Genomic DNA, 54,011 nt, shown 5'->3' on the forward strand with positions numbered 1-54,011 from the left:
AATCCCCGCTGAAAAAACGCAGGGTAAGGGTCAAACATGGGTCAATTCTCGATGGAAATATCCTGGGTTGCCGGGTCAGTTCTCAGTGGCAATCAACAATGAGCCGCCTCGACGAGTCGGAGAAGATCGGAGCCAGAAGCTCCGGCTCCGAACAGAACTGCTTCAGGAAACTTGCGATCCCGTCTGTGGATGTCTGCCTCGTGTCGGGCAGTGCAATTGTGTCAGCCTGTTTGACCATTACCGATCTCGTTTTGTTCCTTGATCCATTTCCCGGACACGAAAGGCCCGGGAAATGTCCCTCAGATGAGGGCGCAGCTTAAATCGTCGGAGGACTCGAAAGGATGCCCAGGGGCATCCTTTAACTTCCATCTCACCGGGGGGTGAGCCGACTTCGAGTGTCGAACGAGCCGTTTATCATGACGTTGAGCCAGATACGGTGACGCGTCAGGCAGGGAAAGCGATCTAAGCGGTGAGCAAGTTCCTCGTTCGACCACAGACATCTTTAAGTTTGCACACTCCCATCCAACGTAACCCCAGAGACAGACCTTAAGTCGCGTTGGAGACAGGATGCTTCCCACAGAGACAAAATCAGGTCGCATCCTCACTTTAGCGCCTCAGAATCTTCTCAGCTGCACCCGCTCGTGGCACCGCACGTGTCACACTTCTCGCAGGTCCCGTTGCGCACCATGGTAAAATTCTGGCACTCGGAGCAGGAATTGCCGGTGTAGCCCTGCAGCAGTGACCTGGCGCGGCGGTCGTTGGCGAGTTTCTTGGCTTCGGCCGCCTCAACGGCCGCAGCGTCGGTGAACAATCCCGCCGTGGCGTCGGATGCAACACCCGCCGCTTCCTCGAAGGCGATGTCCTCGGCCAGTTCCTTCGCCCGCTCCTCATAGTCGCGCTTGTAGGCGACCGCTTCGTCGCTGGCCGGTTTCAGGGCCAGCACGTTGGAGCCGGAGAAGGCGGTCGGCACTGACCGGGCAGGGGTGCCCGAGGGGGCCGCGAAGCCCTTCGGATCGTTGCCGCTGACGCGCGACACCAGCTTCACCGGCGAGGCGCCTCGGGTCAGGCCCTTGGAGACCGCATCCGTCTTGCCTTCGCTGATGTTGCGGCCAAGCGCGGTGTTGGAAAAGTCCGACTGGTCGACATGGGCGAGGTCGTTGCGGCCGAGATAGGAGATTGCCAGTTCGCGGAACACGTAGTCGAGGATCGACGTCGCGCTCTTGATGGCGTCGTTGCCTTGCACCATGCCGGCCGGCTCGAACTTGGTGAAGGTGAAGGCGTGCACATATTCTTCGAGCGGCACGCCATATTGCAGGCCGAGCGAGATGGCGATGGCGAAGTTGTTGAGAAGGCCACGCAGCGTCGCGCCTTCCTTGTTCATGTCGATGAAGATCTCGCCGAGACGGCCATCGTCATACTCACCGGTGCGCAGGAAGATGGTGTTGCCACCGATCTTGGCCTTCTGGGTGTAGCCCTTACGGCGGCCGGGCAGCTTTTCCTGCTCGCGCGACACGCGCTCGATGATGCGCTCGACGATCCGCTCGGTGATCTGTGCCGCGCGCGCCGCCGCCGGTGCAGCGATCAGCTGCTCGAGGGCTTCGTCCTCATCGTCCTCGCCATCGGCGAGCAGCGACGAGTTGAGCGGCTGCGACAGCTTCGAGCCGTCGCGGTAGAGCGCATTGGCCTTCAGCGCCAGCTTCCACGACAGCATGTAGGCGCCCTTGGCATCTTCCACCGTCGCGTCGTTGGGCATGTTGATGGTCTTCGAGATGGCGCCGGAGATGAAGGGCTGTGCCGCCGCCATCATCTGGATGTGGCTGTTGATGGACAGCGAGCGCTTGCCGATCTTGCCGCACGGGCTGGCGCAGTCGAACACTGCGAGGTGTTCGGGCTTGAGGAAGGGCGCGCCTTCCAGCGTCATCGCACCGCAGACATGGATGTTGGCGGCCTCGATGTCCTTCCTGGAGAAGCCCAGCGCCGGCAGGATCTCGAACGAGAAGTCGTTGAGCTGTTCGTCGGTGAAGCCGAACGTCTCCTTCACCCAGTCGGCGCCGAGCGTCCACTGGTTGAAGACGAACTTGATGTCGAAGGCCGACTTCAAGGCTGCGTTCAACGCCGCGATCTTGTCGTCGGTGAAACCCTTTGCCTTGAGCGCGCCGGGGTTGATGGCAGGCGCCTGGTTGAGATTGCCGTGGCCGACCGCATAGGCCTCCATCTCGCCGATCTGGGCTTCGGAGTAGCCGAGCGTGCGCAAAGCTTCCGGCACGGCGCGGTTGATGATCTTGAAGTAGCCGCCGCCAGCCAGCTTCTTGAACTTCACCAGCGCGAAGTCGGGCTCGATGCCGGTGGTGTCGCAATCCATGACGAGGCCGATCGTGCCGGTCGGCGCGATCACGGTTGCCTGCGCATTGCGGTAGCCATGCTCCTCGCCGAGCTCTATGGCGCGGTCCCAGGCAGCCTTGGCGTGGGTCGCAAGGTCCTGCTGCTTCAGGTCGGAAGCGACCAGCGGCACCGGGTTGACGGCGAGCTTCTCATAGCCCTGCTTCTCGCCATAGGCGGCACGGCGATGATTGCGCATGACCCGCAGCATGTTCTGCGCGTTGCGGTCGTAGTCGGCGAAGGCGCCGAGCTCGGAAGCCATCTCGGCCGAGGTCGCATAGGCGACGCCGGTCATGATCGCGGTGAGTGCGGCGCAGATCGCGCGGCCCTCGTCGGAGTCATAGGGAATGCCGGACGTCATCAGCAGGCCGCCGATATTGGCGTAGCCGAGGCCGAGCGTGCGGTATTCATAGGACTGCTTGGCGATCTCCTTCGACGGGAACTGCGCCATCATCACCGAGATTTCGAGAACGACGGTCCACAGCCGCACGGTGTGCTCATAGGCAGCGATGTCGATCGTGCCGTCGGCGTTGCGGTAGGGCAGCAGATTGATCGAGGCGAGGTTGCAGGCCGTGTCGTCGAGGAACATGTATTCCGAGCACGGGTTGGACGCCCGGATCGCACCGGCGGAAGCGCAGGTGTGCCAGTCGTTCATCGTCGTGTTGAAGTGCAGGCCCGGATCGGCGGAAGCCCAGGCGGCGTAGCCGATCTTTTCCCAGAGGTCCCTGGCCTTCAGCGTCTTCAGCACCTTGCCGTCCTTGCGGGCGGTCAGGTGCCAGTCGGCATCGTCTTCGACGGCGCGCAGGAAATTGTCCTTCAGCGACACCGAATTGTTGGAGTTCTGGCCCGAAACCGTCAGGTAGGCATCCGAATCCCAGTCGGTGTCGTAGGTCTTGAACGACATCGACGAATAGCCCTGCTTGGCGAACTGGATGACGCGGTAGATGTAGTTCTCCGGTACGGCGGACTTCTTGGCCGCCTTGATCTCGCGCTTCAGCGCGGTGTTGATCGACGGGTCGAAGCAGTCGTCGCCATTGCCTTCGCAATTGACGCAGGCCTTCATGATCGCCTCAAGATGCTTCTTGACGATCTTCGAGCCGGTCACCAGCGAGGCAACTTTCTGCTCTTCATTGACCTTCCAGTCGATGAATTCCTCGATATCGGGGTGGTCGGCGTCGACGATGACCATTTTCGCGGCGCGGCGCGTCGTGCCGCCCGACTTGATGGCGCCCGCCGCGCGGTCACCGATCTTGAGGAAGCTCATCAGGCCGGACGAGCGGCCGCCGCCCGACAGCTTTTCGCCTTCGCCACGCAACAGCGAGAAGTTGGAGCCGGTGCCGGAGCCGTATTTGAACAGGCGCGCTTCACGCACCCACAGGTCCATGATGCCGCCCTCGTTGACCAGGTCGTCCTGCACGCCCTGGATGAAGCAGGCATGAGGCTGCGGATGCTCGTAGGAGGACTTCGACTTGGTCAGCTTGCCGGTGAACGGGTCGACATAGAAGTGGCCCTGGCTCGGGCCGTCGATGCCATAGGCCCAGTGCAGGCCGGTGTTGAACCATTGCGGCGAGTTCGGCGCCACGCGCTGCGTGGCCAGCATGTAGGCAAGCTCGTCGCGGAAAGCGCGCGCGTCTTCCTCCGACGCCTTGAAGTAGCCGCCCTTCCAGCCCCAATAGGTCCAGGTGCCGGCCAGCCGGTCGAAGACCTGGCGCGCGTCGATCTCGGAGCCGTAGCGCTCGGCTTCCGGCAGCTTGGCGAGTTCCGCCTCGTCGGCGACGGAGCGCCACAGGAAGGAGGGGACGTCGTTCTCTTCGATCTTCTTCAGGCGCGCGGGGACGCCGGCCTTGCGGAAATACTTCTGCGCCAGGATGTCGGCGGCAACCTGGGAGAACTGCGCCGGCACATCGATGTTGTCCAAGCGGAACACCACCGAACCATCCGGATTCTTGATCTCCGAAAGCGCCTTGCGGAATTCGATCTCCGCATAGGCAGATTGTCCTGGCTTGGTGAAACGACGCTCGATGCGCATTGGTCCGGTCCCTTTTGTCTATATATAGCGCTTTTCCCCAGGGATTTCCGCCCCTAATGCGAAACGCGCATGTCCGCCGTCTGCCGGCGTTAGAAAACGGCCGGCTCTCCATTTTGCAGTCTCCGCCGGCCCTGCTGGTCAAACTCCTTGCGAAGTGCCTGTCCAACGCGCCGACGAACCCCGCGGGTCCCTCAAAACTGATTTTTTCCGATTCCCTCGCTGGAGGGAAATTCACACTATCTAGCGCCGAACCTACCTGCAAACACTAAATATAGTATTAACAGACAATTTATTCCAGTCCGGCAATTGTCCCTATCGTCCCCAACCACCCCACAATCCCAACGCTTCCGCCGGCCTCGTATACAGGCGGAAATGCGGGCAAAAACGCACATAATCCGGGAAAAAGACCGGGCTCAGAACTTTCCGGTCGCACTCTCAACAGGAGCGCATGGCCTATAAAAGGCGACTCGTTTTGCGCCGTCAAGGATTCGTTTGCGTAGCTTTTGTGACCCCAACATCTTGTGTGTCACATATGTGGATAACGGGGATAGAAAGCCGGCTGAGCCGAATTCGCTTTGGCATGATCGCAAGCCGCCCTTCGCCCTTGGGCAAGCCAAAGTTTGCCCGAGGCAAGCCCGCCGTTTGCCCCAGGGCGAGCCACCGTTTGCCTAGGGATTGCCGCCATCCGCGCATGACCGGAGAGGTTCAATTCCATGAGGCACGTCAATCTGCCGGTGAAATGGACGATCGGTCGGGAAGGACGGCGCAAATCGATTGCCGGATTCGGATGACGACGCAACCCAGGGAGAAAAAACTTGACGTTGCGAAGGGCTGATGCATCTACTAGTCCGTAACTAAGATATAAGTTCCATAAATATGGAATAGATGCGAAGGGAACCAAGATGAAGCGCTTTTTCCAAATCGCAGCTTCGCTCGCCGCACTTATGCTGCCGGCGACGGGCAATGTCTGGGCTGAGCCCGCCAAGGGCGGCGTCATCGATGTGGCCACGATCGGCGAACCGCCGACGCTCGATCCGATGGCGTCGACCGCCGATCTCGTCGGCATCGTTACGCAGCACATCTACGAGACGCTTTACACCTTCGACAAGGATTGGGGCATCACGCCCCTTCTCGCCGCCGACATGCCGCAGATTTCACCTGACGGGCTCGTCTACACCATCAAGCTCAGGACCGGCGTGAAGTTCCATGACGGCAGCGATATGAACTCGGCCGACGTCGTCGCGTCGCTGCAACGCTGGATGAAAATCGCCACGCGCGGCAAGCAGGCCGCCGAGGTCATCGCCTCGGTCGACGCGGTCGACGACAGCACGGTCAAGATCACGCTCAAGAAGCCATTCGCGCCACTGCTGGCGCTGTTGTCGCTCAACAACGCCGCCGCCATCGTCATTCCGTCCGAGAATGCAGGGCAGGACCCGCTGGCCAGTTTTGTCGGCACCGGCCCCTATATGCTGAAGGACCGCAAGCCCGACCAGTTCATCCAGCTTGCCCGCTTCGATGGCTACAAGTCGCGCGATGGCGAGCCCAACGGTTATGGCGGCGCCAGGAAGCAATATCTCGACGAAATCCGTTTCGTGCCGGTCCCCGATGCCAACACCCGCGTCGAGGGGGCGGTTGCCGGCCAGTTCGCCTATGCCGATTCTCTGCCCGTGGAATCCTTCGACAAGATTTCCGGCGGCAAGACCGCGCCGGTCATCCTGAAACCCTTCGGCTGGCCGGTTTTCGTCCTTAACACTAAGCAGGGGCTGAACGCCGACATCCGCATCCGCAAGGCAATCCAGGCAGCACTGGCACCCAATGACATGCTGCTTGCCGCCTTCGGCTCCAAGGACTTCTTCGCCGCCGACGGCGCGCTCTATCCCGAAGGCTATGCCTGGCACACCGATGCCGGCGTCGAAGCTTACAAGCCCGATGGCGACACCGAGGCCGCCGCGGCGCTGCTGAAAGAGGCCGGTTACGACGGCAAGCCGTTGCGGATCCTCACTAGCCGCCAGTACGAGTTCCACTACAAGATGGCGCAGGTTGCCGCGGAGTATCTCAAGGCCGCCGGTTTCCAGGTCCAACTCGACGTGGTCGAATGGGCGACACTGACCAAGAACCGCACCGATCCGGCGCTCTGGGACATCTACATCACCCACAGCCCGTTCCTGCCTGAGCCCTCGCTGACCGGCATCATGTCGGATTCTTCGCCGGGCTGGTGGGTTTCCGACCGCAAGCACCAGGTGCTGGGCGCCTTCAATGCCGAGTCCGATCCGGCCAAGCGCGTCGCGCTGTTCGCCGATGTGCAAAAGGCGGTCTTCGAAGAGGTTCCGGCGGTCAAGATCGGCGACTTCAACGCATTGGCCGCCCAGGCGCCGACGCTCAAGGGCGTGACGCCGGCGCCATGGCCGTATTTCTGGAACGCCTATCTGGAAGCCAAGTAGTTCCTCCCGCAACCGGGCGCCGGCCAGACTTCGCCGGCGCCCAACAAGACCGTTTCGATGGATTGTGGAAGGGACAGGCTGAACCGATGCTGCGCTCGATCTTCAACAGACTTCTCGGCATGATCGTCGTCATGGCGCTGGTGGTCACCATCGTCTTCGTCATCGTGCGCGTGACACCGGGCGATCCGGCGGCAGTGATGCTCGGCCCCGACGCGTCGGCCGCCGACATCGCAGCACTTCGCTCCAGGCTCGGGCTCGACGGCTCGATTCTCGAACAGTTCGGACGCTACGTGCTTGGCGTGGTGCAAGGTGATTTCGGTCAGTCGATCTTCCTCGGCGAGCCGGTCACGACGGCGCTGGCGCAGCGTGCCGAGCCGACCTTCTTCCTCACCGTGTTCTCGCTGCTGATCGCGACGGCGATCGCCTTGCCGGTCGGCATACTGGCTGCCTACAAGCGCGGTTCGGTCTTCGATCAGGCAACGACCACCATCGCCATGTTCGCGGCCAGCGTGCCGAGCTTCTGGCTGGGGCTGCTGTTCATCCAGTTCTTCGCCGTGAGGCTCGGCTGGTTCGATACGTCAGGCTATGGCGGGCCGGGCGCATCCTTTGCCGACAGGCTGAACCATCTCGTGCTGCCGGCGCTGGCGCTCGGCCTCGTCTCATCGGCGCTGATCACCCGCTTCACCCGCGCTTCGATGCTCGACGTGCTCAACGACGACTATGTGCGCACAGCACGCTCCAAGGGCATGAGCGAATGGCGCGTGGTGCTGAAGCATGCCTTCAAGAATGCGCTGATCCCCATCCTCACCGTCATCGGGCTGACCGCCGCTTTGCTCATTTCCGGAGCGGTGGTCACCGAAACGGTGTTCGGCCTGCCGGGCGTCGGCAGCCTCGTCGTCTCGGCGGTGCTGAGACGCGACTATCCTGTCATCCAGGGTGCGCTGCTGGTCATTGCCGGGCTTTACGTGCTGGTCAATTTCGCCATCGACATGCTGTATCTCGCGGTCGATCCCAGGGTCCGCTACTGATGGCCGCGATCTCGGTTCCGCTTCACTCAGAGCCCAACATCCTTTCGCGGCTGATCGGCAGGCCAACATCGGCCGCCGGCATCGCCGTGCTGGTGATCATTGTGCTGGCTGCGATCCTGGCGCCTGTCATCGCGCCCTATGCGCCGTCAAAACTCTCCATCGCCAGCCGGCTGCATCCGTCGAGCCTCGACCATCTGTTCGGCACCGACGATCTCGGCCGCGATGTGTTCACCCGCATGCTCTATGCCGCGCGCACCACGCTCAGCGTCGGCTTCGCCGTGGTCGTCTTTTCATCCATCATCGGCACCCTGATGGGGCTGGTATCTGGCTATTTCAAACGGCTGGATGCGCCGGTATCGCGGCTGATCGATGCCATGATGGCGTTCCCGGATATCCTGCTCGCCATCGCGCTGGTCGCCGCACTTGGCGCGACCGCGGTCAATGTCGTCATCGCGCTCGGCATCGTCTATGCGCCGCGGCTTGCGCGCGTCGTGCGGGCCTCGACGCTGGTCATCCGCGAACTTCCCTATGTCGAGGCGGCGCGCGCGCTGGGTGTGCCGACGCCAATCATCCTGGTCCGCCATGTGCTGCGCAACGTCACCTCGCCGCTCTTGGTGCAGGGCACCTTCATCTTCGCCAACGCCATCCTGGCTGAGGCGGGTCTGTCTTTCCTCGGCGTCGGCATTTCGCCCGACATTCCGACCTGGGGCACCATGATCGCCACCGGCCGCCAGTACATGGATCAGGCACCCTGGGTCATGATGTTTCCAGGTGCGGCCATCGTCGTCACGGTGCTGTCGCTGCAGCTTGTCGGCGATGGCCTGCGCGATCTTCTCGACCCCCGTCTGGCAAAGGATATCTGATGTTCGGCAATCGTTTCCAAAAGGCCGACCGGCCGCTGCTCATCAAGGACGCCAGACCCGTCGGGTTCGGCGGCGGCTTAGATCAGCCGATCGACGTGCTGGTCGACGAGCAGGGCCGTATCGCCGAAACAGCCTCAGGAATTTCCGCAGGCGATGGTGTCAATATTGTCGATGCCAAGGGCGCCTTCCTGTCGCCGGGCTGGACCGATCTCCATGTCCATGTCTGGTATGGCGGCACCGATATCTCGCTGCGCCCTGAACAATGTGGTGCGGCGCGCGGTGTGACTACGATGGTCGATGCCGGCTCGGCCGGCGAAGCCAATTTCCATGGCTTTCGCGAATTCATTATCGAACCTGCCAAGGAGAACGTCTACGCCTTCCTGAATATCGGTTCGATCGGCCTCGTTGCCTGCAACCGCGTCAGCGAACTGATCGACATGCGCTCCATCGATTTCGACCGCACAATCGCCACCGTCGAGGCCAACCGCGATGTCATCGTTGGGCTAAAAGTTCGCGCCAGCCATGTCATCACAGGCGGCTGGGACCTGACGCCGGTCCGGTTGGCGAAGAAGCTCAGCCGCATCCTCAAGCTGCCCATCATGGTGCATGTCGGCGAACCGCCGCCGCTCTACGATGATGTGCTCGGCCTGTTGACGGAAGGCGACATCGTCACCCATTGCTTCAACGGCAAGGCCGGCGGTTCGATCATCGAGGATGACGATCTCTACCAACTTGCCGAACAGTCGGCGGCGCGCGGCATCGTGCTCGATGTCGGGCATGGCGGCGCCTCCTTCTCTTTCGATGTCGCCAAAGCCGCCCTCGAGCGCGGCCTGCCGCCGGCAACGATCTCGACTGATCTTCACAACCGCTCGCTCGACACCTCGGTCTGGGACATGGCCACCACCATGTCCAAGCTGTTGTCGCTCGGCATGAAATTCGAGGATGTGGTGGCCGCGTCGACCACCGCGCCGCGCCGCGCCATCCGCTTGCCGACCGAGCAGTTGCTCGACAAGGGCAAGCCAGCGGAGTTCACTCTGTTCGACGTCGTCGACGCCGACCTGACGGTACGCGATTCACAAGGTGCGTTGAGCACGTTGCACCGGCTGTTCGAACCGCGCCACGCCATTTTGGGCGCGCACGCCGTTGCAGCTCATCGCCATATGCCCACGGCAGGCGAGAGCGGTCCCCACGCCTGTCCGCATTGCGGGTGGAAGTCGTGACAGAACCGCTCGCCAGCGACGTTATCCTGTCGGTTCGCGATCTGCGGACCTGGTTCGTGACTCGCCGGCTGACGGCCAAGGCGGTGGATGGCGTCACCTTCGATCTGAAGCGCGGCAGTACACTCGCCGTGGTCGGCGAATCCGGCTCGGGAAAATCCGTCACCAGCCTCTCCATCATGGGGCTCCTGTCACGGCCGGGCGCCATTGCCGGCGGCAGCATCCTGTTTCGCGACCGGCAGGAGCGCGTCCACGATCTTGCCGGCTTTAGCCAGAAGCAGTTTCGAAAAATGCGCGGCTCCGAGATCGCGATGATCTTCCAGGAACCGATGACCAGCCTCAACCCGCTGTTCACCGTCGGTGACCAGATCGGCGAGATGATCGCGCTGCATGAGCCGGTCGATCGTCGCGAAGCGCGCAAGCGTGCGCTCGCCATGCTGAAGCATGTCGAAATCCCCGACGCCGAATCCAGGCTGGACGACTATCCGCACCAGATGTCCGGCGGCATGCGCCAGCGCGTCATGATCGCCATGGCGCTGTCGTGCAGCCCGTCTCTGCTGATCGCCGACGAGCCGACCACTGCGCTCGACGTCACCATCCAGGCCCAGATCCTCGACCTTCTGCGCCGGCTGCAGGCCGAGATGGGCATGTCGATCCTGTTCATCACCCACAATCTCGGTGTCGTGGCCGAAATCGCCCATGATGTGGTCGTCATGTATGGCGGCCGCGTCGTCGAACAGGCGCCGGTCAACGATCTCTTCGCGCATCAACGCCATCCCTACACCAGGGGCCTGCTGGCCTGCACGCCGAACGCCGCCCGCGACATCGACGCCGCCGGCGAGCGCCGTGCGCTCTATTCGATCCCAGGCAGCGTGCCGCCGATCACCAATCTGCCGCCAGGTTGTGCCTTCGAGCCGCGTTGCGACTTTGCCATTGCGCCTTGCAGGGCAGCGCCGCCCGCACTTGTGCCGGCCGGCCCGCAGGGCGCTTCCCGTTGCATCAGGAGTGCCGAACTGTGAGCGCGCTTGCAAAATCCGTCGAGGCCAAACCGCTGCTCAGCGTGCGGGGGCTGACCAAGCATTTTCCGGCGCGCAACGGTCGCATCGTGCATGCGGTCGAGGATGTCAGTTTCGATGTCCAGCGCGGCTCGACCGTCGGTCTCGTCGGCGAGTCCGGTTCCGGCAAGACCACCGCCGGCCGGGCTTTGCTGCGGCTGGTCGAACCGACAGGCGGCAAGGCGCTGTTCGACGGCGTCGACCTGTTTTCGCTGTCGTCGCGCGACATGCGCGCCTACCGGCAAAAGCTGCAGATCGTCTTCCAGGATCCGTTTTCCAGCCTCAATCCCCGCATGCGGGTCGCTGCCATCATCGGCGAAGCGCTCAATGCGCGCGGCTTTCCCCGCGGCAAGAAACGAGCAGAACGCGTTGGCGAACTGCTGACGCTGGTCGGCCTGTCGCCGGACCACGCCAGCCGCTATCCGCACGAGTTCTCCGGCGGCCAGCGCCAGCGCATCGGCATCGCGCGCGCGCTCGCGGTAGAGCCGCAATTCATCGTCGCCGACGAACCGGTTTCGGCGCTCGATGTCTCGGTGCAGGCACAGGTGCTCAATCTGTTTGGCGACCTGCAGAAAAAGCTTGGCCTCACGCTGCTGTTCATCGCCCATGATCTCTCGGTGGTCGAATATCTTTGCGACGAGGTGGTGGTCATGTATCTCGGCCGCGTGATGGAGCGTGGCCCGAGCCGCCTTGTCTATGCCGCGCCACGCCACCCCTACACGAAAGCCTTGCTGGCGACGGCGCCCGTGCCGGACCCGACGCGCCGCCGCTCGCACATACCCTTGCATGGCGACATCCCGAGCCCGATCGATCCGCCTTCCGGCTGCGTCTTCCGCACCCGCTGTCCGGAAGCAATCGCGGCCTGCGCTGAAATCGTGCCGCCGGTCGAGCCTATCGGCGGCGGACATCACGTGGCATGCATCCGCCACAATGAGAAAATGCCTGACTGGAGTTTGAAATGACCTTTTCCGAGCTGTTCAAGCATCCGGACAGCACGCCCTACAGCCGGCTTTCGGCGCTTGGCATAACGCTGCCCGAGGCGCCGTCGCCAATCGCCAATTTTGTTACCCACGTCCAGGAGGGAAAGCTGCTGTTCCTGTCCGGCCAGGGACCGAGCGAAGCCGACGGCCGGCTCCATACCGGCAAGGTCGGCGCCGACGTCACCGTCGACGAAGCCTATGCCCATGCCCGGCTGACAGGCATCAACCTGATCGCCGTCATGCATACGGCCCTGGGCGACTTGCGCCGTGTTCGGCGTGTGGTCAAGCTGTTCGGCATGGTCAACGCGACACCCGACTTTGCAGACCATCCGGCTGTCATCAACGGCTGTTCGGACCTGCTTATCGATGTTTTCCAGGAGGCCGGTATCCATGCGCGTTCGGCGGTAGGCCATGGCTCCTTGCCCGGCCGCATCACCGTCGAGATCGAAGCCGTCATAGCGATCGACTGAGGACAGGACATGACCAAGCAAGACAGACCCAACGATATCCGCCGCCAGTTGGGCTTGAGGCCCGTCATCAACGTATCCGGCACGATGACCTCGCTTGGTGCCTCCATCGTCGTTCCGCAGGCGGTCGAGGCCGTCTCCGCCATCCTCGGCGAATTCGTCGAAATGGGCGATCTGCATCGGCGTGCCAGTACCGTCATTGCGCAATTGACCGGCGCCGAAGCCGGCTTCATCACGGCCTCCTGTTCGGCGGCGATCAGTCTTGCCGTGGCTGCCTGCATGACCGGACCGAACCTCTGGGCAATCGAGCGGCTGCCCGACACATCAGGCCTGAAAGACGAGGTGCTGATCCAGTCCGGCCACATGATCTCCTATGGTGCGCCGGTGGAACAGGCGATCCGGCTGACCGGCGCCAAGGTCGTCCCGGTTGGCCAGGCGACCAGCGCCTCGGCGTATCATCTGGCTGGCGCCATAACCGATCGCACCGCGGCGGCGGTCTTTGTCGTTTCGCACCATGTGGTCGACTATGCCCAGATCCCGCTGGCGATCTTTGCCGAGGTCGCGCACGCGCGTGGCGTGCCTGTCATCGTCGATGCGGCGTCGGAATATGACCTCACCGGCTTTCTCGCGGCCGGCGCCGATCTCGTCCTTTATTCCGGCCACAAATTCCTTGGCGGCCCGACCTCCGGCATCGTCGCAGGGCCGAAGGAAAGAGTTCGCGACGTCTACCTGCAGAACCGCGGCATCGGCCGCGGCATGAAGGTGGGCAAGGAGGGCATCGTCGGGGCGCTCGCGGCACTTCAGGCCTGGAAGGTGCGCGACCATGACGCCATTCGTGCCCGTGAACGCAGGGCGCTCGATTGCTGGATAGAGACGCTTGAAGGGCGGCCTGGCGTCAATGTCAGCATCGAGCCCGATCCGACCAACAACCCGCTCGACCGCCTGAAGCTTACGATTGATCCGGCGCAGGCCCGCATCACCGCATGGGATCTCGCCGATCGTCTGGCCGCCGGCGACAGCCCGGTGATCGTGCGCGACCACGAAGTCGAGCACGGTTACCTCCTTCTCGACCCCTGCAACCTTCATCCGGACGAAGAGTTCGTCGTGGCTGCCAGGCTTGGCGAGGAACTCGATGTGGCGCGCAAGTCGAATGAGATCATCGCTACGCCTTTCAACGAGCGCGTCCTCGCCAGCGAGGCGGCAATCCTCAACTGGCCGGATTGACTGCCGCCATGCTACTGCCGTTTGACAACCATCCGCGATGACCCCCGAGGCCTCATGGCAACGACGACAACCGACCGAGACCTGAGCAACGTCGCCACGGAGCCGCGCCGGTCGCGTACCAGCGGCATCGACCGTGCGTTGCAGATTCTGGATTGCCTGCAGCGGCAGGGACGGCCTGCGACCGCCTATGAGATCGCGCGCGATATCGGCGCGCCGCTGTCGACCATCTATGTGATTGTCGACGACATGGTCGAGAAGGAGCTTCTGGACCGCAAGGATGGCGGCCTGTTGTGGCTCGGGCCGCGGCTTTATCAATATGGCTTGACCTATGCCCGCACCCTCGACCTGCTCAATGTTGCGGCGCAGGAAATGCATGAACTGGCCCAGAATTCGAAAGAGACCGTCCAGATATGTGGTCGCGATGGAGACCACATGGTCGTCTTCGCCATGGAAGAGGGCAAGGATCATTTCCAGGTGACGTCGCGCGTCGGCACGCGCACGCCGCTTAACTGGACCGCCTCGGGCCGGCTGTTGGTCGGTCATTTGCCGGAAGCCGAGCGTCTGGAGATCTTCGCCCGCTCGGCGACGGCCTCGCCGACGGGGCGTGCCGAAACCGACAAGAATGTGCTTGCCAAGGCATCCGCCGCGGCGCTGGCGCAGGGGCTGTCGATCCAGGCAGGCGAGTCCGATTTTTCCGTCGCCTGTATCGCGGCTCCGATCCGCGACAATCTGGGAGCCTGTCGCGCGACGATCTCGATCGTCGTTCCCGATTTGAAGCTGAAACAAAAGAACCCGGACCTGACCGCGCTGGTCAAACTGAGCGCCAGGCGTATTGAAACACGACTGGGTTGGCGGAACGGCCAGCCGTAGGGGCCAGCTTGATGTTTTCGAGACTGGGCGCGGGTTGGCTTGCCAACTCCAGGTCCCGGCAGGATCAGCCGTAATGTAGCCGGGGTTTCGGCTCGGTGCTGGTGAACTGCACCCCAATACGGTCGTTGCGACGCCAGCGGACCTCGCACCGATAGGCAATGCCGTCCAGTGGCACATAGAGAAGAAAATGATCGGGAACCCGTGCCTCGAGCGGTATCTTCAGTTCGGCGCCGCCCTCGTGCTGATTGCGCAGCGTGCAACCGACCTCCGAGTTCTGAATTCCGGTGATGATCGTTCCGCCCTTGAGCACGCGCGGACGACGCTCACGGTGGGGCTCGTCGGACTCGTTGGGAATTGGCTTTTGCAGGGTTCGCCATCGATTAAAATACCAGAATCGCCGAACCTTACCCTCGATTCCTTAGGAAAACATTCACGTTGATGGGCGGCAATGCGTGTCTTGCCTTTGCAAACCAGTCCCGTCTGCAAGGAGCGTGGTGTGGCCGCCCATCAGGGGAAGCTGTGCGGGTCGGCGCAGAAATAGGCGATGATCTGGCAAAGATCGGGTTCGTTGATCATGCGCACCGCTTCGCTGGAACTGACCCATTTGCGGGTGCGGGAGTGTTTTTCCTTCCAGCGGTCGGCGACCTTGTCGACATGCAGCGGGAACACCAGGACCTCGCACGGCACTTCTTCGCCGGAAGCCAGTACCTTGGCATAGAAGTAGCGGCCGGCTTCGAGATGGGAGACACTCCCGCGCAGCCCGGCTTCCTCGCCGGCCTCGCGCGCCGCGGCCTCGCAGAGCGGCTCCCTGGCCTCGGGCCAACCCTTAGGCAAAACCCAGCGACCGGTATCCCGGCTGGTGATCAGCATGATCTCGACGCCGTTCCCGGTATCGCGCCAAGGAAGGGCGGCAACCTGTAGGCGGCAGGGTGCGGTGCCGAAGAGCCGTCGGACCCTTTCGGCCAGATGATTGTGCGTCGTTGGCCTCGTCAACATCGAAGAAGCTAGCCCCAGCCTCCAGAATCGTTTGCCGTCTCACGAATCTTACGGCTAATTGTCTTCAATAAAAGTAAAAAATTTCACTCGTCTGGCCGATTTGCGCCGATAGACGTCGATTTCGCAAAAGATCTGGCCTGCCGAGCCCGTTTGCGAAAGCAAATCACGCCCGGTGCAAGCTGCTGGTATGTAACAGGCAGGTTATCGAGAATCAGCCGGCGTGGTCGTCGGCGATCGGCTTCTGATAGGTGAAGCCCATATCCCACGGGAAATAGATCCAGGTGTCCTGGCTGACTTCTGTGACGAAAGTATCGATCAGCGGCCGGCCTTTCGGCTTGGCGTAGACGGTGGCGAAATGCGCCTTGGGCATCATCGCGCGCACGATGCCCGCTGTCTTGCCGGTGTCGGTGAGGTCGTCGATGATCAGCACGCCGGCGCCGTCTTCGGCGAGCAGGGCAGGAGTGATCTCCTTTAGGACCTGCAGCTGCCCTTGGCTCGTATAGTCGTGATAGGAGGCGACGCAGACCGTCTCGATGACGCGGATGCCGAGTTCGCGCGAGATGATCGCAGCGGGGACCAGCCCGCCTCGCGTGATGCAGACGATCGCTTTCCACTGCCCCTTGTTGGCACCGGCTAGCCGCCAGGCGAGCGCGCGGGCGTCACGATGGAACTGGTCCCAGGAGACAGGAAAGGCTTTTTCGGGAAGGGACATGTCGCGCACTCCGCAGCACGCGGGGATCGCGCGCAAGAAAACAGGGGAATGCGCGCGGAATTAGCTGGAAAGCCCCCGTCTTGGCAAGAGCAGGGTCTTGGCAAGAGCAGGGTCTTGGCAAGAGCAGGGTCTTGGCAAGAGCAGGGGCCTTGGCAAGGGCAGGGCTCGGCGATCGCTGTGGACTTAAAGCGCGTCGCGTCGAAACGGATTCATGCGACGCCCTCTAAGTCTCTGTTTCATGCATGTCGTTTTCGCAAAACCGGGGCCACTGTTGAGCGACGTGCATCAGCGTGACAGGAAGGCTGCCACGGGCGATGTGCGCAGCACCGTGCGCGTCACGCCGCCGAACAGAAGCTGGCGCAGCCATGAGTGACTGTAGGCGCCGAGCACCAGCAGATCGGCGCCGGTCTCCGCGATCCTGGTCTGGATAATGTCATCGATCGAATTGCCACCCGAACGCTGCACCGAGACGCTGACGGTGGCGCCGTGGCGCGATAGCGCGGACGCGATTTCGGCGCCGGCGGCTTCCGGGTTGTCGTCGAGCGTTTCAGGGGGGTCAATGACCAATATGTCGGTCTTCTCGGCTTCGATGATGAAGGGCAGTGCGTCGAAGGCGGCGCGCGCTGCTTCCTTGCTGCCGTTCCAGGCGAGCAGCACGTGTTTGAAGGTGGTGACCAGCGGGCCCGCATGCGGCACCACCAGCACCGGCCGGCCGGCGTCATAGACCAGCGTGTCGACATCCGCGCTCGGGTCGCCGCCCGTTTCGCGCTGCGCCGCTATGATCAGGTCGGCGGCGCGCACGCTCGAAATCCCGGTCAGCGCACTGTCGCCCGAAAAACTCTCCAGGCTTCGCCACTCGAAGGAAAGACCGGAATTCTCGATATACCTCAGAAACACGGACTGCAGCTTCTCGGCCCGCTCCCGGTTCATGTCGGCCGAAACCTGCAGGAACTCGGTGTCCGGAAAGCCTGTGGCAGAGGTGTAGGGCGCGGGAAGGGTTTCGGCGTGGATGCCGATCAGATGGCTCTGAAACCGGGTGGCGAGAGGAATGGCGCAGTCGAGCACCCGCTCCGCGTCCTGCTCGTTCTGCAGAATGGCGACGATGGTTTTGAACCGCATGATTATCCCTCAGTCTACGAGCTAAGAACCCGTGCCGACGAAACGTTGCAGTGTCGTGCTTGGTTCCGGTCTGGACCAGATCAACCGGGATTGTTGGCGAACCCGGCGACCATCGCCTCGACATCGGCGCGGGCAGCGTCCAGCGCCTCCTGGCTGCGGGCGCGCACGACCAGTTCGGTCCAGAACTTGCCGTCGCCATATTTCGGGTAGGATCCGATGATCGTGTCCGGATGCGCTTTCTGGATGTCGCCCAGTGGCCCGCCGATAAGGCCTTCGCCGAATGGGCAATGTACGGTCGCCGACAGCATTTTCGTGCCGGCCTTCAGCGTCGGCACGACATTGTCGAGCATGGCCTGGAAAATCGACGGCACACCGGCCATGACATGGACGTTGCCGATGCGGAAGCCGGGCGCGACCGACACCGGATTGTCGATGAGATCGGCGCCGCGCGGCATCCGTGCCATGCGCTTGCGGGCCTCCGTGTATTCGATGCCGCGCGCGGCATAGCTTGCCTCCAGCATCGAATAGGCCTTGGCATCGTATTCGCAAGGCACGCCGAAGGCCTTGGAAATGGAATCGGCCGTGATGTCGTCATGCGTCGGGCCAATGCCGCCGGTGGTGAACACATAAGTGTAGCGGACGCGCACGGCATTCACCGCAGCGACGATCTCGTCTTGCTCGTCCGGGACGATGCGCACTTCCTTCAGGTCGATGCCGATCGCCGTCATGATGTCGGCGAGATGGCCGATGTTCTTGTCCTTGGTGCGGCCGGACAGAATCTCATCGCCGATGACGAGCATGGCGGCGGTTACGATTTCAGGCATGGGAAGCTCCGGCAAGAAAGGTCGCCTGAGATAGCGCGCCGCGGCAGCGGCCGCAATGCCGCCCCGAGCGATGAATACGGGCGGTCCTCGGGCCGCTCGTTTCGATGCAAGGATGCAGGTTGCAGCGGCAGCGGATGCGGCTAAGCTCAACCTGGCTCGGGTTCGGGTGAACAATGCTGTTGTCGATTCTGTCGTGGCTGCTGGCCGTTCTTCTGTTGCTGGCAGTCCTGGGGATCGCCAGTCTGGTGCTGGCGACGCTGTGGATCGCAGCCAACGCCGAAAGGCTGGTGCCGCCGGTCGGAAAGTTCCTCGAGATCGGCGGCAACCGCATCCATTATGTCGATCAGGGTGAGGGGCGGCCGATCGTCTTCGTGCATGGGCTTGGCGCTCAGCTCCATCATTTCCGGCACACTCTGTTCGGACGATTCGGCCCGGGCTACCGGCTGATCGCGCTCGACCGACCTGGGGCGGGCTATTCGGCGCGCGCCAGCGGCGCCGCCGGTAGCCTGCCCGAACAGGCCGAGATCGTGCGACGCTTCATCGAAGCGCTTGGGTTGGAAAGGCCGCTGGTGGTCGGTCATTCCCTCGGCGGCGCCATCGCGCTGACCTTTGCCGTGGAGCACCCGGACGTGATTTGCGGAATCGCCTTGTTGTCGCCATTGACCCACATGGAAGCCGGTGCGCGCGAAAAGTTGGGCTCGATCTATATCTCGTCACGCCTATGGCGCCGGATCATGAGCTATACCCTGGCGATACCGACGAGCCTCAGATATGCGCGGCCGACAATGGAATTCGTCTTCGCGCCGCAGGCTTTTCCTGCCGACTACATGGTCGACGGAGGTGGATGCTAGGGCTGAGGCCAGCCCACTTCTACGCCACGTCCTCCGATGTCGTGGCAGTCGAACAAGATCTCGGCCGCATCGAGGGTCGCTATGGCGAGATCGCCATGCCGGCCGGCATTCTTTTCGGAACGGCTGATCGCGTTATCGATATCCGCACGCACGGCGAGCCCATGCAGAACAAGATCGAAAGGCTCGATTTCGAATCTGTCGACGGCCTCGGACACATGCCGCAATTCAACGAGCCGGAACGGGTCATTGCGTTCATCCAGCGCGTTGCGGCCCGTGCTTTCCGATCCGACATCAACCCGGCTTCACAACAATTTCAATGAACCATTCGGCTTACTGGCGGGTTTTATCCGTGTCGCACCCAAGGCGGCCAAGACACGGAGTAATTCAATGTACAGGAAACTTCTCGCAGCATCCGTTCTGACGATCGGTCTCGCCACATCGGCGATGGCGCGGTCGTCCATCACAACTGGCTTTTCGGCAATGCGGCCTCATCGTCCGTGGACACTACCACGACCGGTAGCATCAATGGCGACACCTCCGGGCTGAACACCCTCGGCAATAGTGGCGCGGTCGGACCCTGCGCCTCCAACACCGCCGGTCCCGATGCGAATGCTCAGGGGAACGTCAACGACCAGTACTGCGGCAAATAGTCAGCGCAGGCTTCTGCCGCCGCGAGACGTCCTTCTCTCCGGGCGTCCGCGGTCGGCTCCCTGAAGAAGGGTCAGTCGGAAATCTCTGTCTGCGGCCGATCCCGGCCATCGGCCAGTTCTTCATGCCATTTGCCTTCGGAGTCCTCGTACTGGATGCCGTCCGTGGCTCCGGCGACCTGCTGCTCGGCCGAGGCGATTTCGGCGGCGCGCAAGGCGTCCTGGTGGGTGGGAAACGTCTCCGAGAAGGTCTCTCCGACCTTGTAGGCCCAGCCGCCGTCATGCTCGACGATCTTGTAAGTCAGCTTCGCCATGAAAACCTCCAGTTGAAAGGTCGGTCTGCTCAATGCAGCCGGTCGTCGGGCAGTCTGTCGTCGGGCACCAGCACTTCCGACTCCTTGGCGGCTTCAATCAGTGCCCGGCGCGCATCTGCGGTCGAACGATAACCTTCCAGTACTTTGAGGCAAGTGTCGAGGGCATCACGATGGCGCGGGCCGCGATTGAGCGGCCACACGGTCATCAGGCACTCCGCCGCCTCCTGGGCGCTGCGGATATGGCGATATTTGCCGACGTGGCCAAGTTCGACGACGACCGGCACTTCAAAAGGTTTGTTGTCCATCATGGCCGCAACGCAAAGCAGCCAATTTGGTTGCAACCATGGCCTTCAGCCTGCGCCCAAAAGTCGCGTCGCGTTTGGGACGCGCCTTAGGCCTTTGCTTGATGCATGTCGTTATCCCAAAACCGGATCCACTTTTGGGCGACATGCACGGGCGTCTCAGTCGCCGCAATCGTTACGCAGCCAGCGTGCGTTTGCCAGCCGGTCCGGCCGCCGATTTCGACCTGATACCAGTTGCCGCGTCGGTCGAAGATCTCGGTACGATCGCCGTTGAACAACTGCCCGATCATTCGCGACGACGAGTTCGGCCGTGTCCGCACTGCAAGAAAGCCGCTGCCGGTCGCCGGATTTTAGCGGCCGGACAGGCCGTGCACCGTGCCCTCGCAATATTGCGCGCCGGCCGGCGTCGATGTGCCGACCCAAAGTCCGGCCACAACGGTCAGCGCTGCAACCGGCAAGAATGCCCTGAACGACATGGTTTCCTCCCAAGCCCGGCCGCGCCCGCCGCAGCCTCACCCAACGTAACAGGTTGCGGACAGAGTTGAAGCGAAGCCGTGGCAAACTATCCAGGCGAGAAGGCAGCACTGCGCCGGTATGCGGAGAACGCGCCGATCAGCCCGCCGCCTTCATCCAGTGCTGCATCGTGGTCACCGAACGGGCAAGCTGCGGCGCCGGGTGGATTGTCTCGCTGAACGTCGCCGCCGCTCGCCACCCCCAGCGCGGATCGGCCAGGAAGGCGCGCGCCAGCGCCACCATGTCGGCGCGGCCCTCAGTGAGGATCGCTTCGGCCTGCTTCGGGTCGTCGATCAGGCCGACCGCACGGGTCGGAATATCGGCACCCTTGCGCACGGCTTCCGCCAAATGCACCTGGTAGCCCGGACCGGTGGGCAATTTTTGCAACGGTGAATTGCCGCCGCTCGAGCAGCAGAGATAGGCGACGCCTACGGCCTTGAGTGCTTTCGCGACTTCGATCGCGTCCTCGACGTCGAAGCCGCCATCGACCCAATCCTTCACCGACAGCCGCGCACCGAGCATCAGCCTTGGCGTTGCCTTCCGCACCGCCTTGGCGATCTCGACGACAAGACGCATGCGGTTTTCCAGCGAGCCACCCCAACGGTCCGTGCGCTGGTTGGACAATGGCGACAGGAACTGGAAGATCAGATAGCCGTGTGCGGCATGCAGTTCGAGGAAATCGAAGCCGGCGCGTTCGGCCCGCCTTGCCGCCTCGGCAAAGCGTTCGATGAGCTGCAGGATCTCCTCGTCCTCCAGCGCGTGTGGTACGTTCCAGCCGGTGTCGTAGGCGATGGCCGAGGCCGACACGGTCTGCCAGGGATCCTCGTTTGGCTGCAGCGGTCCGCCGCCCTCCCACGGCTTGCGGTTCGAGGCCTTGCGGCCGGCATGGGCAAGCTGGGAGCCGAATTTCGTGCCGGGTGCGGCGACGCGTCTTGCCGCATCGAGCGTCCGACGGGCAGCGGCCTCATTGTCTTCGGAATAGAGGCCGAGGCAGCCATGCGTGATGCGCCCGCGCCGCTCGACATCAGTCATCTCGACCGTGACCATGCCGGCGCCTGACATGGCAAGGTTCATCCAGTGATAGAGGTGCCAGTCGCTGGCCGAGCCGTCTTCGGCCGAATATTGGCACATCGGCGCGACCGCTATGCGGTTGGGGAAGGTGAGGCCGTCGAGGGTGATCGGCTGGAAAAGCGATGTTGTCATGAAATGGGGCTCCGGGAGAGATAAGCCTTTATCTAGGTAGTGGATCGGAAGCGCGCCACACACGAGACGGTGAAGGGTTTTTTGGACCAATTGCCTGCATTGCGCAAATGCCGGTTCGCGGCTACGCCTCGGCCGGGTGGCATGGAGACCACGATGGAAGATCGCATTCGCATCCGTTCGGAAGAGATACTCTCTGACGACTGGGCCGTCCTGAAGAAGACCGTCCTCGACTACCGCCGGCGTGACGGAGAGTGGGAGACGCAGGTGCGCCAGACCTATGATCGCGGCGACGGCGCGGTGATCCTGCCTTACGATCCCTCGCGTTCGACCGTGCTTCTGGTGCGCCAGTTCCGCTATCCCGCCTACGTCACCGGCCACCGCGAGCCGCTGATCGAGGCCTGTGCGGGGCTGCTCGACGAAAACGATCCGGAAACTTGCATCCGCAAGGAGGCGGAGGAAGAGCTCGGCTACCGGCTGCAGAACGTCGAGCGGCTGTTTTCGCCCTATATGAGCCCGGGCAGCGTCACCGAGCGGCTCTGGTTCTTCATCGCCCGCTATTCGGCCGCCGATCGCATCTCGGCCGGCGGTGGCGCGCCGGAAGAGGGCGAGGACATCGAGGTGCTGGAGATGCCGCTCGACGAAGCGCTGGCCGGCATTGCCGACGGTCGTATCATCGATGCCAAGACCATCATCCTGATCCAGCATCTGAAGCTGAACCCGATCGCTTGCTTGACCCTCGGCGGCTAGCCGGCGCCTTGCCTGCATCGGAGCGCTGGAAAATAAGTGCCATCAAAGCAGGCCACGGAGCGAGGGCGCTTCTCCAGGGCAAAACAAGCCGAGGCGGGCAATCGGCTTTGCGTTTTGGGAACCATTTTAGTGATAGCTAAATTGAATCGTGGTTTTGCGAGTCAGGATGCGTTTGAAGTTCGTCAAACGTTCACTGCTGGATTTTACGGGAAGAATAACACCATGACCCCCATTGATCCGCCAATGGAGCGACGCTCTCACGCTCGTGGGATTGTCCTGAAGGATGCGACCATCATCACGGACGATGCGAAGATCGGTTGCTCTGTTAGAAATCAACACGCTCATGGTGCGGAATTGCGGGTGAACCCCGGCGTCACAATTCCCGACCGTTTCGTCCTGCAAGTACCTGAAGATGACGCCAGCTATCGAGCTGTGGTGAGGTGGCGAAGGCGTGAGCGCCTTGGCATTCAAATATATTGAGTTGGGAGGTCGCGTGCCTATTCGGAGAAAAGCAACGGAAGCCGGGATTTTTGATCCATCCGAACTGGCCTTGTTGGGGCGCGTTTTTGAGCAACTCAGGCTCAACAGCCAATCGACTGAAGCGCGCAATGCGCTCGCGTCTCGGATCATCGCAAACTACATGGCCGGCGTGACTGATGAGTTGGAGCTGGTTTCGCTTTCCAGGTACCCCTTGGGCCGCTAGAGCAGCTCACCGTTTCACGGAAACGACGAACCGCTCTATCTCCTTGTTTTGACACAATTCCGGACGGAAAACCGTTTCACACTTTTCCTGGAATTGCTCTGAGGCCGGCAGGACTTCAGTCGTAATTGAGCTGTATCTAATACACATATACGCTGGTCGGTGCGGGGCAAGATCCCACACCAAGCCTACCCGCAACGGCCCGGCACGACCCCAACGTCCCCCGACTGCGAGCGTGCCGGGCCGTTTGTTACGCGGCGCGCGGCCATATGGCGTGTGTTCCTTCGGTTCGGCCCGTCTGCCGATGATTTTGATTTAGAGCAATGCTGCTTCGGGTTGTCGACCGTAGAAAGTCGGCTACAACCGTAGGGGACTTGGACATGACTTTTCATGCAACGACCAGACGCACCATGCTCGGCGCGGTCGTATCCATTCCGGCAATAGGAACCGCTGCAGTGGAAAGGGCTTCTGCCGCAAACCTGAACGAAAGCCCGATCCTGGCAAGCTTTCGCCGTTGGAAGGCGCTCAGGGAATCGATCTCCTTTGACATTTCCGACAATGAACTGGTTCGCTTGCATGCTGACATGTCCAGCATCGTGGAAACCATGCTCGCAACCCCGGCCACGACCACCCATGAGTTCGCGGCGCAGTTCATGGTCGTTTGTAGCGGCGAGGAGATCGAATATCGGCGGGCCGCCCGCGAGCTCTATGCTCACGCGCAAACCCTTGTCGGTATGGCGTGACTGTGACCAGGATACCGGCGTTGCCCCTTCAGTTCATGGTGTCGCGACGCCTGACATTTGATGGCTGCGCTTGGAATGACGCCGTTTCCGGCTGGTTCAAGCTGAATCTGGCACAAAGCACAGCAGTGGTGCGGACGACGGGAATCGAACCCGTACGATCAGAGATCGAGGGATTTTAAGTCCCTTGCGTCTACCAATTCCGCCACGTCCGCAGCCAGCCCTTTTCAGACGCCAGACACAGGCCGTCAAGTCGTGTTCATGAGCCTTGGCCGAACGTGCAAACAGACCGGGCGGCTTGGTGATACTGGCGCGATCACGGAATTATCGGCGCTCGGCGCGCTGGTACGATGCTTGTGTGGTGGATCCGCCAAGGCGTCGGCCGCGCCAATTCCCCCGAGTCCCGGCCTCCAGCGTGACAACAACGTTCTGGTTCAGAACTTGTAGCTCAAATTGATGCCGACCGTGTTCAGCTTCACGTCCTGATCGCGATCGTTGAAGGGTTCCGCCACGTCGTAGTGCTCGGAGCCGAAATCATAGTAGCGATACTGCGCGCCGACGACGAACTTGTCGGTCAGCGCATAGTCGACGCCGGCACCCACGGTCAAGCCGACATTTGTGCGCGTGGTGGCGAACGCCGATCCGGCGATTTGCGACGTTTCGATGCCGGCAAACGCGACGCCGCCAATGCCGTAAACCAGCAGGCGATCCACGGCGTAGCCGGCCTTGGCGTTGACGGACCCAAACCACTTGATGTCGGTCCCGAATGTGCTTCCCAGGCCAGATACGATCGTGCCGTCGATCGAGGAATAGTTGAGGTCGGCCTCGGCGCCGAGCACCGCCTGGTCGAACTGCCACAGGCCGGCGACATGGCCGCCGACGAAGCCGCCGTCAATGTCGGGCGAGATTGAAAACGGCGCGCCTTCTGTCGCTGATATATCGGATCGGCCCCAGCCATAGCTGGCCTGCAGGCCAGCATAGTAGCCCGTCCAGTCGAAGCCGGGCGCGGTCATCGGCACGTCGACCGTCGGGTCGGCTGCGAAAGCCGGCACGGCCAGAGCGGCGAGGAAACCGGCACTTGCTACCATCAGGCGATGCATCGAACTCCCCGAAATGACAATTCAGAAAGATCCTTGCAGGAAGGATAACCGCAATAGCCTCAAAACGGAATCCCATTGTTCAACAATCGCAAACCTCCTGTTGCCGCACAGACCCCCCTATTTGGCGTCGATGAAGTCCAGCGCCGCCTGGCTATATTCATCCGGCGCTTGCAGCATGGCGAAATGACTGGCGTTGGGCAGGATGATGAGCTTCGCGCCCGGGATGGCTGAGGCGATGTATTCGGTGTGTTCGCGCTTGATCACCTCATCATGGTCGCCGGCAACGATGGCCGTCGGCGTGGTTATCTTGGCTAGCTGTTCCTTGGTCCACGCCGGCTCGGTCTCCCACATATGGCTCATCTGCGCCACGAAGGCGTCATACTGGTCCGGTGTCTTTGACATCTTCTTGTAGTCGCGGCCGGAGCGGTCGATGTAGGCGGCAAAGGTCTTGTTGATCATCACACCCGGATCGAGGCCATCGGTGGTTACGTTGGCGGCTTGCGCAAAGAGCCTTGTCAGCCGCTCCGGATGACGCAGCGCGATGTCGATACCGATAATGCCGCCATCGCTCCAGCCGACAAGCGCGGTCTTGTCGATCTTCAGGTGGTCGAGCAGCGCCAGATAGTCCGACGCCATCAAGTCGTAGCCGTAAGGCTGCTCGGTGCGGGTGGAGCGGCCGTGGCCACGGCTGTCGGCGACTATCACCTTGTGCGTTTTGGAAAGCGTGGCCACCTGGCTGGCCCAGATGTCGGCGTGGCCGAGGCCGCCATGGATGAGCAGCACCGGCTCGCCCGCGCCGAAAACGGCATAGTACATCTGGATGCCGTTCACCGGCGCATATCCGCTCTGATCAGGTTTGGGCATGGCCGCCGGCTCGGGCAAGGTCTGCCAACGTTCCTCGGCGGCGGCAAAAGCGGTTGACGCCGCGAACAAGATGACGACGGCGAACGCTTTCCAAAACCGGGTCATGTTTCCCTCTTGCGGCTCGGTCCGCAACCAGCATCGCGTTTTAGCCGGATAAGTCAACAAGCCCGGCCTGCCGCCGGATGTCGGACCGACGGCTCTGGCGGCACCCGCCTACATTTGCGACACTGGCCGCAACCGAGGAATCGCCAATGACGAAAGCCAAGCCCGCAGGGCCCGCAAAACCCAAACCCTGGACCGAGATGGCGACGCATCTGGTCGATGTCGCCATGGGGCGCAAACCCGCTGACCTGGTCGTGCGAAACGGCCGCTGGGTGAATGTCCATTCGGGCGAGATCATCGCCGGCACCGACATCGCCATTGCCGGCGGGCGCTTCGCCTATTGCGGGCCGAATGCCAGCCATGCCATCGGCCAGGGCACCAAGGTGGTCGATGCCGGCGGGCGCTATCTGGTGCCGGGGCTCTGCGACGCGCATATGCATGTCGAGAGCGGCATGGTGACGGTGACCGAGTTCTGCCGCGCCGTCATTCCGCACGGCACGACCTCGATGTTCATCGACCCGCACGAGATCGCCAATGTGCTGGGCCTGCCCGGCGTGCGGCTGATGCATGACGAAGCCGTCGCCATGCCAATCAACGTGCATGTGCAGATGCCGTCCTGCGTGCCCTCGGCGCCGGGACTGGAACATGCCGGCGCCGAGCTGACGGTCGCCGATGTTGCGGAAGCGATGACCTGGGCGAACATTATCGGCCTGGGCGAAGTGATGAATTTTCCCGGCGTTGCCGCCAACGACCCGGTGATGTCGGGCGAGATCGCCGCGACGGTCAAGGCAGGCAAGACGGTCGGTGGCCACTATGCCTCGCGCGACCTCGGGCTGCCGTTCCATGGCTATGTCGCCGGCGGCCCCGAGGACGATCATGAGGGTACGCGCGCCGAGGACGCCATCGCCCGCGTACGCCAGGGCATGAAGGCGATGCTGCGGCTTGGCTCGGCCTGGTACGACGTCGCCTCGCAGATCAAGGCGGTGACGGAGAGCGGCATCGATCCGCGCAACTTCATCCTGTGCACCGACGACAGCCATTCCGGCACGCTGGTTCAGGAAGGCCATATGGACCGCGTGGTGCGCCACGCCATCCAACAGGGGTTGAAGCCGGTGACGGCGATCCAGATGGCGACGCTCAACACCGCCCAGCATTTCAAACTGGAGCGCGAGATCGGTTCGATTGCGCCCGGGCGGCTGGCCGACCTGCTGATCGTCTCGGATCTCGCCGCAATGACAATCGACGAGGTCTATGCGCGCGGCGTCAGGCTGGCCAAGGGCGGCAAGCTCGAAATCGATATTCCGGCCTATGATTACCCGAGGACGGCGAAGAACACCGTCAAGCTCGGCAAGAAGCTGAAGGGCAGCGACTTCGACATCGCCGCTCCCAAGGGCGCCAATGAAGTGCGGGTGCGCGTCATCGGCGTCATCGAGAACCAGGCGCCGACGCGCGCGCTGGAGGCCGATCTGCCGGTCGAGGACGGGCTGGTCGCCATGGACCGCCGCAACGACATCTGCCAGATCGCGCTGGTCGAGCGCCACCGAGGCACGGGCGGCGTCACCAACGCCTTCGTCTCCGGCTTCGGCTACATGGGCGACTGCGCCCTGGCGTCCAGTGTGGCGCATGATGCCCACCACATCATCTGCGTCGGCACCAACAAGCAGGACATGGCGTTGGCGGTCAACCGGCTGGGCGAGGTCGGCGGCGGCGTCGTGCTGTTCTCCAAGGGCAAGGAGTTGGCGCTGGTCGAAATGCCGATCGCCGGGCTGATGTCGGACGAGCGGGCCGAAATCGTCGCGGCCAAGGCCGAGAACCTCACCGAGGCGATGCGCAAGATGGGCTGTTCGCTAAACAACGCCTACATGCAGCACTCGCTGCTGGCGCTGGTCGTCATTCCCGAACTCAGGATTTCCGATGTCGGCCTGATCGACGTGACGACCTTCCAGAAGGTCGACCTCTTCGTTTGACATCAGCCCTCGGCGTTTCGCTGGTCACCCGCCGGTGGCGATAGTCAGCACCCTGAACGGCGTGGTGATGACGATCTCGGCAACCGAGCCGACAGCCTTGCCGAGGCCCTGGCCGAGATTGTCGAGTTGTGCGGGCGCTGTCTCGTCCGAAGCCAGGCCGGCGGGCGCGCGCAGCCGGTCGCCGAGCAATTGCACCATGAACGGGTTGTCGGCGAATTTGGCGTGGTTGAGACGGTCGCCGCCCTTGGCCTGGGAAAGATCAACAACCGACACGCCATAGCTGGCGAGGTCGGCAGCGTTGCCGTAGTCGCCGACGCGCGGCTTGTCGCCCGAGATCAGAGAGGAGAGCTTGAGAGCCCGGTCGTCCGCCGAGAGCAGGATGGCGAACGGCTTGTCGGGCTTGCCGTAGCGGATCATCTGCTTCTTGAAGACGTCGACATCGATGTCGGGCGAGGCCAGGATGACATAGCCGAGCTTGCCACCGAGATCGCGATCGCCGGTGATGGCCAGTTGGCGCAGCGCCTCCATGGTCACCCACGTTCCCATCGAATGGGCGATGATGTCGATGCTCTTGACCTTCGTTTTGGCCAGCATCCTGAGCGTCGCTTCGAGGTCGTCACGCGCCGCGTTGGCGCTTTCCTTGTCATAGATATAACCGGTGGTCTTGCCGCTCGAAGCCCATGAGAACAGCACCGGCGTGCCGGGATATTTGGTGTCGTGGGCGATCTGGGTCAGCCGGTAGATGCCGTCATCGAAGCCATTGTTGAAGCCGTGCACGAAAACCAGCGCTCGGTCGCCGCGCATGGCGATGTCGGCGCCGACCGCCTTGGCGAATTGGGGCGCGCCTTCGTAGAAGGTGACGTCCTTGGCGGTGAAGTCCTTGGCCGGATTGCTGTTTGCGGATCCCTTGGCCCGCTCGATGGCGCCGACCTGATGGCTTTTGGGAACGGTGACGTCGACACGGGCAAAGCTGGTGGTCGGCGAGCGATCGCCGTCGAACACCTGTCGGGGATCCTTGGTTGCCTTCTGGCGGGTCGTGGCAACAAAAATCTCATGCGTGGCCGCGATGTCGGAAGCGGGCACCGCGATCGTCGTCCTGTTGAGCAGGTCATGCGTGTTCCGGCCGGCGCAGCCGGTGACAGCGAGCGCGAACGCAACGACGATGTAGCTCTTCGAACGCACCGTCACACGCGGGCTCCCGCAAAGGGGGACGTCAAACGCATGACGTCGCTGGCTATTCCGATAAAGCCAGAGGCCGGCGCGGTCCAGTTCAAAGTGAATTCGTACGCCCGCGATGGTGAACAGGCACGGCGAAAACCGCAGGACCGCATCTATTGCCCAAGCAGGCCGATGCGATCCGTCACGTCACGGTCGCTGGCAAAGCCGTCATCTTCGCGCAACCGCTGGCCGATCATCTTCACCAGCGTCGGATTGTCGGCGAATTTCGTATGGTTGAAGCTGTCGCTTCCCTTGACCTTGGAGAGGTCGACGACCGTCACGCCGTAGGAGGCAAGATCGGCGGCATCCTTGTAGTCGCCGACACGCGGCCGCGAACCGGCGATCAGGCCGGAGAGCCTCAGCGCCCGGTCGTCGTCGGACAACAGCAGGATGAATGGCTTGTCGGGCTTGCCGTAGCGCCGCATCTGGCTCTTGAACACGTCGACATCGATGTCGGGCGAGGCCAGCACCACGTCGCCGAGCTTGCCGCCGAGATCGCGGTCGCCGGTGATGGCCATCTGGCGCAGCGTTTCCATGGTGACCCAGGTTCCGAGCGAATGCGCGACGATGTCGATGCGACGAGCGCCCGACTGCTCCAGCATCCTGAGTGTCACCTCCAACTGGTCGCGGGCAGCACTGGCGCTTTCCTTGTCATAGACATAGTCGGTGGTCCTGGCGCCCGATGCCCAGGAAAACAGCACAGGCGTGCCGGGATAACCGGAATCATGGACGATCTGGGTCAGGCGATAGACGGCGGCATCGAAGCCGGTGTTGTAGCCATGCACGAAGACCATGACGCGGCCGCCACGCGCCGCGATGTCGGCGTTGAGCGCGCTGGAGAATTTCGGCTGGGTGTCGTAGCCGACGACTTCCGAAGCCATGAAATATTTCGCCGGGTCGTCCGACTTGCCGCGCGAGCGCCGCTCGATCTGGCCGGTCTCGTGCAATCCCGGAACAGTGACATTGACGCGGGCGTAGTTCAGCGTGGCCGAGCGTTCGCCGTCGAAAACCTTGTTGGGATCGTCGGATTTCTTGCGCGTCGTGGCGATGAAGATGCTGTGATTGCCTGCGATCTCCGTCACCGGAGCGGACATCATGGCGCTACCCAGCAGTTCCTGTGTTTGCGAGCCGGCACAGCCGGCGACGAACAAGGCTAGGACAACGGTAAAGATCTTCTTCAAAGGCACGCCTGAAATTCCAACTCCGGCCCAAAGGCCTGTCTACCCCCGCGACACCTCCCGGACAGGGAGAGTGCGGCAGAACTAAGTCGTGTCCAGTCGAAATGTGATCAGCGCCCGGTTACAGCCATCGCACTGTTGCGGGAAAGCCAAAACGGCGGGAGGAATGCCGGAATGTTGGAGAAGGGCAGCACCTCCGGCTTGAGGCGGATGCCCAGCACATCCGTCATGAAGCCACGCCGCGCCTCGATGCGGCTCCAGGCCTCGGGATGGCGCGCCGCGATCTCCTCACGCAACCTCTCGTCGGCAAGTGCGATCCCGTCCTCGATGTTGGTGGTGAAATAGTCGCCGCCGGTCGCCGGAATGATATCGACCTGCAGCGCCATGCCCGATCTCAGTCTGATGCCGGAGCCGGAAAACACCGGAGAATGCATCCATTCGTCGATGTGGACCAGATGGCCGGGATTGAGTGATACGCCAAAGAACGGGTCGCCGATGCGGTCATGCACCACTTTCCACAGCGTGCCACCAGTGGTGCCTATGCCGATCGCCTCGTACCAATCGACGACGGCGGCAAAATAGGGTGCGACCAGCCTTCCGACATAGTCGCGAATGGCATGCGGGAGCTCGGATGCATCTTCGGCGAGGAAGCCGGCTCGGGCGTTGAGCGCGCCCTGGATGCCATAGGCCATGGTGATCGGGTCGCCACGCTTGATGACATCGAGGCGCGGGCTCGGCAGGCCATAGGCTGCGCGCTTTCCCGCCGACAGCATCGGGTGACAGCCATGCGGCAAGCCGTTCATGCCCATCAGGCGGGCCGCCTGCAGTTCGGTCATGCCTGGCTCGATGCGCTGCAGGACATTGCGCAGCCCCTGCGAGGTGAAGGTCGCGGCGAACTCGAAGGCAGCCAGTTGATCGGCCTCGTTGATGGCGCGCAGGCCGTCGCTGGGGTTCATCAGCAGATTGGCGCCATTCACAACCGCGCCCTTGTCGCCCACAAGCGTGCGCAGCGTATCGGCGATGAAGGACGGCAGGTCGAGCGTCGTTTCGTTGAACCCGGCATCGCTGGGGCCGAAAGGCTTCCAGCCGATGGCGCCGATCCGCTGGCCGGGCTTCAGGCCGCAATCGGCGAGGATGTGGGGCAGCGCATCCGAGCGGTCGCGCGGCTGCGCCGGCAGCGAGAAGGTCTGGTAGAGGACGCGTTCGTACGGGCCGTCGCAGAGCTCGGCATAGCCCCAACCCTCATTGCCGACGAGAAGCCTTGGCTGCCGGCCGGGAACAATGACCAGCAACGTTTCCTCGAAGCGCGGATCATAGCCTGAGAGGTAGGCGACATTGGCTGCATGCTCGCGGTCGCCATAGATGGCGAAGGCATCGAAGTCGGCCTCGGCGCCCGCTGCCATGAGCGCCTCGATGCGCATTTCGTGGGTGCTACGAGCAACGAGCGGCATGACCGTCGGCTCGCCGAATTCCGGCAAGGACATGGATTTCAGGCCAACCGATGCCACGGGCATGAACAAACGCCTCCAAGTGCTTGCAAGGATTCTGTGAATGCCCGTTGCACGGGGGCGTGAACGGCCGGACAATGGCTTCGCGGGGCCGGATATGCAATAGGCGGGATATAGAGGTCCGCGAACAACAGGCGGTGAGGGGTGGTTTTCCGATGAACAGTTTTTCTTCCCGTGTCGCTGCCGCGGCCGCCGCGATCCGCCAGATCTTCCCGGAAACGCCGCTGCAGGAAAACGACTATCTGTCGAAAAAAACCGGCGCGCGGGTTCTTCTCAAGCGCGAGGATCTGTCGCCGGTGCGTTCCTACAAGATCCGCGGCGCCTTCAACTTCTTCCGCAAGACGCTCGCGGCGGGCAACGAGGCCGAACTGTTCGTCTGCGCGTCCGCCGGCAACCATGCGCAGGGTTTTGCTTTCGTCTGCCGTCATTTCGGCAAGAAGGGTGTCGTGTTCATGCCGGTGACGACGCCGCAGCAAAAGATCGACAAGACCAGGCTGTTCGGCGGCGATTTCGTCGAGATCAGGCTGGTCGGCGATTTCTTCGATGACTGCTATCGCGCTGCCTTCGAATTCACCGAAAGCTCTGGCGCCCATATGGTGCCGCCCTTTGACCACAAGGACATCATCGAGGGCCAAGCAACCCTTGCCTACGAGATCGCAGACCAGATGCCGGGCGCCCGCATGCCTGATATCATCATGCTGCCAGTGGGCGGGGGCGGGCTTGCCGCCGGTGTCACCCACTATTTCGCCGATCAGGGCCGGGAAGCGCGCTTCGTCTTCTGCGAGCCGGCCGGCGCGCCGAGCCTGCGCGAGAGCCTCGCTGCGGGAAAACGGCTCAAGCTCGCCAAGGTCGACAATTTCGTCGATGGCGCTGCGGTGGCAGAGATCGGCCGCGAGCCGTTGCGGCATCTCAAGGACTTTCCGGCCGACATGGTGCGGCTTATCCCGGAAAACCGGCTTTGCGCCACCATGATCGAGATGCTCAACGTCGAAGGCGTCGTGCTGGAGCCGGCTGGAGCGCTGGCGATTGATGCGCTCAAGGATTTCTCCAGGAAGGAGATCAGGGGCAAGACCATCGTCGCCGTGGTGTCGGGCGGCAATTTCGATTTCGAGCGGCTGCCGGACGTCAAGGAACGGGCGCTGCGCTTCGAAGGTTTGAAAAAGTACTTCATCATCCGCTTTCCGCAGCGGCCGGGCGCGCTGCGCGACTTCCTTGAATTGCTCGGTCCAGACGATGACATCGCCCGTTTCGAATATCTGAAGAAATCGGCTCGCAATTTCGGTTCGGTGCTGATCGGCATCGAAACCAAGGACCGTCGCAATTTCGACCTGCTCAAGGCGAATTTCGAGGCCGAGGGCGTCCAGTATCAGGACATCACCGACAACGAGACATTGGCCGGGTTCATCATATGAGCGGTGCCGGAAAAATCTTCGTCGCGCTGTTTTCCGGCATCAATGTCGGCGGCAACCGCATCGTCAAGATGGCGGAGTTGCGGTCGTTCTTCGAGAATCTCGGCTTTTCCGATGTCGCCACCTATGTGCAGAGCGGCAATGCCGTGTTCCGGGCGAAGAAGGGAGACGCGGCGACGCTGACGAAACAGCTCGAAGCAGCCTTCGAGAAGAAATGGGGATTTTATTCGCGCATCATGGTGCGCGATCTCTCATGGTTCGAGCGGTTGGTGAGCGAAAATCCCTATCCGGAAGTTGCCGAGGATCACACGAAGCTCCATGCCTATGTGCTGGAGCGCGAGCCGACCGCCGATGAGGTGGCGCCGCTGGCCGAAAAGTGCACCGGCCCCGAACGATTCGAGATCAAGGGCGATGTGCTCTACCTCAGCGCGCCGGACGGGCTGGGCAAATCGGTGTTTGCCGGGCTCATCCCGCGCACCCTGAAAGTGCCGGGCACCGCGCGCAACTGGCGCTCGGTGCTGGCGCTGCTGGCGATGGCCGCTCAGGCCGGCGGGAAGTAAGTTGCCGCCTAAATTAGGCTGCCGGGGCGGGTTTCCAGTCGAAGGTCAGTTCTTCGCGGAAAGCAAAGCGCTTGATGTGATCGGCGACGACGCTTTCCAGGCGCTGGAGCGATCCGCCCTCGTCAGTCCTCACCACGACATGAAGGGCGCTCGCGTATGCGTCCAGAACTATGCGGCCCATTGAGAGATCGATCGTGCCGTGGGTGGGATCGAACTCGACCGCGAATTTGTGCGCCCAGTGCTTGCACAGCTGCTGCAGGTAGCGGCTGGCACGTTCGGTGGTGACGTCGGCTCGGCTGGTCGGCATGAGCGGATTCTCCAGGAGGGCAGGCGCCCAATTGCATGACAGTGCGCCGACACAAGGCCGGCCCGACAGTCCGACAGATAGGCGTGCTGTTGCCGAATGCCAAAGGCTGTCGGCGATTTTTCGCCCGGAGCTGGCTTTACCAGCTTCCGGTGTTCGCCATCGAGGCCCACGGTTCGGCCTTGGCCTTGGCCGGGCCTTTTTGCAAAAGCTCGATCGAGATGCCGTCCGGCGACCGGATGAAGGCCATGTTGCCGTCGCGCGGTGGCCGGTTGATGATGACGCCATTGTCCATCAGATGCTGGCAGGTGGCGTAGATATCGTCGACCTCATAGGCGAGGTGGCCAAAATTGCGCCCGCCCTTGTAGTCTTCCGGATCCCAATTGTAGGTCAGTTCGACCAGCGGGGCCTTGTCGGCGATGCCGCTTTGCTCGTCTTCGGAGGCCGCGAGGAAGATCAGCGTGAAGCGGCCTTGTTCGTTTTCGTAGCGTCGCACTTCCTTGAGGCCGAGCTTGTTGCAGTAGAAATCAAGCGAGGCGTCGATGTCGGCGACGCGGATCATGGTGTGCAGATAGCGCATGTGATTTCCTCGATAAATTGCGTTGCGGTGCAACATAGGGTCGGCCCTGTCAAAGGGCAATCATGCGGCAGTGCGCAATGCCGGCAAAGAACAAATCCGGTATTGCCCCAATGAACCGTGAAAAAAGGCACGGCAGGTCTTGCACACACCGGAAGCCGCAGTGTTAATCTGGTGTCAAGAATCAGTTGCGGTGTTCTTGAAAACAGGGGGCATTCTTATGGGGGAAAAGGCCTCTTTCACGGGGCGGGACGGAACCCTTGGCGACGCCTTGCAGCGTGACGAAGGCGGCGACACCGCTGACCTGCTCGAAGTAGCTGGCGCCATCAAGTGGTTCGATGTGGCCAAGGGTTATGGTTTCATCCTCCCGGATGACGGCATCTCGGGCGACATCCTCCTCCATGTGACATGTCTTCGAAGGGACGGATTTCAGACGGCCTTGGAGGGCGCGCGCGTGGTCTGTCTCGTCAAGCAGGGCGACCGCGGATTGCAGGCCTTTCGGGTGCTCTCCATGGATGTCACCACGGCGGTCCATCCGGCCGAGATGCAGGAGCAGCGCACCCATGTCGCGGTGACGCCGGAGAGCGGTCTCGAACGAGCCTTGGTGAAATGGTTCAACCGCACCAAGGGGTTTGGTTTTCTCACCCGCGGCGAAGGCACCGAGGACATCTTCGTCCACATGGAGACCTTGCGCCGCTACGGCATCACCGAGCTTCGGCCTGGGCAGGTCGTGCTGGTTCGTTTCGGACGCGGCGACAAAGGCCTTATGGCCGCCGAAATTCACCCCGATATGGGGACCTTGCCGGTCTCGCACTAGGACGATTTCCGGCCGAGGATCTCGAATGGCTCATAGGAATTGGCTGACTGCGGGCGTGATATGCGCCGCAATTGCCGTGGTCGTCGCCGCCAGTGCTTACTTCTATTCCGAAAAGCCAACCTCGGCAGACAGCCGAGCGATGATCCTTCCGGCCGATCCGGCGCCACTGGTCGTGGTGACGAAAGGCGGCGATCGCTCCTTTTCCATTGAAGTCGCCGACACCGCCGCCGAGCGCGAGGCCGGCTTGATGTATCGCCAGGACATGGCGGACGACCACGGCATGCTGTTCGTCTTCGAGGTCCAGCAGCAGGTTGGCTTCTGGATGCACAACACGCCGATGCCGCTCGATCTGATCTTTGTCGGCCAGGACGGCAAGATCCGAGCGGTCAAGCACGGCGAGCCGCAATCCGACGCCGTTATTTCGCCCGGTGTGCCGGTGCGTTTCGTGCTCGAACTCAAGGCCGGCACGGCCGCCAGGAACGGCATCGAGTATGGCGACCTGTTGCGCCATCCGGCCGTAGGCACAGTGTCTGGCCCGAGCATGCCGCCCGCCGACAATGGCGACGCGCCCAATGGCGGTGCGGGTTGAGTGGGCAGGCGGGATCGCTGATGCAGTTTTTCGCCCATGACGGCTTCGACCTTGCCTTCCTCGACCGCCAGCCGGCATCGGGCGAGGGCGATCCGGTGCTCATGATCCATGGCTTCGCCTCGAGCCATTATGTCAATTGGGTATCGCCCGGCTGGTTCAAGACGCTGAACGATGCCGGTTACCGCGCCATCGCCTTCGACAATCGCGGCCACGGCTCGTCCTCCAAGAGTTATGAGGAGGCCGACTATACGCCGGTCAAGATGGCCTCAGATGGCGCCGCCTTGCTCGATCATCTCGGCATCGAGCGCGCCCATGTCATGGGCTATTCGATGGGCGCGCGCATCGCGGCGTTCATGGCACTCTCCGATCCGGACAAGGTGGCGACGCTGGTCTTTGGCGGTCTCGGCATCGGCATGATCGACGGTGTCGGCGATTGGGATCCCATTGCAGCAGCCCTGCTTGCCGACGATCCGGCCGCCACCAGCCATCCGCGCGGCCGATCGTTTCGCGCCTTCGCCGACCAGACCCGCAGTGATCGCCGTGCCTTGGCCGCTTGCATCGCCAAATCGCGGGAATTGCTGAGCGAGCAGGATATTGCCCGCATTGCCCAGCCGACGCTGGTCGCTGTTGGCACGACCGACGACATTGGCGGTTCGCCCGATGAGCTTGCAGCGTTGATGCCGAACGCCAGAGCCTTTCACATCGAGGGCCGCGACCATATGCTGGCCGTCGGGGACAAGACCTTCAAGCAGCGCGTGCTGGAGTTCTATGCCGAAAATCCGCTCTAAGCGGACGGCGAGGGGAGTGGGCAACAGTGGCGCAATGGGGACGAAGCACGGCCGCCGTGCCGGCTGCGGCGGCACAAGCCAGACTCGGCAAACGTTCGGTTATACTGGCATTGTCGGCGTTCGCCGCGGGGGCACTTGCCATAACCATCCTGGTGGCGATCCCAAGCGACGCCTCGAAACTTGCGCAGAACATCGCCACCGGTTTCTTCATGACGGTGTTTCTGCTCGCCGCCCCGCTGGCGCATGTCACCGGCGCGGTTTTCGGCGTGATGGCGCTGGTGCGTTCGAACGACAGCCGTGGGCTTGGCCTTCTGGGGATCATCCTCAACGGGCTGTCGGTGATGGCAGGGCTAGCGATCCTGGCGATGTTGGCATCGACGATAGGCGCCTTCACCTGACTGCCCTTAGCTGTTTGTGAGGGCCTGCGATGACCGCGCCATGTTTTCCCGGGCCTGCGGTTCGAAGCGCTGGCGAAACGCTTCGGTGTGGAAGATGTGCGGGCGGGCGAGGAAATTCTTCAGGACCGCACTGCGTCCGGTCCGCCACATCGGCTCCTCCAACCAGGCGTATTCACGCCGCACGGCGCGCTCATAGGCGTCGAAGGCATCCGGCGCGGCACCCAGGATCGACAGATCCATGTCGAGGAAAAGACTTGCGTCTCGTGTGGCCGTCGCGTCGTCGAACGGCGGCAGTTGGTGCGTGGCTGTGGCGACGATCATTGCCTTGATGCGGTCGAGACGTGAAGGATCCGCGCGGCCCGCCAGCTTTTTTTCGGCAAGGGCAGCACTTTGCGCCTCGTTGTCCTTGGCCTTGCTGTCATAGATGGCATCGTGGAACCAGATCGCCGCTTCGACGGCTTCGGGATCGCCGAGCGACCCTCGATAGTCGCCTGCCAGCGCTAGCATCGCCTGGATATGGGCAAGGTTGTGGTAGTGGCGGCCTTGTGCCCGGTAGAGTCCCGAAAGCTCGCTTTTCAGCGCGTCGTCGATCAAGGGTTCGTTTTCCATGGCTTCTTGAATTCCCGCGAACCAAATCCATTTGACAATGCACTAAGGAAAATTGAGTTCAATCGTGCTATGATTTGGCCTATATGTGCGGCCAGAAAACAGGCAAGCACAACAGGCAAGCCCGGCAGGGCGCAGGACGAGACGGCGATGAACAGCATCAGCATTTCCCGACACAGCGCATTGCAGCCGGTCGATCCGATCTGGCGTTCGATCCGCGACGAGGCGATGGAAGCGGTGAACCGCGACCCGCTGCTCGCCGCGTTCCTGTATTCGACCATCCTCAACCAGGACAGCCTGGAAGAAGCGGTCATTCATCGGCTGGCCGAGCGGCTCGACCATCAGGACATCGGCTCCGATCTCATCCGCCAGACGTTCAAGTCCATGCTGGCCGACGACAAGGACTGGCCGACGACCGTGCGTGTCGACATCCAGGCCTATTACGATCGCGATCCGGCCTGCGACCGCTTCATCATGCCGGTGCTCTATTTCAAGGGTTTCCACGCCATCCAGACGCATCGGCTGGCGCATTGGCTGTGGAACCAGGGCCGCAAGGATTTCGCGCTCTATCTGCAGAGCCGCTCGTCCTCGGTCTTTCAGACTGACATCAATCCGGCTGCCCGCATCGGCAAGGGCATCTTTATCGACCATGCCACCGGCCTTGTGGTCGGCGAGACGGCGGTCATCGAGGACGACGTGTCGATCCTGCATGGTGTGACGCTGGGCGGTACCGGCAAGGCCGGCGGCGACCGTCATCCCAAGATTCGCTACGGCGTGCTGATCGGCGCCGGCGCCAAGATCCTCGGCAACATCGAAATCGGCCATTGCTCGAAGATCGCGGCAGGCTCGGTGGTGCTGTCGCCAGTGCCGCACAACAAGACGGTTGCCGGCGTGCCGGCCCGCGTCGTCGGCGAGACCGGCTGCGATCAGCCGTCGCGCCAGATGGACCAGCTTCTGCCGTCGCAGACGATGGATCAGGTCGTCAGCTTCGACATCTGACTTTCACAGGTCCGCCGCCTGCTGTCGGATTCCGGCCGCAGGCACGAGTGGGTGGTTGTCTCGTCTTATCAGGCCGCTTGCCTTTACATCGCCATTGTCGACGTGCCAGAAGCGCGTTCGAACGAGCAAGCCCGATGATCGGAGAAGACTGTTGAAGCCGGACGAAATCAGAAAGCTGGACGCCTATTTCAAGCGCGTCTTCCAGAACCCCAAGATCGAGGTCAAGGCACGGCCGCGTAAGGACGATTCGGCCGAGGTCTATGTCGGCGACGAATTCCTTGGCATCGTCTTCAAGGACGAGGACGACGGCGACTACAATTTTTCGATGGCGATCCTAGACATCGATCTGGCCTGAGCCAGCAATCCAATGCATGTCGCCCAAAAGTGGCCCCGGTTTTGGGACGACGACATGCATGAAATCAAAGACTAAAGCGCGTCGCCTGAATCCGCTCGAACGCGACGCGCTTTAGCGCTCGGTCGGCTCCGCCTCGAATGCGGCCGGCCAGCCGGATCTCCCTTCTTGATGTCCCGTTTTCAGGACGCGTGTGGCTTCAGTGGCGATTGCCGCGTCGAGCGCCTGCCAATCCCCCAGAAACTCCCTTGGGAAGCGATAGGTGAGGCTGAGTTGGTCGCCGACCTGGATGTCGCGCTCGCAGGGTGCCAGCGATTGCTCGGCGCTCGGCCCGCTCAGGCAACGGGCCACGAACGGGTCCTTGCCGGGGCGCTTGCCGACAACCAGCACCTCGTTCAGATAGCCTGATTTCTCATTGAAACCGTACATCATCGTGCCGCCAGGTCCCGCAATGCCGGGCTGGGTGATCAACGCGCTGTAGATCGGCGCGAAGCGGCCGCTCATGTCACGCGACATCATCTGCTGTTCGAAGGACAGGAAGATGATGCTCTTGCCGGTCCCCTTGTGATTGAAATCGTCGCGCGCGGCCTCGCTGTAGCCGTCCATTTGGGGATAGCGCAGATAGAGGTCGAGCCGCGAGGCGATGCCGTCGCGCCGGGCCTGTGCGAAACGGATGGCGTTGGCCGGCACGGCAATGACATTGTTGCCGATCACCACCTGGTGGAGCGTTGCGTCGTCGGTGTATCCGGCCATGGCGATCGAATGGCCGAACCATTTGCCACCAAGGCTGATCGCCACCGACAGCAGGGCCAGCGCCGCGAACCCGTAGAACACCCGCTTCATCAGCCTGGAATCGACCACCGCGAGTTCGGGGCCGTTGGCGAGCGCTGCCTGCTTCATCTCAGTCCTCGGATCTCGGGCCGCCTGTCCGTCTTTGGTGTCCCCGGGTGGCACACATCGCACGGCACGGCTCTTGCAGCCTTGATGGAACGACTGTGCAATTTCATGGTAAATGGAAAGTTAAGATGGGACCGATGGAACTCACACTCTTCTCTTTTGTCGTCGGGCTGACGGCCTGCGGGCTGGCCGGATCGGCCATGGAACTGGTGTCGGGCCGCAAGGTCGCGTTCACCGAACCCTATGTGTCGCCGTCACATGTCTTGCGTTCGCTGCTCGCCACCGCCTGTGCCGGGCCCTTCATGCTGGTCAACCATGCCATCGATGCCCGGCGCGAGCGCCGCATTTCGATGCTCGCGCTGATGTCCTGCGGCTGCACGGCGATAGCCTGGTCCTTGGCGCTGGGCGTCGTCGTGCTCGCCATTGCCTCATGGACGATCCGTCTCCTAGGGTCCGAATTGCCAGCGTGAGACGATTCGGAGACCAGAAATGCCGCTTTATGCGATCGATGGAACGGAGCCCAGCTTCGAGGATGCGGACTCGAACTGGATCGCGCCGGATGCGACGCTGATCGGGGACGTGCGCGTCGGCCGCAACGCCGGCTTCTGGTTCGGCACCGTCATTCGCGGCGACAATGAGCCCATCGTCATCGGCGCCGACACCAATGTGCAGGAACATACGGTGATGCACACCGATCCCGGCTTTCCGCTAACCATCGGCGAGGGCTGCACGATCGGCCACCGCGCCTTGCTGCATGGTTGCACGATTGGCGACAACAGCCTGATCGGCATGGGCGCCATCGTGCTGAACGGCGCGAAAATCGGCAGAAATTCGCTGGTCGGCGCCGGCGCGCTGGTCACTGAAGGCAAGGAATTCCCCGACAATTCGCTGATCGTCGGCTCGCCTGCCAAGGCGATCAGGGTGCTGGACGACGTGGTCGTGGCAAGGTTGCGCGGGTCGGCGGCGCACTATGTCGCCAACGGCAAGCGCTTCAAGATGGGGTTGAAGAAGGTCTGAGGTCAGCCTGGCATTTGCTGGCGGTGGTTTCGTAGCGCCCCAACTTACTGTCCGTCAGAGCTGCGCCCGGCCATCGCATCGCGCAGCAATGAAGCACCGGCTTCAAAGCCGGCAATCTCGGCTTCCTCGATGGCTGTCCTGTAGTCATCGATGCGGGTTTCGAGCGCCGGGTCGGCGCCAGCCGCCAAAAGCAGGCGGATCGCATCGACACTGCGGATTGCCACCGAATAGTGAAGTGGCGTCCAGTCGTTCACGCCCCGCATGTTGGGGTCAGCACCGCCGTCGATCAACGCCCGCACGATGTCCAGCCTGTCCGCCCGGTCGGTGGACAGCGCCGCAATGATGGACGGAAACCCGCCGTGATCCTGGTAATTCGGATCCGAGCCCGCATCGAGCAAGGTCGAGATGAAGCGGGCGGGGCTCCAATAGATGGCATATTCCAGCGGATGGCCGAGGCCGAATTCGAACGGCATGCGCTCGTCGAACCAGCGGGAAGAGCCGCCCAGGGCTACGCCGAGGCCTTCGAAATCGCCGGCCTTGAAGGCATCGTCGATCGCCTTGAACAGGCGATGACGCTCGCGCCGATCTTCCGGGATTTCCAACATCGCGGTGATCCAGAAGGCGAAACCAACGGCCTATAGTGCCTCGATCTTCTGCCTGTGGAAAGGCGGCCGGGATGTTCTGATGCGCTCGGTGGGACCTGTGATCCTCTGGCCACCGCTACGCGGCTTTGTTTTTTACCTTTTTTCCAGCGGTAGGCTTGGTCCGTATTCGCATGCCTCCACCCTTGGGGGTGTCGATCTCAAATGCGTCTGTACTCCTCACCAGGTCGCTCAGTTTGCTGAAACCGTAGGTGCGGGGATCAAAATCTGAAAACAGGTTTGACAGCTGTTTTCCGAAGGTGCCGAGCAACACCCAGCCATCCTCGCTGTCCATCTGGCCAATGACTTTCTTGAGTATGGGCATGGCAGCGCTGGACGATTGGAGCGGCTTGGCCACAGGCGCGGTATCCAGAACGTTCGCAGCGCCACGAAGAAGATTTTCGGTGTAGATGAACCGGCGACATGCTTGCCGGAAACTTTCCGGAGTTTTCTGCTCGCCGAACCCGAATACATCGACGCCCTGTTCACGAATGCGGGCGGCGAGCCTGGTGAAGTCGCTGTCGGAAGAAACCAGACAGAAACCGTCGAAGCGACCGCTATGGAGCAGGTCCATGGCATCGATCACCAATGTGATGTCGGATGCGTTCTTCCCGGCGGTATAAGCGAACTGCTGCTGCGGGATGATCGCATGCTTCGACAACACGTCAGCCCATCCCTTCGATCGGGCATTTGAAAAGTCACCGTAGATGCGGCGGACGCTGGCTTCGCCAATCTTCGCGATCTCCTCGAACAGACCGTCGACAATCTTGGCGGAAGCGTTGTCGGCGTCGATAAGAACCGCGAGGCGCGGTGATCGAGGTTCGGTCGGCATGCGACACTTCCTGCAGTTGGCGCGATCGCGAGTTTCGAACTATAGCCGGTGAAACCATCGCTGAACCGAGGTTCGCGCTACTTTGCTGTTGTAGCAGAGGTACGCAGCAAACAGAAATCAACGCTGTTGGAATCGTGACATCGATCACGATTTCAATGAGTTAATTCCAGAAATGGCGGAGCCGGCCCGGGGACGGGGCCGGCTCCTTTGACCCGGTCGTTGGGGACGGGGAGGGTGGGGACTCGACCGGGTTTCTCCTGAAGCACCTCGCAGTCATGCGACGCGCCTGACCTCTGTTTTATGCCTGTCGTCGTCCCAAGACCGCTGCGCACTCTCGGGCGACATGCATTGGCGGCCCTTAGCGGACGCTGGCGACCGCGTCGGAGCGGCCGTCGTTGATCGTCACCCAAACGCCCGAATTCTGGTCGGACTGGCGCTTGAGATAGGTGTAGTCGGTATCCGTCCAGGACAGCACCTTGGTTTCCAGATTGTCGAGGATGAATTCGCCCAAGCTGGTGCGCACGGTCAGCACCGCGTGACCGTCGCCGTTCGGCTGGCGCGCGACAGTCATCAGCAGATTGCCGGCGGGCACGCCCGCAGCCATCAATTCGCGACGCTTCTCCAGCGCATAATCCTCGCAATCGCCATAGCCATTGTCGGGATAGGCCCAGTATTCCTCGACACCGTAGTTTTCCATGTCGGTGCGCGGCTTGATGTGGGTGTTGACCGAATTGTTGATGTTGACGATCGTCGCCCACAGTTTGCGGGTCAGTTCGACCGGCGCGCCCTTGGGGGTCCTTTCGCTGCATTCGCCGGCTATGCGCTGGCAGAATTCATAGTGGCCAACAGGCTGCGTGGTGCGTCCGCCGGTGTGCATATAGGCCGGTCCCGCGGCATATGCTGACCCCCAAGCGGAAAGCTGCATCGCCATTGCCACCAGCAACAGCTTGCCCCTCGTTTTCTTCATTGTTGTAGTCTCCCCGTTCGAAGGAGACATTGCCACATGTGGATTTATTTGAGGCAAAAGCGCGAAGTAGATATTGAGTAAAACGCCAGTAGAATAAACATAAAATTTGAATCATTTGAGCATTAACTTGTTTGGGGTTTTGAGGCCCTCTGCTCTCGTGCATTGATGTCACTCAGGCCTTTCCGGGAGCAGCCGAAGCGCGCTGGTCACGGGGCGTAAAAACAAAAAACCGGCCGCAAGGGCCGGTTTCATGGAGTGGTGCTGTCGGGCCTGCTCAGGCGCGCGGCGTGTTGAATTCGGAATCGAGTGTCTCGGGGCGCTGGATGACGGCGAACTCTATGGCGACGCCGTCCTCGAAATGGCGCACGACCTGCCCGCGCATGGTGCCGAGCATGACCTGGACGCCGATCGCCGGCTTGACGTCGATCTCGATCGCGGCGCCGGAAAGCGACAGGTCGATGATACGGCACTGGTACTGACGGCCGTCGGTGAGCTGCAGCACGCTGGTCGGATTGCGTGGCGCGACGCGCTCGTGGCGGCGGTCCTCCGGCAGGTCGAGTTCGTGCTTGTTGGCAAGCCAGGTCAATTGCGCCGCAAGCTTGTCCTTCTTGCGATCCGACGCGATGACGGTCATCGCGAAACCGTCCTGCAAGGTGCGCGTGACGACACCTTCGATGCGGCCGATATGATCGATGTAGGCGATGATCTTTTCGCCGGGCATGCCTTTGCGGTCGGTGCGAAACGCGACATTGCCCGGTGACATGTCGACGACCTGGCAGGGATGCTCGGTGCGGTCTTCCAGCATGAAGCGCCCGTATATCTTGACCCGGACGCGCTGAAAGTTACGCCTTTCAGCTTGGGACGGCGCGTAGTCGACCGCCGCTGACCTCATGTCTGCCTACACCCCGTTTGGCATCCCACGCGTCGATGCGAGGAACTTCATCGCAGAAGTACAACAAAGCAGGTTAACAAAGGGGAAAAGTGGGCGCTTCAGGGCTTTCCTTTTTATGCATGTCGTTGTCCCAAAACCGCTGTGCAGTTTCGGGCGACATGCAGCAAGCCGCGAGATTGCGGACTTATTCCTCGCGCCCGCCATCGAAGACGACGAGATGGCGGATGCGGCGCGCCCGGCCGAGCGCGGAGATCGTCTCGGGTGCCCCGAGTTCATCGGGAACGAGCGAGGGAACATCGATCGCCGGGCGGTTGTTCAGCAGCTCCTTCTCCGGATCGATGACGCGGATCGAATCGATCAACGCGTCGGTGATCGGGTCGGCGCCCAGCCAGAAGGGCTTCTCCACGGCGCTGATGACGCCCAGGCAGCGCGGATTTTCGACGCCGCCGTCAAGCGGCAGGGCAAGCAGCTCGAACCTGTTGGAGCGTCCGTTGCGGCTGAAGCCCTCATAGCTGATGAGCACCACCGATTTCTGGTCGAAGACGCCATGGATCAGCCGCGAAACGAGCCGCTGATCCTTCTCGCGCCACAGCGAGGGAAAGGAGAACCCCTTGAGCTCGCGGCCATAGCAGGCGCAAAGCCTTGTGCCGGCGAGCCGGAATACGGCTTGCCCGCGCGTGTCCCGTTCCAGGATGAAGGTGTCGGCCAGCAGCGACTTGATGTCGGCCGGCTCGACCTCCGAACGCTTCGGGGCAGGGCGTCCATCACGCAGGCGGTTCCAATATTGGAACAGCGTGATCGATCCGTTCTGGTTCATGCTATGCTGCTCCGCGCAATCTGTCGTCTGATGTCCCATCGGTGAACAGAAGGGCGCCCTCCGATGACCTACATGCGTTGCGGAGCAGGAAGCGTGCCAGCGTCGTTAACACTTGTTCACGGGTCGGGGCCGTTAAGGTTAACAAGTGGTTTACATTGCATCGAAGCCAGCCCCGTGGCACTTAAAAACCACTCCAGAAGCGGTCGTTTCACGACGATCGGCAGCACTTCAGTCAAGAGTTTTAGGGGAGCAGGGGGCTCGACCAGCCGTTCAAGGGAAACCTTGAACGGCTTCTTTTTTGATTCGCGCCCAGCGATTCGCGGTTTGCTGTTCGGTCCGCGGTGATCTAGATGCTCGAATCTCGAATCCCGCAGTGAGTGCAATTTCAAATGAGTGAACCGGTAACTCCCCCGGAAGCCGACCCGGTCGAGGGCGCACCCGAGCCCCGGCGCGAGCCGGTGTTCAATCTGCCGCCCGTCGTGCTGGCGATAATCGGCATCTGCGTGGTCGTCTACCTGTTGCAGCAATATGTGCTGACCGAATCCCAGCAGATGACACTGCTGTATGACGGGGCCTTCATCCCTGTTCTCTACACCGGCCAATACGGCTTCGACTGGTTCCTGTTTTCCCGCCCCTTCACCTATGCTTTCATGCATGGTGGTTTTGCCCACATTGCCATCAACATGGTGTGGCTAGCTGCTTTCGGTTCACCGCTGGCAAATCGTCTGGGCACGTTCTGGTTCGCGCTCTTCTTTGCCGTGACCGGCTTGGCCTCGGTCGCGCTGTTCTGGGCGGTGCATCCTTACGGAGAGGCGCCGCTGGTCGGCGCTTCCGGCGCGATATCAGGCATGATGGGGGCCGCGGCGCGTTTTGGTTTTCACACCGACCGCTCGGCCGGCAAGGCCGCCTTCGCCGGCCCCGTGCTGCCGATCGCATTCGTATTGCGCTTGCGCGGCGTCGTGATCTTCCTCGCCATATGGATGATAATCAACCTCGCCACCGGCCTTCTCGGCTTTGCCCCGGGGGTAGACGGCCAGATCGCCTGGGAGGCCCACATTGGCGGCTTCGCCGCCGGCTTCTTCGGCCTGCGCTGGTTCGACAGGCGATGGCAGGCGGCCGAGTGGGAGACGACCGACTACCGCACTTGAAATGCAACCGATCACGGCGCACGATGTTCACTCTTATGTGAAGGCCGGTCAGGGCAGGAACCGGCAGGCAAAGCAGAGGAGGACGCCATGACGGTTAAGGCAATTCTCGAGAGAAAAGGCCATGACGTGTTCACGCTCGGGCCAAACGAAAAGCTGAGCGAAGCCATCCGTATCCTGGCCGAACACAAGATCGGCGCGCTGGTGATCACCAATGGCGATCGCAAGATCGTCGGCATCCTTTCGGAGCGCGACATCGTGCGGGTTGTCGCCCGCGAAGGCGGAGCCGCGCTCGATATCGCCGTGCGTTCGGCGATGACGCCGAAGGTGAAGATCTGCAACGAAAACCATACCGTCAACGAGGTGATGGAGATCATGACCCGAGGCCGCTTCCGCCATCTGCCGGTGGAAAAGGACGGCATGCTCGATGGCATCGTGTCCATCGGCGACGTGGTCAAGCGCCGCATCGAGGATGTCGAGCGCGAGGCCGACGAGATCAGGGCCTACATCGCCACCGCCTGAGCCGTGAAGGGAACCGCCGGCCGGAGGACCGACCGGCGGAGCGTATTCTACCTGTTGTCGAGTTCGGAACGGACGAGTTCCAGCCCGCGCCGGGTGATGCGGTAAGGTCCGCTACCCGACGAAGAAACCGCCTTCTTGCGCTTCAGCTTTCGAAACAGGTCGAGATCGACGCCCGGATAGTGCCAGCCGTCACGGGTCAGGCATTTGACGGAGGCGATCCGCTTTTTCTCGTTCTTTTCGACTTCAATGCGTCCGCCCTGCGCGAGCAGGTGCAGGATGCGCTGTTCTATGCGCGAAATATCCATGGGAGAGTTTCCGGGAAAACAAAAATGCCGCCGCCGCGAAGCTTCGCGGCACGGGGTTTCAGGTTTTCTGCCCTGCCTCGCTAGGAGGCCAGGGCCTTACCGGGACTGAGCGTAAGTGGACATCCACTCTCCATTGGAATGGAGAGGCATTTAGCTGAAGGTGGCGGAAAATGCCAGTCGACGGCTTTGCGCTTGTCTCTTTTGGCTGTTTGGACTAGCGAAAGTCGCTGTCCGTTTGCATTCTGCAAACAAGGCACCAGATCGATACGCAACAGGTTTTACATGTCCCTCATCGATACCCGCACGCCCGACGCGAAACGCCTGATCCCCGGCGCCACCGGCGACTGGGAGATTATCATCGGTCTTGAGGTCCATGCGCAGGTCACTTCGGAAGCAAAGCTGTTTTCCGGCGCTTCGACCGCCTTCGGCGCGGCGCCCAACGCCAATGTCAGCCTGGTCGATGCGGCCATGCCCGGCATGCTGCCCGTCATCAACGAGGAATGCGTCAAGCAGGCGATCCGCACCGGCCTTGGACTGAAGGCGCAGATCAACCACAAGTCGGTTTTCGACCGGAAAAACTACTTTTATCCCGACCTGCCGCAGGGCTACCAGATCTCGCAGTTCAAGCAGCCGATCGTCGGCGAGGGCACGGTGGTCGTCTCGGTCGGCCCGGACCGCCAGGGTGAATTCGAGGACATCGAGGTCGGCATCGAGAGGCTGCATCTGGAGCAGGATGCCGGCAAATCGATGCACGACCAGCATCCGACCATGTCCTATGTCGATCTCAACCGCTCCGGCGTGGCGCTGATGGAGATCGTCTCCAAGCCCGATATGCGCTCGGCCGACGAAGCCAAGGCCTATGTCACCAAGCTGCGCACCATCGTGCGTTATCTCGGCACTTGCGACGGCAACATGGACGAAGGTTCGATGCGCGCCGACGTCAACGTCTCGGTGCGCAAGCCGGGCGGCGAGTTCGGCACGCGTTGCGAGATCAAGAACGTCAACTCGATCCGCTTCATCGGCCAGGCCATCGACTACGAGGCGCGCCGGCAGATCGCCATTCTCGAGGATGGCGGCAAGATCGACCAGGAGACGCGGCTGTTCGACGCCGTCAAGGGCGAGACGCGCTCGATGCGCTCCAAGGAAGAGGCGCACGATTACCGCTATTTCCCCGATCCGGACCTTTTGCCGCTGGAATTCGACCAGGCCTATGTCGATGCGCTGGCCAAGGAATTGCCGGAACTGCCCGACGACAAGAAGGCGCGGCTGATCGCGACGCTCGGCCTGTCTACCTATGACGCGTCGATCCTGGTGTCGGAAAAGCCGATCGCCGATTATTTCGAGAAGGTGGCCGCCGGCCGCGACGGCAAGCTCGCCGCCAACTGGGTCATCAACGATCTGCTCGGACAATTGAACAAGGCCGGAAAAGACATTGAAAACGCTCCGGTTTCGCCCGACCAGCTCGGCGCGGTCATCGATCTGATCAGGGATGGCACCATCTCCGGCAAGATCGCCAAGGACCTGTTCGAGATCGTCTGGAACGAGGGCGGCGATCCGCGTCAGCTGGTCGAAAGCCGTGGCATGAAGCAGGTCACCGACACCGGCGCCATCGAGAAGGCCGTCGACGAGGTGATCGCCGCCAACCCGGACAAGGTCGAACAGGCGCGCGCCAAGCCGAGCATGGCCGGATGGTTCGTTGGCCAGGTGATGAAGGCGACCGGCGGCAAGGCCAACCCGCAAGCCGTCAACGACCTCGTCAAGGCCAAGCTGGGCATCGAGTAGGGCCGTGTTCGTCCGCACTGCCGGAGAGCGCGACCTTGCCGCTGTGCGGACGCTGCTGGTCGAAACCTGGCATGCGACCTATGACGCCATTTATGGGGCTGCCAAAGTCACCGAGATCACCGATGAATGGCACTCGATCGCTTCGCTCCGCTCGGGGCTGACAAGGCCGAATTCGGAATTCCTTGTGGCCGATGACGGCAAGCGCATCGGCGGCATGGCTTTCGCCACCGCCACCGCGGATGCGAAAGTCATCCTGTTGAACCAGCTCTATGTCCATCCGGACTGCCAAAGGCGCGGGGTCGGGCAAGCACTGCTCGACGAGGTCGAAGCCAGTTTCCCGGAAGCCCAAACGCTACGCGTCGAGGTCGAGGAGGCCAATGGCGCCGCCATCGCCTTCTACCGATCGATGAGGTTTTTGCCCGTCGGCACCGCCGGAGAATCCCATGAGACTTCAAGGCCGACGACGCTGAGTTTCGAGAAGCCGCTCGGATAGGCCGCCGCCTGGGCTTTTTATCGTCAACCGGTCACCGGGCCGGGCTGGAGCGGCATCCGGTTGACGTAGCTGTACATGTCAACCGAGGAATAGCGCGAGGAAGGCGACTGGCGGGCAACACCGCGTGGCGGCAGCGATTCGGCCATGCGTCATCCCGGCATTTGCTGTGCCGGCTCACGACGGATATGCAAGGGGATGACCAAACTGTCTCGCACCGCAGCGTTGGCGCTGCTCGCCATCATCATTTTCGCGACCTTGTCGCCGATCCAGATGCGGCCGCACATCGCCGAGGCGAATGTTGAGCGTGCCTTGGCTTATGTTCTGTTGGGCTTCGCCCTGGCGCTCGGCTTCCCCAACCGACTGTATCAAGCCGTGATCTTTGTGGCTGTGACCGCCGGCATGCTGGAATTGCTGCAGATCATTGATCCAGGCCGTCACGCACGCCTCGTCGATGCACTTGTGAAAGCCTTTGCCGGAGTGGTTGGGATCGTCGCGGGACACCTGATCGTCAGGGCCGGCGGACAAAAGAGCGAGAGGTAGGCGCGGCAGGAATCCGCCGCAATACCGTCGACCTGGAAGAAGTGCGAGCACATCGACCTGTGGTCGGCCGGAGGAACAAGCCTTCGCTTTAGGTAGAGGCAACCTCGACATTGTCGATCAGCCTGGTCTTGCCGAGCCAGGCGGCCGCGAGCAGGCGCCCTTCGCGGTCTCGACGCCATGGCGCAAGCGTCAGGCTTTCGCGTGCCTCGACATAGTCGACTTTTTGGAAGCCGGCGGCGATGAGGGCGCGGCTGGCCTCTTCGGTTGCGTCGCTCCGGTCTGCGCCCGCCGCCAGGGCCACTGCCGTGTTGCGCAATATCACGTTGAACTGGCGGGCGATCTTGAGTTCGGTTTCGTCGAGATAGGCATTGCGTGACGACATGGCGAGACCATGCGCGTCGCGTATCGTCGGTGCGCCGATGATGTCGACGGGCAGGTCGAGGTCGCGGCAGAGCTGCCTGACGACGCAAAGCTGCTGGTAGTCCTTCTCGCCAAAGACCGCACAGTCGGGCGTTGCCTGCAGGAGGAGCTTTGCCACCACGGTGGCGACGCCGTCGAAAAAGGTCGGCCGAAAGTTCGATTCGAGCCCTCCGGAGGGGCCTCCGACCGAGATTTTTGTGGCGAAGCCGACGGGATACATCTCGCCAACCGTCGGCGTGAAGGCAAGGTCGGCCTTTGCCACGCCCAGCCGGTCGAGGTCGCTGGCGAGCTGGCGCGGGTATTTGTCGAGGTCTTCGCTCGGCGCGAACTGCGTCGGGTTGACGAAGATCGACACGACGCAGCGATCGGCCCTCTCGAGCCCGATCCTGACCAGCGAGATGTGCCCGTCATGCAAAGCGCCCATGGTCGGCACCATGGCGACACGAAGGCCATCGCGCCGCCAGTCACGGATTTGCGCGCGAAGTGCTGCAGCGCTGTCGACGACGACGGGTTGGTTCATGCGTCGTCCCTGCTCTTTGTCGCCGAAAAGACATGGCCGGGGCCGGGGAATGTCCGGCTTCGCACCTCCGCTGCATAGGTTTCTGCGGCATGCGAGATCACGCCGCGCAGATCGGCATATTCCTTGACGAACTTCGGCACGCGGTCGACGGTGAGCCCGACCATGTCGTCGATGACCAGGATCTGGCCGTCGCAGTCGCCGCTGGCGCCGATGCCGATGGTTGGAATGGCGATACTGCGGGTGATATCGGCGGCGACTGTCTCGACCGTGCCTTCGATGACCACCGAGAAAGCCCCGGCGTTCTCGACGGCGAGCGCATCGCGAAGCAATGCCGCAACAGCCTCCTCGGTGCGGCCCTTGATCTTGTAGCCGCCGTCCTTCTCGACCGATTGCGGCTGCAGGCCGATATGTCCCATGACCGGAATGCCGGCATCGACGATGGCCGCGATCTGCCTGTTCATGTCGACGCCGCCTTCGAGTTTCACCGCATGGCAACCGGTCTCGTCGACGACCCGCCGCGCCGAGGCAACGGCAAGTGCTGCCGAATCCTCATAGGTTCCAGCCGGCAGGTCGACGACGACGCAGGCCCTGGCCGAGCCGCGCATCACCGCTTGCCCATGCGCGATCATCATCTCCAGCGAGGCGCCCAGCGTCGTCTTGTGGCCATGCAGCACCATGGCGACGCTGTCGCCGACCAGGAGCAGGTCGACATGGTCGTCGAGCAGACGGGCGACGGGGTAGGTATAGGCGGTCAGGCAGACAATCGGCGTGCCGCCCTTGCGGCGGCGAATCGCCTCAGTGCTGATGCGGATGTCGGTGGTCGGCAATTCCGTGGCCAATCGTCACCTCTTCGGCCTGCAGCCGGGTTGGATACCCCGCATGGCGCGCAGAGCTTTAGAAAGACCGCAAAGGCTTGGCAAGCGCCCATCCAGCCGCCCGGAAGGATCACGGGCTTGTGTCGGGTTTCTGGCAAGCCATTTGCACGCTCCCTGTGGCAAAACCCTTGCCTTCCCGAAGGCCTGACGCCATAAGCAGGAAACCGGCGCCGCCGGCGCGAGGGTTTTGTGATGAAGACTTTTCTTACGCAGTTTTTCACCTGGTGGAACAGCCAGACGTTGGGAACGCGCCTGCACACTTGGCGGCATGGCAAGAGGGTCGGCCAGGACGAAACCGGCAACGTCTACTACGAGGGCGGCATCGATTCGGAAGGCCGCACGCGCCGCTGGGTCATCTACCGCAACTATTCGGAAGCTTCCGCGATCCCGCCCGGCTGGCACGGCTGGATCCATCACCGGGTCGACGTCGCGCCGTCGAGCGAGGACTACAAGCCACGCGACTGGCAGAAGTCGCATCAGCCCAATTTGACCGGCACTCCGGCAGCCTATCGTCCGAAGGGTTCGGTGCTGACCAATCAGCACCGCCCGCAGGTCACCGGCGACTACGACGCCTGGACACCCGGGTCGTAACGACAGGGTGCAAGCCGGTCCTTTATCGCCACAATTGGTGTTTAGCTGCTTGCTGATCAGAAAACGCCGACTAGCCTTGGCGATCAATAGAATCACCCGGGCGCGAACCACCGGTACCCCTATATGAGCTTTTTCAGCCTGACATCGATGGGCGGCCTGACGGTAGCCGCCGGCCTTGCCGTCAGCACCACGGCCTTCGCGGCTTCGCCTGAACCCGCCGCGCCGGCGCCGGCGCCGCCTGCGGGAGCGGAACGGGTCACCAATCCCATTGCCGAGTTTGCCGGCATCGACAAGATCACAGGCCGCATCATCACCTTCGATGTCTATATCGACGAGACGGTCCAATTTGGCGCTTTGCAGGTCACGCCGCGCGTCTGCTATTCGCGGCCGCAGACCGAGGAGCCGAAGACGGATTCCTTCGTCGAGGTCGACGAGATCACGCTCGACCGCAAGATCCGCCGCATCTTCACCGGCTGGATGTTTGCCGAAAGTCCCGGGCTCAACGCTGTCGAGCATGCCGTCTATGACGTCTGGCTGAAGGCCTGCAAGCAGAAGTCGGATGTACCGGCGCCCGATGGCGCCAAGGCTGACGGAACCAAAGCCGAGGCACCCAAGCCGGCCGCCGCCAAGCCGAAGCCCACGACCGCTCCGGACGTCACAGAGCCGGATGTGACCGAGCCGGACGCTTCGGAACCCGATACGACCGACACCAACTGATCCTCCGGAACCGTCCTGGCCACCAAGCGTTGGACCAAGGATGACCGCGCACCGATGCGCAGGAGGGCCTCTCGATGTCAGACAGCAAGCGGATCACAGCCAGCAAAAAGGATCTTCTGGAACTCGAAAAGGGTTTCTGGACGGGTGACTCGGCTTACTACGCGGCCAATGCCGACACCGAATGCCTAGTGGCATTTCCGCAGATGGCCAAGGCGATGGACAATGCCGATCTCGCCAAGACCGCAACCAAGCCCAACCGCTGGCGGGACCTGAAGATCGATCTCAAGGGTATTATCGAGCCGGGCAGCGACATCGTCATGCTGACTTACGAGGCGCATGCAACACGCGAGAACGGCGAACCTTACGCGGCCCTGGTCAGCACCGGCTATGTCCATCGCGTCAACGGCTGGAAGATGATGTTCCATGCGCAGACGCCGATAGAAGCCGCTGCCGGGAAGTAAGGGGCTCAATCGTCAGGGAT

The 54,011-nt window shown here is 62.1% G+C and carries 65 protein-coding genes and 1 tRNA gene (1 of these 66 running past the window's edge); 35 read left to right on the plus strand and 31 right to left on the minus strand.

Annotated features, from left to right (window positions below):
- Nucleotides 1–320, plus strand: a 320-nt coding sequence (locus ASD12_RS35040; protein WP_210173854.1) for a hypothetical protein, incomplete at its 5' end; no start/stop codon positions are given.
- 305 nt (nt 321–625) lie between these two features.
- On the opposite strand, the gene ASD12_RS08865 is transcribed toward ASD12_RS35040, so the two are convergent.
- Nucleotides 626–4,408, minus strand: coding sequence for a vitamin B12-dependent ribonucleotide reductase (locus ASD12_RS08865; protein WP_056584294.1), 3,783 nt, complete (start codon nt 4,406–4,408; stop codon nt 626–628).
- A 944-nt stretch (nt 4,409–5,352) separates the two neighbouring features.
- Between ASD12_RS08865 and ASD12_RS08870 the strand changes: the two genes are divergently transcribed.
- The 9 genes from ASD12_RS08870 to ASD12_RS08910 all read left to right on the plus strand — a co-directional run bounded on the left by ASD12_RS08870 (nt 5,353) and on the right by ASD12_RS08910 (nt 14,553).
- Nucleotides 5,353–6,849 (plus strand): ABC transporter substrate-binding protein, encoded by a 1,497-nt coding sequence (locus ASD12_RS08870; RefSeq protein ID WP_244482811.1) that lies wholly within the window; start codon nt 5,353–5,355, stop codon nt 6,847–6,849.
- A gap of 86 nt (nt 6,850–6,935) precedes the next feature.
- Nucleotides 6,936–7,877 carry an ABC transporter permease gene (locus tag ASD12_RS08875; protein WP_056584300.1) on the plus strand — a complete coding sequence of 314 codons (942 nt, stop codon included), beginning with the start codon at nt 6,936–6,938 and terminating at the stop codon, nt 7,875–7,877.
- Nucleotides 7,877–8,740, plus strand: coding sequence for an ABC transporter permease (locus ASD12_RS08880; RefSeq protein ID WP_056584303.1), 864 nt, complete (start codon nt 7,877–7,879; stop codon nt 8,738–8,740). The genes ASD12_RS08875 and ASD12_RS08880 overlap by 1 nt, the downstream gene beginning before the upstream one ends.
- On the plus strand, nt 8,740–9,960 hold the full coding sequence (locus tag ASD12_RS08885) for an amidohydrolase/deacetylase family metallohydrolase (protein WP_056584306.1): 1,221 nt from the start codon (nt 8,740–8,742) through the stop codon (nt 9,958–9,960). The genes ASD12_RS08880 and ASD12_RS08885 overlap by 1 nt, the downstream gene beginning before the upstream one ends.
- Nucleotides 9,957–10,976, plus strand: a complete 1,020-nt coding sequence (locus ASD12_RS08890; protein WP_056584649.1) for an ABC transporter ATP-binding protein — start codon at nt 9,957–9,959, stop codon at nt 10,974–10,976. The genes ASD12_RS08885 and ASD12_RS08890 overlap by 4 nt, the downstream gene beginning before the upstream one ends.
- The gene (locus ASD12_RS08895) at nt 10,973–11,974 is read left to right on the plus strand and encodes an oligopeptide/dipeptide ABC transporter ATP-binding protein (protein WP_056584309.1); all 1,002 of its coding nucleotides are present in this window, start codon (nt 10,973–10,975) and stop codon (nt 11,972–11,974) included. The genes ASD12_RS08890 and ASD12_RS08895 overlap by 4 nt, the downstream gene beginning before the upstream one ends.
- A complete protein-coding gene (locus ASD12_RS08900) occupies nt 11,971–12,462 on the plus strand; it encodes a RidA family protein (RefSeq protein ID WP_056584313.1) in 492 nt (163 codons plus the stop codon). Before ASD12_RS08895 ends, ASD12_RS08900 begins: the two co-directional genes overlap by 4 nt.
- A 9-nt stretch (nt 12,463–12,471) precedes the next feature.
- Complete coding sequence (locus tag ASD12_RS08905; protein ID WP_056584317.1) at nt 12,472–13,683, plus strand: aminotransferase class V-fold PLP-dependent enzyme; 1,212 nt, start codon at nt 12,472–12,474, stop codon at nt 13,681–13,683.
- 54 nt (nt 13,684–13,737) lie between these two features.
- Nucleotides 13,738–14,553: an IclR family transcriptional regulator gene (locus tag ASD12_RS08910; protein ID WP_056584320.1), complete on the plus strand. Its 816-nt coding sequence runs from the start codon at nt 13,738–13,740 to the stop codon at nt 14,551–14,553.
- Nucleotides 14,554–14,617: 64 nt separating this feature from the next.
- Here ASD12_RS08910 and ASD12_RS08915 read toward each other — a convergent pair whose 3' ends face one another.
- From ASD12_RS08915 to ASD12_RS08935, 5 genes are all read right to left on the minus strand, one after another.
- A complete protein-coding gene (locus ASD12_RS08915) occupies nt 14,618–14,863 on the minus strand; it encodes a PilZ domain-containing protein (RefSeq protein WP_244497943.1) in 246 nt (81 codons plus the stop codon).
- A gap of 197 nt (nt 14,864–15,060) precedes the next feature.
- A complete protein-coding gene (locus ASD12_RS08920; protein WP_056584327.1) occupies nt 15,061–15,549 on the minus strand; it encodes an NUDIX hydrolase in 489 nt (162 codons plus the stop codon).
- Nucleotides 15,550–15,760: 211 nt separating this feature from the next.
- The gene (gene gpt, locus ASD12_RS08925; RefSeq protein WP_056584329.1) at nt 15,761–16,261 is read right to left on the minus strand and encodes a xanthine phosphoribosyltransferase; all 501 of its coding nucleotides are present in this window, start codon (nt 16,259–16,261) and stop codon (nt 15,761–15,763) included.
- A 285-nt stretch (nt 16,262–16,546) separates the two neighbouring features.
- Nucleotides 16,547–17,380 carry a universal stress protein gene (locus ASD12_RS08930; protein WP_056584332.1) on the minus strand — a complete coding sequence of 278 codons (834 nt, stop codon included), beginning with the start codon at nt 17,378–17,380 and terminating at the stop codon, nt 16,547–16,549.
- Between the two features lie 80 nt (nt 17,381–17,460).
- Nucleotides 17,461–18,204 (minus strand): competence/damage-inducible protein A, encoded by a 744-nt coding sequence (locus ASD12_RS08935; RefSeq protein WP_056584335.1) that lies wholly within the window; start codon nt 18,202–18,204, stop codon nt 17,461–17,463.
- 173 nt (nt 18,205–18,377) lie between these two features.
- Here ASD12_RS08935 and ASD12_RS35220 point away from each other — a divergent pair, with 173 nt between their 5' ends.
- The gene (locus ASD12_RS35220) at nt 18,378–19,055 is read left to right on the plus strand and encodes an alpha/beta fold hydrolase (protein ID WP_244482805.1); all 678 of its coding nucleotides are present in this window, start codon (nt 18,378–18,380) and stop codon (nt 19,053–19,055) included.
- A 95-nt stretch (nt 19,056–19,150) separates the two neighbouring features.
- Nucleotides 19,151–19,375, plus strand: a complete 225-nt coding sequence (locus ASD12_RS35225; RefSeq protein ID WP_244482806.1) for a hypothetical protein — start codon at nt 19,151–19,153, stop codon at nt 19,373–19,375.
- Nucleotides 19,376–19,776: 401 nt separating this feature from the next.
- On the opposite strand, the gene ASD12_RS08945 is transcribed toward ASD12_RS35225, so the two are convergent.
- From ASD12_RS08945 to ASD12_RS08960, 5 genes are all read right to left on the minus strand, one after another.
- Complete coding sequence (locus tag ASD12_RS08945; protein WP_056584337.1) at nt 19,777–20,016, minus strand: DUF2188 domain-containing protein; 240 nt, start codon at nt 20,014–20,016, stop codon at nt 19,777–19,779.
- Between the two features lie 29 nt (nt 20,017–20,045).
- Nucleotides 20,046–20,324, minus strand: coding sequence for a DUF982 domain-containing protein (locus tag ASD12_RS08950; RefSeq protein WP_013532012.1), 279 nt, complete (start codon nt 20,322–20,324; stop codon nt 20,046–20,048).
- Nucleotides 20,325–20,407: 83 nt separating this feature from the next.
- Nucleotides 20,408–20,608, minus strand: a complete 201-nt coding sequence (locus ASD12_RS35230; protein WP_244482807.1) for an SH3 domain-containing protein — start codon at nt 20,606–20,608, stop codon at nt 20,408–20,410.
- 60 nt (nt 20,609–20,668) lie between these two features.
- Nucleotides 20,669–20,794, minus strand: coding sequence for a hypothetical protein (locus ASD12_RS35715; protein ID WP_280139542.1), 126 nt, complete (start codon nt 20,792–20,794; stop codon nt 20,669–20,671).
- 136 nt (nt 20,795–20,930) lie between these two features.
- On the minus strand, nt 20,931–22,034 hold the full coding sequence (locus ASD12_RS08960) for an NADH:flavin oxidoreductase/NADH oxidase (RefSeq protein WP_056584342.1): 1,104 nt from the start codon (nt 22,032–22,034) through the stop codon (nt 20,931–20,933).
- A gap of 153 nt (nt 22,035–22,187) precedes the next feature.
- Between ASD12_RS08960 and ASD12_RS08965 the strand changes: the two genes are divergently transcribed.
- The 4 genes from ASD12_RS08965 to ASD12_RS08975 all read left to right on the plus strand — a co-directional run bounded on the left by ASD12_RS08965 (nt 22,188) and on the right by ASD12_RS08975 (nt 24,224).
- Entirely contained in the window at nt 22,188–22,781 is a 594-nt protein-coding gene (locus ASD12_RS08965; protein WP_056584345.1) for an NUDIX domain-containing protein, read from the plus strand.
- Between the two features lie 36 nt (nt 22,782–22,817).
- Complete coding sequence (locus ASD12_RS35865) at nt 22,818–23,261, plus strand: hypothetical protein (protein ID WP_348271715.1); 444 nt, start codon at nt 22,818–22,820, stop codon at nt 23,259–23,261.
- A 13-nt stretch (nt 23,262–23,274) separates the two neighbouring features.
- Nucleotides 23,275–23,484, plus strand: a complete 210-nt coding sequence (locus tag ASD12_RS08970; protein WP_056584652.1) for a hypothetical protein — start codon at nt 23,275–23,277, stop codon at nt 23,482–23,484.
- Between the two features lie 407 nt (nt 23,485–23,891).
- Entirely contained in the window at nt 23,892–24,224 is a 333-nt protein-coding gene (locus tag ASD12_RS08975) for a hypothetical protein (RefSeq protein WP_156398558.1), read from the plus strand.
- A 126-nt stretch (nt 24,225–24,350) separates the two neighbouring features.
- Here ASD12_RS08975 and ASD12_RS08980 read toward each other — a convergent pair.
- From ASD12_RS08980 to ASD12_RS08990, 3 genes are all read right to left on the minus strand, one after another.
- A tRNA-Leu gene (locus ASD12_RS08980) sits at nt 24,351–24,436 on the minus strand.
- A gap of 219 nt (nt 24,437–24,655) precedes the next feature.
- A complete protein-coding gene (locus tag ASD12_RS08985; RefSeq protein WP_056584353.1) occupies nt 24,656–25,321 on the minus strand; it encodes an outer membrane protein in 666 nt (221 codons plus the stop codon).
- 117 nt (nt 25,322–25,438) lie between these two features.
- Entirely contained in the window at nt 25,439–26,290 is an 852-nt protein-coding gene (locus ASD12_RS08990) for an alpha/beta fold hydrolase (protein ID WP_056584356.1), read from the minus strand.
- Between the two features lie 146 nt (nt 26,291–26,436).
- On the opposite strand from ASD12_RS08990, the gene ade reads away from it, so the two are divergent.
- Nucleotides 26,437–28,254, plus strand: a complete 1,818-nt coding sequence (gene ade, locus ASD12_RS08995) for an adenine deaminase (protein WP_056584359.1) — start codon at nt 26,437–26,439, stop codon at nt 28,252–28,254.
- A gap of 24 nt (nt 28,255–28,278) precedes the next feature.
- Here the strand turns inward: ade and ASD12_RS09000 are convergent, their stop codons facing one another.
- The 3 genes from ASD12_RS09000 to ASD12_RS09010 all read right to left on the minus strand — a co-directional run bounded on the left by ASD12_RS09000 (nt 28,279) and on the right by ASD12_RS09010 (nt 32,164).
- Entirely contained in the window at nt 28,279–29,442 is a 1,164-nt protein-coding gene (locus ASD12_RS09000; RefSeq protein ID WP_056584362.1) for an alpha/beta hydrolase, read from the minus strand.
- A gap of 143 nt (nt 29,443–29,585) precedes the next feature.
- Nucleotides 29,586–30,659, minus strand: a complete 1,074-nt coding sequence (locus ASD12_RS09005; RefSeq protein WP_056584365.1) for an alpha/beta hydrolase — start codon at nt 30,657–30,659, stop codon at nt 29,586–29,588.
- Between the two features lie 101 nt (nt 30,660–30,760).
- Complete coding sequence (locus ASD12_RS09010; protein ID WP_056584368.1) at nt 30,761–32,164, minus strand: M24 family metallopeptidase; 1,404 nt, start codon at nt 32,162–32,164, stop codon at nt 30,761–30,763.
- A 149-nt stretch (nt 32,165–32,313) separates the two neighbouring features.
- Between ASD12_RS09010 and ilvA the strand changes: the two genes are divergently transcribed.
- Together ilvA and ASD12_RS09020 are read left to right on the plus strand one after the other, a co-directional pair.
- Entirely contained in the window at nt 32,314–33,570 is a 1,257-nt protein-coding gene (gene ilvA / locus ASD12_RS09015; protein ID WP_056584371.1) for a threonine ammonia-lyase IlvA, read from the plus strand.
- Nucleotides 33,567–34,127: a DUF1697 domain-containing protein gene (locus tag ASD12_RS09020; RefSeq protein WP_056584375.1), complete on the plus strand. Its 561-nt coding sequence runs from the start codon at nt 33,567–33,569 to the stop codon at nt 34,125–34,127. The genes ilvA and ASD12_RS09020 overlap by 4 nt, the downstream gene beginning before the upstream one ends.
- 13 nt (nt 34,128–34,140) lie before the next feature.
- Here the strand turns inward: ASD12_RS09020 and ASD12_RS09025 are convergent, their stop codons facing one another.
- Together ASD12_RS09025 and ASD12_RS09030 are read right to left on the minus strand one after the other, a co-directional pair.
- On the minus strand, nt 34,141–34,434 hold the full coding sequence (locus ASD12_RS09025; protein ID WP_056584378.1) for a DUF2218 domain-containing protein: 294 nt from the start codon (nt 34,432–34,434) through the stop codon (nt 34,141–34,143).
- Nucleotides 34,435–34,570: 136 nt separating this feature from the next.
- A complete protein-coding gene (locus ASD12_RS09030) occupies nt 34,571–35,011 on the minus strand; it encodes a VOC family protein (RefSeq protein WP_056584381.1) in 441 nt (146 codons plus the stop codon).
- Nucleotides 35,012–35,228: 217 nt separating this feature from the next.
- On the opposite strand from ASD12_RS09030, the gene ASD12_RS09035 reads away from it, so the two are divergent.
- The 4 genes from ASD12_RS09035 to ASD12_RS09050 are packed head-to-tail and all read left to right on the plus strand — an operon-like array spanning nt 35,229 to nt 37,600.
- Nucleotides 35,229–35,825: a cold-shock protein gene (locus ASD12_RS09035; RefSeq protein WP_056584385.1), complete on the plus strand. Its 597-nt coding sequence runs from the start codon at nt 35,229–35,231 to the stop codon at nt 35,823–35,825.
- 25 nt (nt 35,826–35,850) lie between these two features.
- Entirely contained in the window at nt 35,851–36,414 is a 564-nt protein-coding gene (locus ASD12_RS09040; protein ID WP_056584390.1) for a DUF192 domain-containing protein, read from the plus strand.
- A 20-nt stretch (nt 36,415–36,434) separates the two neighbouring features.
- Nucleotides 36,435–37,202, plus strand: coding sequence for an alpha/beta hydrolase (locus tag ASD12_RS09045; RefSeq protein ID WP_056584393.1), 768 nt, complete (start codon nt 36,435–36,437; stop codon nt 37,200–37,202).
- A 26-nt stretch (nt 37,203–37,228) separates the two neighbouring features.
- Nucleotides 37,229–37,600, plus strand: a complete 372-nt coding sequence (locus ASD12_RS09050; protein ID WP_156389106.1) for a hypothetical protein — start codon at nt 37,229–37,231, stop codon at nt 37,598–37,600.
- Nucleotides 37,601–37,606: 6 nt separating this feature from the next.
- On the opposite strand, the gene ASD12_RS09055 is transcribed toward ASD12_RS09050, so the two are convergent.
- Complete coding sequence (locus ASD12_RS09055; protein WP_056584399.1) at nt 37,607–38,209, minus strand: hypothetical protein; 603 nt, start codon at nt 38,207–38,209, stop codon at nt 37,607–37,609.
- Between the two features lie 147 nt (nt 38,210–38,356).
- Between ASD12_RS09055 and cysE the strand changes: the two genes are divergently transcribed.
- Nucleotides 38,357–39,205, plus strand: coding sequence for a serine O-acetyltransferase (gene cysE / locus ASD12_RS09060; protein ID WP_056584656.1), 849 nt, complete (start codon nt 38,357–38,359; stop codon nt 39,203–39,205).
- 151 nt (nt 39,206–39,356) lie between these two features.
- Complete coding sequence (locus ASD12_RS09065; RefSeq protein ID WP_008875567.1) at nt 39,357–39,560, plus strand: DUF3126 family protein; 204 nt, start codon at nt 39,357–39,359, stop codon at nt 39,558–39,560.
- A gap of 111 nt (nt 39,561–39,671) precedes the next feature.
- Here ASD12_RS09065 and ASD12_RS09070 read toward each other — a convergent pair whose 3' ends face one another.
- A complete protein-coding gene (locus ASD12_RS09070) occupies nt 39,672–40,457 on the minus strand; it encodes a hypothetical protein (RefSeq protein WP_056584403.1) in 786 nt (261 codons plus the stop codon).
- Between the two features lie 125 nt (nt 40,458–40,582).
- On the opposite strand from ASD12_RS09070, the gene ASD12_RS09075 reads away from it, so the two are divergent.
- Together ASD12_RS09075 and ASD12_RS09080 are read left to right on the plus strand one after the other, a co-directional pair.
- Nucleotides 40,583–40,924 carry a hypothetical protein gene (locus tag ASD12_RS09075; protein WP_056584406.1) on the plus strand — a complete coding sequence of 114 codons (342 nt, stop codon included), beginning with the start codon at nt 40,583–40,585 and terminating at the stop codon, nt 40,922–40,924.
- A gap of 19 nt (nt 40,925–40,943) precedes the next feature.
- Nucleotides 40,944–41,471, plus strand: coding sequence for a gamma carbonic anhydrase family protein (locus ASD12_RS09080; protein ID WP_056584410.1), 528 nt, complete (start codon nt 40,944–40,946; stop codon nt 41,469–41,471).
- 44 nt (nt 41,472–41,515) lie between these two features.
- Here the strand turns inward: ASD12_RS09080 and ASD12_RS09085 are convergent, their stop codons facing one another.
- From ASD12_RS09085 to ASD12_RS09105, 5 genes are all read right to left on the minus strand, one after another.
- On the minus strand, nt 41,516–42,076 hold the full coding sequence (locus ASD12_RS09085; RefSeq protein ID WP_056584414.1) for an ankyrin repeat domain-containing protein: 561 nt from the start codon (nt 42,074–42,076) through the stop codon (nt 41,516–41,518).
- Nucleotides 42,077–42,191: 115 nt separating this feature from the next.
- Nucleotides 42,192–42,944 (minus strand): NYN domain-containing protein, encoded by a 753-nt coding sequence (locus tag ASD12_RS09090; RefSeq protein ID WP_056584418.1) that lies wholly within the window; start codon nt 42,942–42,944, stop codon nt 42,192–42,194.
- Between the two features lie 358 nt (nt 42,945–43,302).
- On the minus strand, nt 43,303–43,911 hold the full coding sequence (locus ASD12_RS09095) for a transglutaminase-like cysteine peptidase (protein ID WP_056584421.1): 609 nt from the start codon (nt 43,909–43,911) through the stop codon (nt 43,303–43,305).
- Between the two features lie 274 nt (nt 43,912–44,185).
- Nucleotides 44,186–44,803: a PilZ domain-containing protein gene (locus ASD12_RS09100; RefSeq protein ID WP_056584424.1), complete on the minus strand. Its 618-nt coding sequence runs from the start codon at nt 44,801–44,803 to the stop codon at nt 44,186–44,188.
- 184 nt (nt 44,804–44,987) lie between these two features.
- The gene (locus ASD12_RS09105) at nt 44,988–45,620 is read right to left on the minus strand and encodes a PAS domain-containing protein (protein WP_056584427.1); all 633 of its coding nucleotides are present in this window, start codon (nt 45,618–45,620) and stop codon (nt 44,988–44,990) included.
- 389 nt (nt 45,621–46,009) lie between these two features.
- Here ASD12_RS09105 and ASD12_RS09110 point away from each other — a divergent pair, with 389 nt between their 5' ends.
- Together ASD12_RS09110 and ASD12_RS09115 are read left to right on the plus strand one after the other, a co-directional pair.
- On the plus strand, nt 46,010–46,768 hold the full coding sequence (locus ASD12_RS09110) for a rhomboid family intramembrane serine protease (RefSeq protein WP_056584430.1): 759 nt from the start codon (nt 46,010–46,012) through the stop codon (nt 46,766–46,768).
- An 87-nt stretch (nt 46,769–46,855) separates the two neighbouring features.
- Complete coding sequence (locus ASD12_RS09115; RefSeq protein WP_056584432.1) at nt 46,856–47,287, plus strand: CBS domain-containing protein; 432 nt, start codon at nt 46,856–46,858, stop codon at nt 47,285–47,287.
- 47 nt (nt 47,288–47,334) lie between these two features.
- Here the strand turns inward: ASD12_RS09115 and ASD12_RS09120 are convergent, their stop codons facing one another.
- The gene (locus ASD12_RS09120) at nt 47,335–47,592 is read right to left on the minus strand and encodes a YjhX family toxin (protein WP_056584435.1); all 258 of its coding nucleotides are present in this window, start codon (nt 47,590–47,592) and stop codon (nt 47,335–47,337) included.
- Between the two features lie 282 nt (nt 47,593–47,874).
- Here ASD12_RS09120 and gatB point away from each other — a divergent pair, with 282 nt between their 5' ends.
- Both gatB and ASD12_RS09130 read left to right on the plus strand, forming a co-directional pair.
- Nucleotides 47,875–49,374: an Asp-tRNA(Asn)/Glu-tRNA(Gln) amidotransferase subunit GatB gene (gene gatB / locus ASD12_RS09125; protein ID WP_056584439.1), complete on the plus strand. Its 1,500-nt coding sequence runs from the start codon at nt 47,875–47,877 to the stop codon at nt 49,372–49,374.
- A gap of 4 nt (nt 49,375–49,378) precedes the next feature.
- On the plus strand, nt 49,379–49,867 hold the full coding sequence (locus tag ASD12_RS09130; protein WP_056584443.1) for a GNAT family N-acetyltransferase: 489 nt from the start codon (nt 49,379–49,381) through the stop codon (nt 49,865–49,867).
- Nucleotides 49,868–49,890: 23 nt separating this feature from the next.
- Here the strand turns inward: ASD12_RS09130 and ASD12_RS35720 are convergent, their stop codons facing one another.
- Nucleotides 49,891–50,013, minus strand: a complete 123-nt coding sequence (locus tag ASD12_RS35720; protein ID WP_280139543.1) for a hypothetical protein — start codon at nt 50,011–50,013, stop codon at nt 49,891–49,893.
- Between the two features lie 76 nt (nt 50,014–50,089).
- On the opposite strand from ASD12_RS35720, the gene ASD12_RS09135 reads away from it, so the two are divergent.
- Nucleotides 50,090–50,407, plus strand: a complete 318-nt coding sequence (locus ASD12_RS09135) for a hypothetical protein (RefSeq protein ID WP_244482808.1) — start codon at nt 50,090–50,092, stop codon at nt 50,405–50,407.
- 88 nt (nt 50,408–50,495) lie between these two features.
- Here the strand turns inward: ASD12_RS09135 and panC are convergent, their stop codons facing one another.
- A complete protein-coding gene (gene panC, locus ASD12_RS09140) occupies nt 50,496–51,347 on the minus strand; it encodes a pantoate--beta-alanine ligase (protein ID WP_056584447.1) in 852 nt (283 codons plus the stop codon).
- The gene (panB, locus tag ASD12_RS09145; RefSeq protein ID WP_056584450.1) at nt 51,344–52,186 is read right to left on the minus strand and encodes a 3-methyl-2-oxobutanoate hydroxymethyltransferase; all 843 of its coding nucleotides are present in this window, start codon (nt 52,184–52,186) and stop codon (nt 51,344–51,346) included. The genes panC and panB overlap by 4 nt, the downstream gene beginning before the upstream one ends.
- A 228-nt stretch (nt 52,187–52,414) precedes the next feature.
- On the opposite strand from panB, the gene ASD12_RS09150 reads away from it, so the two are divergent.
- The 3 genes from ASD12_RS09150 to ASD12_RS09160 all read left to right on the plus strand — a co-directional run bounded on the left by ASD12_RS09150 (nt 52,415) and on the right by ASD12_RS09160 (nt 53,991).
- Nucleotides 52,415–52,813: an NADH:ubiquinone oxidoreductase subunit NDUFA12 gene (locus tag ASD12_RS09150; RefSeq protein WP_056584453.1), complete on the plus strand. Its 399-nt coding sequence runs from the start codon at nt 52,415–52,417 to the stop codon at nt 52,811–52,813.
- Nucleotides 52,814–52,936: 123 nt separating this feature from the next.
- Nucleotides 52,937–53,530 carry a DUF2155 domain-containing protein gene (locus tag ASD12_RS09155; protein WP_056584456.1) on the plus strand — a complete coding sequence of 198 codons (594 nt, stop codon included), beginning with the start codon at nt 52,937–52,939 and terminating at the stop codon, nt 53,528–53,530.
- 74 nt (nt 53,531–53,604) lie between these two features.
- Nucleotides 53,605–53,991 carry a hypothetical protein gene (locus ASD12_RS09160; protein WP_056584459.1) on the plus strand — a complete coding sequence of 129 codons (387 nt, stop codon included), beginning with the start codon at nt 53,605–53,607 and terminating at the stop codon, nt 53,989–53,991.
- A 12-nt stretch (nt 53,992–54,003) separates the two neighbouring features.
- On the opposite strand, the gene aat is transcribed toward ASD12_RS09160, so the two are convergent.
- On the minus strand, nt 54,004–54,011 hold the end of the coding sequence (aat, locus tag ASD12_RS09165) for a leucyl/phenylalanyl-tRNA--protein transferase (protein ID WP_056584462.1). The gene runs 610 nt beyond the window's last position; 8 of the gene's 618 nt are visible here — the last part of the coding sequence; its start codon lies off the right edge, out of view; the stop codon is at nt 54,004–54,006.

It is taken from the genome of Mesorhizobium sp. Root102 (assembly GCF_001425625.1).
Lineage (GTDB): Bacteria > Pseudomonadota > Alphaproteobacteria > Rhizobiales > Rhizobiaceae > Mesorhizobium.

Coding starts and splice junctions, on each gene's coding strand:
- ASD12_RS08865 (WP_056584294.1), bottom strand. CDS start 4,408: ATGCGCATCGAGCGTCGTTTCACCAAGCCAGGACAATCTGCCTATGCG.
- ASD12_RS08870 (WP_244482811.1), top strand. CDS start 5,353: ATGCTGCCGGCGACGGGCAATGTCTGGGCTGAGCCCGCCAAGGGCGGC.
- ASD12_RS08875 (WP_056584300.1), top strand. CDS start 6,936: ATGCTGCGCTCGATCTTCAACAGACTTCTCGGCATGATCGTCGTCATG.
- ASD12_RS08880 (WP_056584303.1), top strand. CDS start 7,877: ATGGCCGCGATCTCGGTTCCGCTTCACTCAGAGCCCAACATCCTTTCG.
- ASD12_RS08885 (WP_056584306.1), top strand. CDS start 8,740: ATGTTCGGCAATCGTTTCCAAAAGGCCGACCGGCCGCTGCTCATCAAG.
- ASD12_RS08900 (WP_056584313.1), top strand. CDS start 11,971: ATGACCTTTTCCGAGCTGTTCAAGCATCCGGACAGCACGCCCTACAGC.
- ASD12_RS08905 (WP_056584317.1), top strand. CDS start 12,472: ATGACCAAGCAAGACAGACCCAACGATATCCGCCGCCAGTTGGGCTTG.
- ASD12_RS08910 (WP_056584320.1), top strand. CDS start 13,738: ATGGCAACGACGACAACCGACCGAGACCTGAGCAACGTCGCCACGGAG.
- ASD12_RS08920 (WP_056584327.1), bottom strand. CDS start 15,549: ATGTTGACGAGGCCAACGACGCACAATCATCTGGCCGAAAGGGTCCGA.
- gpt (WP_056584329.1), bottom strand. CDS start 16,261: ATGTCCCTTCCCGAAAAAGCCTTTCCTGTCTCCTGGGACCAGTTCCAT.
- ASD12_RS08930 (WP_056584332.1), bottom strand. CDS start 17,380: ATGCGGTTCAAAACCATCGTCGCCATTCTGCAGAACGAGCAGGACGCG.
- ASD12_RS08935 (WP_056584335.1), bottom strand. CDS start 18,204: ATGCCTGAAATCGTAACCGCCGCCATGCTCGTCATCGGCGATGAGATT.
- ASD12_RS35220 (WP_244482805.1), top strand. CDS start 18,378: ATGCTGTTGTCGATTCTGTCGTGGCTGCTGGCCGTTCTTCTGTTGCTG.
- ASD12_RS35225 (WP_244482806.1), top strand. CDS start 19,151: ATGCCGGCCGGCATTCTTTTCGGAACGGCTGATCGCGTTATCGATATC.
- ASD12_RS08945 (WP_056584337.1), bottom strand. CDS start 20,016: ATGGCGAAGCTGACTTACAAGATCGTCGAGCATGACGGCGGCTGGGCC.
- ASD12_RS08950 (WP_013532012.1), bottom strand. CDS start 20,324: ATGATGGACAACAAACCTTTTGAAGTGCCGGTCGTCGTCGAACTTGGC.
- ASD12_RS35230 (WP_244482807.1), bottom strand. CDS start 20,608: ATGATCGGGCAGTTGTTCAACGGCGATCGTACCGAGATCTTCGACCGA.
- ASD12_RS35715 (WP_280139542.1), bottom strand. CDS start 20,794: ATGTCGTTCAGGGCATTCTTGCCGGTTGCAGCGCTGACCGTTGTGGCC.
- ASD12_RS08960 (WP_056584342.1), bottom strand. CDS start 22,034: ATGACAACATCGCTTTTCCAGCCGATCACCCTCGACGGCCTCACCTTC.
- ASD12_RS08965 (WP_056584345.1), top strand. CDS start 22,188: ATGGAAGATCGCATTCGCATCCGTTCGGAAGAGATACTCTCTGACGAC.
- ASD12_RS08975 (WP_156398558.1), top strand. CDS start 23,892: ATGCTCGGCGCGGTCGTATCCATTCCGGCAATAGGAACCGCTGCAGTG.
- ASD12_RS08985 (WP_056584353.1), bottom strand. CDS start 25,321: ATGCATCGCCTGATGGTAGCAAGTGCCGGTTTCCTCGCCGCTCTGGCC.
- ASD12_RS08990 (WP_056584356.1), bottom strand. CDS start 26,290: ATGACCCGGTTTTGGAAAGCGTTCGCCGTCGTCATCTTGTTCGCGGCG.
- ade (WP_056584359.1), top strand. CDS start 26,437: ATGACGAAAGCCAAGCCCGCAGGGCCCGCAAAACCCAAACCCTGGACC.
- ASD12_RS09010 (WP_056584368.1), bottom strand. CDS start 32,164: ATGCCCGTGGCATCGGTTGGCCTGAAATCCATGTCCTTGCCGGAATTC.
- ilvA (WP_056584371.1), top strand. CDS start 32,314: ATGAACAGTTTTTCTTCCCGTGTCGCTGCCGCGGCCGCCGCGATCCGC.
- ASD12_RS09020 (WP_056584375.1), top strand. CDS start 33,567: ATGAGCGGTGCCGGAAAAATCTTCGTCGCGCTGTTTTCCGGCATCAAT.
- ASD12_RS09025 (WP_056584378.1), bottom strand. CDS start 34,434: ATGCCGACCAGCCGAGCCGACGTCACCACCGAACGTGCCAGCCGCTAC.
- ASD12_RS09030 (WP_056584381.1), bottom strand. CDS start 35,011: ATGCGCTATCTGCACACCATGATCCGCGTCGCCGACATCGACGCCTCG.
- ASD12_RS09035 (WP_056584385.1), top strand. CDS start 35,229: ATGGGGGAAAAGGCCTCTTTCACGGGGCGGGACGGAACCCTTGGCGAC.
- ASD12_RS09040 (WP_056584390.1), top strand. CDS start 35,851: ATGGCTCATAGGAATTGGCTGACTGCGGGCGTGATATGCGCCGCAATT.
- ASD12_RS09045 (WP_056584393.1), top strand. CDS start 36,435: ATGCAGTTTTTCGCCCATGACGGCTTCGACCTTGCCTTCCTCGACCGC.
- ASD12_RS09055 (WP_056584399.1), bottom strand. CDS start 38,209: ATGGAAAACGAACCCTTGATCGACGACGCGCTGAAAAGCGAGCTTTCG.
- cysE (WP_056584656.1), top strand. CDS start 38,357: ATGAACAGCATCAGCATTTCCCGACACAGCGCATTGCAGCCGGTCGAT.
- ASD12_RS09070 (WP_056584403.1), bottom strand. CDS start 40,457: ATGAAGCAGGCAGCGCTCGCCAACGGCCCCGAACTCGCGGTGGTCGAT.
- ASD12_RS09075 (WP_056584406.1), top strand. CDS start 40,583: ATGGGACCGATGGAACTCACACTCTTCTCTTTTGTCGTCGGGCTGACG.
- ASD12_RS09080 (WP_056584410.1), top strand. CDS start 40,944: ATGCCGCTTTATGCGATCGATGGAACGGAGCCCAGCTTCGAGGATGCG.
- ASD12_RS09085 (WP_056584414.1), bottom strand. CDS start 42,076: ATGTTGGAAATCCCGGAAGATCGGCGCGAGCGTCATCGCCTGTTCAAG.
- ASD12_RS09090 (WP_056584418.1), bottom strand. CDS start 42,944: ATGCCGACCGAACCTCGATCACCGCGCCTCGCGGTTCTTATCGACGCC.
- ASD12_RS09095 (WP_056584421.1), bottom strand. CDS start 43,911: ATGAAGAAAACGAGGGGCAAGCTGTTGCTGGTGGCAATGGCGATGCAG.
- ASD12_RS09100 (WP_056584424.1), bottom strand. CDS start 44,803: ATGAGGTCAGCGGCGGTCGACTACGCGCCGTCCCAAGCTGAAAGGCGT.
- ASD12_RS09105 (WP_056584427.1), bottom strand. CDS start 45,620: ATGAACCAGAACGGATCGATCACGCTGTTCCAATATTGGAACCGCCTG.
- ASD12_RS09110 (WP_056584430.1), top strand. CDS start 46,010: ATGAGTGAACCGGTAACTCCCCCGGAAGCCGACCCGGTCGAGGGCGCA.
- ASD12_RS09115 (WP_056584432.1), top strand. CDS start 46,856: ATGACGGTTAAGGCAATTCTCGAGAGAAAAGGCCATGACGTGTTCACG.
- ASD12_RS09120 (WP_056584435.1), bottom strand. CDS start 47,592: ATGGATATTTCGCGCATAGAACAGCGCATCCTGCACCTGCTCGCGCAG.
- gatB (WP_056584439.1), top strand. CDS start 47,875: ATGTCCCTCATCGATACCCGCACGCCCGACGCGAAACGCCTGATCCCC.
- ASD12_RS35720 (WP_280139543.1), bottom strand. CDS start 50,013: ATGGCCGAATCGCTGCCGCCACGCGGTGTTGCCCGCCAGTCGCCTTCC.
- panC (WP_056584447.1), bottom strand. CDS start 51,347: ATGAACCAACCCGTCGTCGTCGACAGCGCTGCAGCACTTCGCGCGCAA.
- ASD12_RS09150 (WP_056584453.1), top strand. CDS start 52,415: ATGAAGACTTTTCTTACGCAGTTTTTCACCTGGTGGAACAGCCAGACG.
- ASD12_RS09155 (WP_056584456.1), top strand. CDS start 52,937: ATGAGCTTTTTCAGCCTGACATCGATGGGCGGCCTGACGGTAGCCGCC.
- ASD12_RS09160 (WP_056584459.1), top strand. CDS start 53,605: ATGTCAGACAGCAAGCGGATCACAGCCAGCAAAAAGGATCTTCTGGAA.